Origin of the sequence: Enterobacter sp. 22452, from assembly GCF_052045065.1 — a bacterium.
GTDB lineage: Bacteria > Pseudomonadota > Gammaproteobacteria > Enterobacterales > Enterobacteriaceae > Enterobacter > Enterobacter mori.
Window position 1 is genome coordinate 1 of the sequence record NZ_JBQEOB010000008.1, and the last position, 55078, is coordinate 55078.

Below are 55078 nucleotides of genomic sequence, written 5' to 3' on the forward strand. Positions count from 1 at the left end.
TTCCCAAACCGAGGTTTGTGCGACTGCCTTCTGCCGTTGTTGCCCCGGTGCCACCCTGCGCAATAGAAAGCGCAGTAGTGAGCCCTTTCAGCTCCGTGATATCGCTGTTTACCCCCTTTCTGGCAAGTGCGCCAATACCAGGAATGTTCACGGAGGCCCCGTTGATGGTAACGGTGATAGCCTGGTTTGCTGAGGTAGTAGCGAACGTCTCCCAGGCACCAATATTCTCGTCATACTCTTTGATGAGCTGCGACATCGCCTGCGCAAGGCCGTCGACAGAGATATTGTCCGACACAAGGATTCCATACTTCTGACCGCTCACCGCCGGGGAAGCAGCTGGCGTAACCGTCATTGACGTGGCGCTGTTCACGGATGAAATCTGGAACAGCTGTACCGGGTTAGACATGACGATAATCGTCTGGCCAGCGCGTACCTGGCTGGCCGGTGCCGTCCAGTTTGTGCCGGTGCCGGTTGCGGTGTTTCCGTTAACGGCGATGGTGCCGGTGTTATAAAGCATATTTTCTCCAGGCAATAAAAAACCCCGCCGGGGCGAGGTTTGTTTTGAAACAGAATGAGTTATTGGCAGGTGGTGCTGGTGAACGTGTTGGCACTAACCCAGGTCCAGTTAAAGGGATAACCGGCGCGGTACTGGGTCTGATTGTTTTGTTTACGCACTCCGTAAATCTGGACACTGTTTTCCTGCCCGCCGATAAGGGCGGTACCAGAACACACAGGTTGCTGTTTCTCAATAACGCCAGCGCAACCGGAGAGCAAAACCGCCACCGCCAGGCTAAGAATCATGTTTTTCATCGTGGTTATATCCCAGGGCATTCACAAGGTTACACAATAACAATATGAATCAACGGGATATAATTGATTTGGTAGATCAATTATTAGAAATTGATCGCTGAAAACGATCAATCGTAGTTGGCGCAGTTGATGGCCATGATGACGTTTCTCATGTTTGAGTAGGCAACGTTTTGCAGTCCTCCGGAGGGTGTTGTCTGAGGTCTGGCAAATATCCGCGTATTGCTTCCCTCGAGTTTTGCCATGCTCTTGTAAATTGCAGCGTAGGGCTGTGGCTGGCCACCGGCTGATATAACCCCGGTAATCAGGCCGAGCATGACGGGCATGCAAGCCCACTTCCCCGCCCGGGTTGTGTTGATGTTGTAGCCTGAGCTTGCATCCACTCCGGCAGTGCCTATGGTAACGACATCGCCGAGCGTGCGCGTCTCGTGGGTTAAAATCAGGGTCCCCGATGCATCCCACACGGCCATCCCGTAATCTGGCTTTGTCTGGGGGAAAATTGTGAAAAAATAAACGTACGCTGTGCCGGTTGCATTAGGTCTGAGAAAATCAATCGTGATGGTGTTTCCGCTTACCGTCTGAGTGATTTCCACCTCAACCGTGCAATGAACGAAGGCCACAACGGGCTGACCTGAGGGAAAGGAGTGCGTCACCCTGGTATTGAAACCCGATGTCCCCTGCAGTGCCGCTGTCTTTCGCGCCTGTAATGCAATCGGCGAGCTGTTGGCGGTAACCCACACCTCACCGCTCGTCGTCGTCAGTAAACCGCCATACTGCGCCATTTATGCCCTCTCGATCTGGAAAATGAGAAAAGCTGCAACAGCGGGTTCAGTTCCTGCTGAGTAGTCGGTATCCCCCACAGAGGAAACCGTTGCAGTACCGCCGGAGATGGTGATCTTCCTTCTTCCAGTTCCCCACTTATCATCGTTCATGACCTGAAAGTAGGTCAGGTTGCAACCCGGTGGCAGGGCAACGGAATAAGAGCCAGTTTTCTGGTTAACGGCCAGCTGCAGATAGCCGCAAACGCTGACTGGCTTAATTCCATAGTTGTTAACCTTGCCTGAAGCGTCCCATGTTTGAACACCGAAATCCGCCATCGTATCTCCTGAAAAAAAAGGCCCCGCAAGAGGCCTCCCGTCACCATGTACCAGTGATTCTCCCGATCTGCACCCTCAACACATTGTTGGAGTCCCGTACACTGATTGTCTGGTTGGTCTGTTTCATGGCCCCCTCGCCAGCTGTCGAACCGTAGTTCTCAAACGTACCGGCCTTATCCAGCCTCCACCCGACTGAGCCAGCCACATAGTTATTCGACTGGATATAGTGGCCGATTTTGGCGTTCTCAATGGTGCCGTCCTGGATGAAGCTGGCCCGGATGAATGTCTGCCCGTTCTGGATCACGAACGGCAAGGCCACGCTGTTACCGGCCGCCGTGGTGACTGCGAAGCGATCTGCCAGGAAGATAACCTGCGACTGCATGCCGGATGGCGTATTCTCAACGCCGATCCCCATCCCCGCGGCGTAATACTGCCCGTTGCTGGAGACACCAACCTTGATGTTGTACATCGCGCTGAGGTCGCCGTTTACGTTCGCTATGGCCTGAGTGTTGGTGGTGATGGCTGAGGTATGCCCGTTCACCGTCGCCGTGATGCTGTTTACCTGCGTGGCCATAGCCTGCTGGTAATTGGAGAACGTCTGGTTCAGGCTGTTGATGGATGCCTTGTTGCCGTTAACGTCCGTCTGCAGGCTCAGCAGCGAGCGCGCCGTTGCCTCCCTGTCGTTGACAATCACTTCATCAATGCGGTCCAGATTCGCGCTGTTGCCAGCGACCGATGCAGAAAGGGTTTTACGCGTGGCCACCTGAGCGAGGTTGGCCTGGATTATCGCAATTGCAGAGTTCTTCACCCCGCCCGTCATGCCGTCCATAGAAACGCTGATGTTGTCGATTCGCTGGCCCAGGGCGGTATCAGCCGTCGCAACGGTCTGCTCAAGCTGACTGAGTGAAGACGAAACATTCCCGACCGTGCTGGAAAGCTCATTAACGCTGGTCTGAACCTTCCCGACGTCCTGGGCATTTTTGGCGATATCCTTCGCCTGCTGCTCCAGTTCGTCGTTGGCCTGTTTGATATCGTTAGCCATGCCAGCAATTTTTTCGTTGCTGTCCACCGCGTTCTCGATCAGGTCTTTGAAGGTATGCGAGTCTTTAATCTCCTCCAGGATCACATCGGTGATGTCGGACACATCAATACTGGCCTGACCGCGCACCCATTCTGTGTAACCTGATTCGTTGCCGCTGCGGTCCACCAGCTGCGCGCGGTACCAGAAAATCTGCCCAGCCTTAAGGCCCATCTGCTGATATTTGCGCTGCGGGTAAGGCACATCGGCCAGCAGCATCGCATCGTCTTCGGTACCGGTCAGGCTGTACTGAATTTCCGTCTTCAGCGTGTCGTCGGTATTCGCAGGGAATCCCCAGTTCAGCTCGATACCGAATACCACGTTTTCAGAAGCGATGAAGCCAACTGGCTTCGGTGGGTTGCCCACTTTACCCGTCAGCGTTTTCTCTTCTGAATAGCCCCATCCGGATGAAATTTCTGCGGCATTGATTGCTCGCACGCGCACCAGATAGCGCCCGGCATAAATCCCCGGGACGTCGAATGATGTGGTGGAGGTGCGCGGCACGTTAACCCAGTTCCCGTCGTTGCGGCGCCATTGCGCTTCATAGGCGATAGCGTTCTGCGCCTGGTCCCAGCTCACGCGCATTGTTTCGACGCTGATATTTTGCTGCACCACAGAAAACGAGCTGATCACGATGTTCGCAGGTGGCAACTGGTTGCCCGGCGGGATCACGCTCACCGGCCGCTGGTCAATGATGGCTCCGGTATCGATGCGATCGAATTTATCCGGATCGTGATTTGCACCGACAATTGTGAACGTGCCGTCATTATTATCAGTTACCGTAATAACGCGATACTGCTGCGCGTAGAGCTCATCAGACTCAATGACCCATACGGCCTCAGCCACAGGCGTTTCGCTGTAAGCGGTCGTAACGGTCACTTTATTGCCCGTAATCGACTGAATGGTGCGTGACTGTGAAACACCCGATGGAAGATTGACAATCATCCTGTCGGCTGCCGAAGCATCCGGCGCCCTGTCCAGCGTCAGCACGCGACCATTCACCGCAGAGATACGGCCGCCCAGGTCGCGCCCGGAGAGATTTCGGTCCGCTACAGCGATAACATAGCCAGGCTGCGGAATGTTGCCATCTTCCCCTACATTGAAAGTAACAACGCGATCTTTGTTGTTGGTGAGGATCCCCCATCGCCCTTTCCGATTCGCTTCTGACTGACGGGTACAGCCGATCGCAGTTATCTCAAGTTGATTAAACCCATAACGCGCAACCAGGGCCTGCTCAAAAACAGGCTCCATCGCATCAGAATAAGCGTTATCAGGATCAGACCAGGAAACCAGCGCATTGGTGTAACGGTTCTTTGTGGTGCTGCTGGAATAGGTAAAGCGCCCATCAATAACGTTCGCATGCGTGTATGTAAAATCAACATCTCTCGGCATGTCCGCCAGCGCCACAATCTGGTCGTCGCCCCAGTAGGTCATCCCACGGAAGATGGCAGCAAAATCACGCAGGACCGTATAAGCGTCGTTGCGTTCCTGTATGTACACGTTGCAGGTATAGCGTGGTTCGGTACCACTTCCGCCTTTGCCGTCCGGTACCATTTGATCGCAATACTGTGCAACCTGGTAGAGCGTCCATTTATCTATGTTGGCCGTTGTAAGACGATCCCCAAGTCCGAAACGGTCGCTAACCACCAGGTCATAGAAAATCCATGCAGGGTTATCGGTCCAAGCCCATTTAAATGTCCCAGCCCACGTACCGCTATACGTACGGGTCTCGGGATCATAAGTATCCGGAACGCGGATAACGCGGCCGCGGGGCTCGCAGGAGATCTGCGGGATAGAGCCGTTAAACTGGCTGGAATCGAATTCGATGTAGAGCAGCGCAGTGTTTGGATAGCGTAACTTGGCGTCAATCACCTCCGTGAAGCTCTGCAGCGTCATCGTGTCGCCGATCTTCGCGCTGTTTGCATCAGAGGTAATCTTACGCAGTCGGATTGTCCAGGTGCTGCCAGCCTGAGGTAAATCGATACGGTGGCTGCGTTCGTAACCTGATGTCGTTTTGCCGGTCACGCTGGTATTGAGTACCGTCTGCCATGTGCCGCCGTCCGTCTGCAGGTCAATCGCATAATTAACCGAGTAACCGACCAGATCGCCGTCGTCCTCCTGTTTGAAAAGCGAGGGCCATTTCAGACGCAGGCGAACAGCTGAAAGCTGCGTATTGGTGAACGTGCGCGTCCACGCTGTTTCGCTTGATACCTCGGTTCCCACGCTGATTTCGTTTTCGGTGCCGGGTATGCCCTGAATATATTTTTGCGCCTGCGTTCCCGCGCGAAATTCCCACGTGACGCCGCTGAAGTTTTGGGAGCCGTCAGCATTCTCCAGAGCCGTTCCGTCCAGGTAGATATCTTTCGCCGTCAGCTGCCCTGCAAATTCACCCTCCCCCAGTGCAACGAGGATTTTTGCCTTTGCTACAGATTGCAGATCATCAGGCTGTTCGGTAGGGGTACGGGAACTGGAGCTTCCGCCCTTGCGGCCTTTTATAGCGATTGCAGTTGCCATATTGCGCCCATAAAAAAAGCCACCCGAAGGTGGCTTATTTCTGAAGAAAATTAGTTAGATGTTTGTTTCGCTAAATGGGTTTACAAAGTCAGCTTCAGCTTTGAAAAACGGACAATCGCTTGAAGTCGTTACTAATACAGGAAGACCGTTGTCTTCAACGTCATATAGCTTGGAATATTTATCAGAAACCTTTCCTGAAAAATTCTCGCGGCAAATAACATCTTCACCACGTGTTACTGTCACTTTCGCACTCCCACCGATTAAAATGCCTTCATCGACTCGCTGTAGGCCTGAAATAGTTATTCTCAAGTATTTTTTCATTGTTGATCCTCGACATAAATCCCGGCAGAAATAATCGCGCCGCCGATTCGCCGGCGGCCATAAAGAAGTGGTACCGGATTCCCCTGAGCTGTCGTGTTTGTTACTCCACCAAAGGCGTAGCTGGCTTGGTTATCCGCAGATTGCTTACTGGCGAGCCCGGTTGTCTGTGGAGAAAGCATCTGGACTACGCCGCCGATCGCCATTGATGCCCCAATCCCCGCCACAGCGCCCCAACCACCAGCGAAAGCGGTACCACCAATCCCAATCGCGGCCCCTCCCGTGACGAACGCAGCAACAGCGACAAGGGCAACCCCGAGGATTGTCTGAAACACCCCGGCTCGCTTACTGCCGATGATCACCGGCGCGATGCGGATTTCCTCTGTGCTCCTGTCCATAATGAGCTCATCGTTTAAGAGGTTTCGTTTCCCGCTGAATACCGCATAAGTTAAACCTCGTTGCTTACTGGTATTCAGGAAACGCTCAAAACCCGGCACGATAACGCTCAGGGCGCGGATGGCCTCTTTAGGTGAAGCTACTGATAAACGATATTCACGCCCGAAAGTGGCGCCTAGCACGCCGTACAATCGAATTGTGCGGACCGGCTCAACATTGAGTAATGCAGCCATTTTTCCCCCATAAAAACTGCCACAGGCGGTTATCAGAAACAGTCTTTAAAGCGCAGTATTTTCATTGTGCGCTCACGCCAGTAACCGCCATAAGGTACGCGCTGGCTCAGATGCCCATAAAGGTGATGCAGTAGCATGTTGCCTTCCAGCAGAATCCCCGCATGATTCCACTTATCAGCCTGAACCTGCATGATCACCATATCGCCAGGTTTTGGCGGCCCGTCGAATTCACGGAATCCGCACTCATACCAGCAATCCTGATAGAAGTTGTCCGGGTAGTCGTTTTCCCACCAGGGATAATCGACCCGGTAATCGTGAAGCTCTATCCCGTGCGTTTGCCGGTAATAGCTCATCACTAGACCCCAGCAGTCGAAGTGACCAAGCACAAACGGGCGCTCCAGCAGCGGCAGTTCTCCACGCGGCTGGATGGTCCGTAAATCTCCCTCCGGCCAGCTCACGATATGCCAGGGTAAAAGGGTTGCATCGCATTGCGCTTTATCCAGCTCGCTCGGTTGCGTCGTGGCATCCGGGTGACTGTGAGCGATGGCGATCACCTTCCCCCAGTCTTCTGCAGCTGCATAGTCTTCGGGGCAAAGTACAAAATTGTCCTCCGGCGCCGCGGCAAGATTCCGGCACGGGAAATAACGTTCAACACGGCTTTTCTGCGCCACCACGCCGCAACACTCGCGAGGATACGCAGCTGCAGCATGAGCCATAATCGCATCGATGGTTTTCTGACGCATATCAGCTCCTGATCAAAGACGTGCCAGGGAATCCACCGAACGGCAGTTCGTTGCCGTCTCCATGCCTGAGCTTACAGGCCGTAAGCGTGCCGTTGCATTCGTCCAGAGAGGGGTCACTCACCGGGTTGTTGTTTTTATCGAAATAGCGGGTTCCGGCATAGTCGCAGCCGTCGCCGGTGCGATATTTATTCCGGATACACCAGGTACACAGAGAATGAAGTTGACGGGTAGGGATCATCTTTCCCTGTAACGACATCGGGCTATCCAGTACGAATTCGATACTCTCGCCCGGAATTTCGCTGGCTTTGCTATCAATGTAAAAAACTCGTTTTCTGACCTGTTGCGGATCTGCTGTTGCGTTACCTGCAGGGAAGTTCTTCGCATCGAGATAGTGCGAATAGGTGTCATGGATAGTGACTTTCGCCTGTAGCATATCGTCATAGGCAAGGCACAGCGCTGTAATCTTGCTTTCGATATCTGCAACCGTCAGCGTTGGCTGGGCGCTGTTGCCTTCTGTGGATGCTTCAAGCCCTTCAATTTGATACGGCCAGGCGGCATATTCTTCCCCCTGCCACCATATGCTTTTCGCTTCCAGCTTTGATTCATCACCACCAGCGGCGGTGATTTCTTCTTCCGTGTGCGGGAGGTTGTACGCGTGAAATCGCAGTACATCATCCACGCCGAACGTAGAGCCATCAACTTCGATAAGCCGGACTTTATTGCCGGGCTCAAGGCTTTGATAGTCTGCTGTGATCATGGTGCGTACGCCTGTTTGAATGTTGCGGAAATGGTCATAACATTGCTGGATAAGGGCTGTGATTTGATTGATTCGGCCTCAATCCGATAGAGCCCTGTTTCGCCAACGGGCGATGTCCAGATAAATGACTTTGTGACGTGAGAACGAAAGAACTTCAGGGCCTGAAGCATGTCCGCTTTTTTCCCCGTCAGTGTGACAGGCCATGACTGCTTTTCAGGGTTAATGCCTTCCCCGGCGATCTGCTCATAGCCGTCGCCAAAGGTTGCAGAGCGCGTTTTAAGGCTAAACGCCCCTTCCATTCCCGCCTGTATCTGTGTTCGCCAGGTGAACGTTTCGATTGCCATGCTATCTCCGAGCATAAAAAAACCCGCCGAAGCGGGTTTAAAATAAAACTTAAAAGAGGTTATTAATTCCGTCGTCCCATTTCATCACGCATGAAATCAAGATTAGATTTAAGAGGGCTAGCTTTATTCTTACACTTGTCCAAATTTTCAGCTATTAGGTTCAGCTCTTCAGAACTGTTTGGATACTTCTCCAATTCCATCACGCTCATGCTGGCATGAACAGCATCTGCACCGCAGTTAACAAGTTGCTTGTTATATTTGAACATCGCCCATTCGACACCTGCTATCGTCACCGGCACGCCCAACACAAAACCAATTAACCAAATAGCAATTTTTGCTTTCACTGAACAACTCCATGAAAAATGCTTGTAGAGTGTTTTATCGGCCAAGGACTAGAACAACCTAGCGAATTTACGCGGTTTTACGCGCATTGATTCATTGGATGGTCGTTTTGCCTTCTAACGTGATTTTGTTGCATTCCAGATCAAACCACCTGGTTGGAGTTGCCTCGCAATCCCTGCACGCACTGACTGGTCAATGGTCTGTTTATAAGCCCGAGAAATAGCATCATTATTACCGGAAGTCTGCTGCTGAGAGTTCTGGCTTTGAACTACCACAGACGTTTGAACTGAAACGCCACCAGCTGCATTGGATTGCAGACCATACATCGGGGCGTGGCCAACATAGCCGCCGTTAGCATACCCCTGAGCTCCACGCATAAGTGCATAGAGGTTGCCGATACCCAGTGCACTGGTCGCTTCCTTCGTAAACACAAACTCACCGCCGTGAACCACGCCTTTCGGTTGGTACTTACCACCATCACCGGTGTAGCCACCGCTATCGAATCCCGGCACCAGACCGCCACCAGAGAAACCAAAAAACGCCCCGATACCAGTTCCACCAAAGGCTGACTTCATTCCATTAATTAGAGCCAGTTGCGTCAGCATCTGGGCGATGCCTTTCAGGAAAGTAGACAGGAAATCAGAGAAGTTAGATTTACCAGTAGTAAAAAAATCAGTGAGCGTGCTGGCCATCCCGGTGAACGCATTGCTGGTAATCGTCTGCACCTGCGAGTAAACATTGGTCGCGCTGTCTTCAAATTCAGCCCAGCCCTTTTTCGCGCCGGTCAGCCAGTCAGCGCGTAGCTGATCTTCAGCATCATAGTAATCGTTAGCTGCCTTAAGCTGTTTCTGATATCCCTCTTCATCCAGCGAACCACCAGTATTTTTCCAGCCGGCGGCGAGCTGACTTTTTGCCAGCTCTCGCTGCGCCTGGCGGTCACTCATCCCGGCACCGTTCACTAATGCAGCCTGCTTCTCTGCCATCTGCGTGACGTATTTATGAGATGTATCCATGCGCTTGTTCAGCTGTTCCTGTGCGGTAATCTGATCACCTAACAGGGCTTTCTGCCGTGCCAACTGAAGCACCTGGTCTTTACTCGCCAGCAGGGATTGTTCCTGCTTTGTCAGTGAACGTGAACGCGAGGCCTCCTCCAGCACCTGAAATTTCGCTTCAGTCGTCCACAGATCTTTGCGCTGTTGGCTGATAGTGTCGTTCAGCCCTTTATGCTGCTGCAGCGCGCGTAACTGTGCCTGAAGCGCCAGTAATTCGGCCTGGGCAGCATCCGTGCTGCGATCGCCAGCCGATAAAGTGCCCTGCTTTCCGGTTTTGGTCTTTTTGCCAAAAGCAGCGACTCCTTCCCGATCCTTCTGGGTGGTTGCGGTACTTATCTTTCTGGTCGTATCGAGGTATTTACCTGCACTGATATCAGCCGCATCCCAGTCTTTTTTCAGCTGAGAGACGCTGTCACCATATGCGCCGGCCATTTGTTCGTTGTAGTCCTGCCATCCCTGCAAAGTATCTGTTTTCGCCCAGTCTGGAACGAGATTAATCGCGGCAGCGATAGAGGAAGAAATAATCTGGTTCAGCTTCTGGAAAACGATCGCAACGCTGTAATAAATTGCGTTGAATTCCTTCAGTGTGTTTGATGCCAGTTCAGCTACCCACTGACCGATGCTCTGCATGGCCTCAGACGCCCAGCCCTTGATATCCAGCCACAGGCGACCAAACGGTGTCAGCGAGTCGTAAGCCTGCTCCCCACGTTTTGCCATCGTATCGCCAAACAGGTCCATAGCCTGCGTAACAGCCGCGGTCTGGTCCTTTTGCTTTATCAGATCGTCAACATGCTTAAGCTGTGAAACGGTCAGGAAATTATATTGTTCGTTGAGACTCTGCAGCGCTTTAACAGGGTCTTTTTCGATGTCCTTATAGGCTTTGGTGATGTCCTGCGCCGAGACTATACCGGTCTGAACCGCCAGCGCCGTGGAGCCCGCTGCTTTTTCAAGTTGCTGCTGTGTCAGCGATCCCATGCCAACCAGCTCAGTCATCAAACTCTGAACGGTACTTACAGTAGCGCCAGTAGAGGCAGCTATAGACTGGGAGGAAGCCATGATCTGGAGCGCTGACGTGCCAGCAATGTTGCCAGTCCTGATAATGGCCTTGTTGATTTCGTCGTAGGCGGTGAAGTAGTCCGATCCCGCTTTGGCCGCAATCAGTACAGCACCGGCCAGGCCGCCAATTGCCACTCGGGCAGGGGTCACCATCGACAACATCGCTTTCAGCGCATTGCCTACACCGCCAAACGAGTCACGGAGCTGACCGCCCTGCTGAATAGCAACCATATAAACCGGCATACCGGAAGCCAGTGAGGTCACAATGTCGGTAATTTGCATGGGGAGATAACGCATAGCATTGCGGTATTGCCCCGCGCTGATAGCCCCAGACTTCCACGCTTCCTCCTGCTCTTTCAGCTTTGCGATCATTGGTGCAGCACGATCGGATACGCCGAGTTGGGCAGCTTTTAGCTCTAACAGTTCTGCGCGCGTTTTTCCGATTGCTGTGACCTGCTCCTCCAGCGAATCGATAAAGGTTTTGCCCGCCGCAGCTGCACGCTGCGCTGCCTGAGCCTGTTCAATGCGAGCCCGCCCCTCTGCAGTTTCAGACTCCATTACCTGTGCCAGTTTTGCCCGCGTCGTCTCAAGCACGCTGTTGTAACGAGTAAAATCCTCGTCTCCCACCAGCCCTTTACCGCGAAATTTCGCCAGGCTCTCCTGGATAGTGTCCAGTTCATCCAGCGCCTTGTTTACCGGGCTGATTTTATTCAGCAGGTTCTGCAGTTCCTGACGCTGCTGCTTCAGGCTTTCGCTGTTTTTCTTCTGGTTATCGATACCGGTGCGGAACGTGCTGTTCAGGTCATCCGCTTTGCCTGCCGCGGCGGACGCGGTCTCCTGAAAGCGATCCAGTGCCTGGTTACCGCGCTCCAGCTCACTGGTATTTACGCGCAGGGAAATCGTGGCGATATCGTTACTCATTCCGCCCTCTCTTTATGCATAACTTTTAGTGCGGCGCTCTCCATGATTCGGATGTCCGAAAGCGCGGTTGCCTCGTCCTCGACGTGGTGCAGGCGCATTACCCAGGGCAGCACGTTGTAATCAAGCCCTGATGCACCTCCCATGCCCGTGCGCCACTGTGTGCTGACAGCCTGAAACACCAGGAATGAAGGCCATACATCTGGCCAGACGTCGATGTATTGATCGTCGTAGTCATCCGGCGTAAGCCCATAGGGCGCCAGGTCTGCCGCTGTGGGTTCAGGCGTATAGAATGCAGAGGCAACCGCTATCAGTTTTTTTCGCGCTGCCCCATCAGTTCGCGATAGTAGGTTTCAGGGATAGCCTTCATCGCCGCCGGATAGTTTTCCAGCAGCACCGACAGGTTTTCTGCGTTGAAAGCATCGGGAAGTGCCCAGCCAGAAATGATTTCCATCAGAAAATCAGTGGCGGTTTTGTCTTCCAGTTTTTCCAGATCAGCCAGCTCTTTAAGTGGCTTATGATTGAACGTGAAGGTCAGTACGCCATCCTCATCGCCAGCGCGCGGGATCGAGACGTTGGCCTTGAAGGTTGGTTTGGGCTGAAGGGTGAATTTAGTCGCCATTGATACCTCTTAACGAAAAAAAAGCCTCCGTGATGGGAGGCATGGAATGGTGAAAGCTCTGACGGGTTAGGCGGCAGCGTCAGTCACCTTGTAGAACGTCATCGCCGGTGACTGCAGGTTCAGCACCACACTCACTGTCTCTACCTCGTTCACCGCCGTGGTAGGCGTGTCGTCAAAAGATGCCGTGGCTGCCCAGTAACGGTTCTCTTTCGCCTTCGGCACGTACATGTAAGCCGCCACGGTCTCTTCGTCTTCGTCCAGCTGGCGCAGCAATGGATATACCGGGAGCGTGGAGTCATGCGCGATCGAGTAGGTCTGAGAGACTGCGGATTTATAGGTGTTCAGGTTGCGCTGGCGATCATCGCTGAGGAACTGAATCTGCGTGGTGTTCTGATCACCACCAGATTTCGATACCTCAGTGATTTGTGGCAGCTCGGTCCATTCTTCAATTTTGCGAATAGAGCCGGAACCGCCGCCCGCCGCGTATTTGTTTTTGTTTGTGGTATTGATGTTGCGAAGAGTGACAGCATTCTCCGCAATCGCGTCGATTTTCGCGATAACGTTATCAATACCCGACCAGTTGCAGTTCACGTGAACGATATCGCCGACCGCGATATCGTCTGCGGCGCTAACGGTGATCACCGCGTGCTCAGCATTCGTCGCCCCGGTGAAAGTAATGGCCGGGCCGTAGCCCGACGCCAGATAAACATGAGCGCCGTTAGGCAATGCAAAGCCCATAATGGTTACTCCTTTAGAAACGGGAAAACCGGCTCAAGGCCGGTCAGTTGTGGGACATCACAGAGGGAATCAGTTGGTAATGTCTGCCCGATAATTCAGGCTGACAGGAACGGTGTAGGACACAGGTGTAGGGACGCCGCGGAATATGCCAGGCGCGCTGCTAATCCAGCAGGTAAAGTCTTTGCCTGCAATTTCCTGCCCCTCGGGGAACAATTCCGCCACTCTGCCCGCCAGGGCAACGACGGAGGTACGGCCGGAGCCGGCTGGCGCCACGACATTAATCTGGTACACGCCAGAATAAGTCCGGCAGCGCAAGCCGAGATCGATTGTTCGCGGCGTAACGGGCATATCGTGAACGGCCAGGTACATCTCGTTAGCAGGAGGTGTAAACGGCGCGTTCTCCCATGCAACCGAAATGCCCTCGGCATCAGCCCAGGTACCCAGTCTGGCGGCCAGTGCAGATGCAATATCAGGAATCACTTAGTCACCTCCCTGACAGCTTCCTCAAAGAAGCGTTGAAACTCAGCTGCAGTTATGCGGACCATACCGCCCGGAGCTTGTGTGGAATGCCCCATTTCAAGCGGGTAGGCATAGGGCACGTTGTTGCAGAAATAAATGGCCTTCATCCCGACTTTGAAGAGCGACAGCGTGTAGTTCCCGGCCGCTTTTGTCAGGTCGCCGGTCTTGTCTATTCGCCCTGTCTCGTCAGTCGTTGGCGCATCAAAGGACACCTGCCAGTTACCGCGAAAGCGTCCGCCCGTATACCCCGGCGGTGCTTTGATATCCATCCCATCCACCACCCGGGCTTTTTTCTTCAGTCGCCCGGTTTTGGTCAGGTTGTCGGGATTGGCGCGCTGCGCTTCGTTATGGTCGTAAACAGCGCGATTATAGGAAACGGCTGTCTGGTTAACTTCCCACAACTCCGGGTTGCCCACTGGGGACATCACCACCAGCTGGTTAAGAATTTTGATTCCGACTACGCGCACCACTGCTTCCTGATTCGTTTTCGCCTTGTTAACGAAAGCCGTGATTTCTGCCAGGAAAGCCGCGTTCTCGCCCATGCTAAGCCCTCAGTTGCGCTTTGTAGCAGAGCACCAGCACGGCAGGTTTTGCCGGGTTCGGTTTGACAACACGGTAGGCTGTGCCGTCAATATCAACCACATCACCGATTTTAATTTCCTGCTCTGCCGTAAAAACGATCTGCACGTCGCCGTTAACGATGACCGTTCCATCAATTTCGCCTGGCGCGTATTCGGTCTTCACGCCCACAGCAGTAAAACGGACCTCTTCAGTTTTATGCTCAACGCCGCCGATAACCATTACCGAGCCTTTACGGGTGACGTTGTACGTCGCGCCGTTCTGCCTGAGCATGCGGGTCGTTCTGGCCTGCATACGTTGGTAATCAATCGACATATCAGGCCCTCTCAGCAAATGCATTAATGGCGTAACCACGACCACCAGCAAGGTCGCCCAGCAGCGCCATAACGGCAGGATAAGACGGCGTGAAGACTTCACCATCTGCGACCGCATAGGTCATGGTGACAGCACCTTCCACACGTTCAGTTTTCACAGCGGCTTCGCGCACGCTGGAGAGTAAATCGCCGTCGATTGCCTCTACCGCCAGCATGCACTGTGCGGTTATAACCTGCCGTGGAACTTCATCCGGCGGGAAATCATGTTCATCCAGAACGACATTCACGCGTGGCCATGCCAGAGCCTGTCTCGGGTCAGCTTTTGAGCCAATCCAGTCCAGACCGTCCAGGTAATCCATGGCCTTAATCAACAAAGGTGTGAGCTTGTCAGGCAGTTCAATGCCGCGTATTTCCGCAAACGAGGCAAGATCCTCTTCACTGGCGTAGCTGTTGGCATCAGGAGAGGTGATATCGGTATTGATCATCGAATCATCCTGTTTATGGGGCTTTCGCCCCATTCGTTATTCTCCGGCAGGCGCAGTGAAGGTGATCTCATCAGTGGTTTTCGCCACTCCTTCAACCGTGCCGGTTACCGTGAAGGTGCCAGCAACGTCTGATGTGAGTTTCACCGTTGCACCACCAGCAGAGCCTGTTTGAGAACTGGCCGTGCTAAGCGTGCCACCTGTGGACGTCCACGCGACGGTTTTACCGGATACACCGGAGCCATTCAGCGTGTACTTCAGAGAAACAGTTACCGCGTCTGTGCTGTCAGCAGTTGCGGAGGTTTTATCCGCTGACAGTGTTACTCCCCCACTGCGGATTCAAGTTTGATCAGCACGCCTGCCGTAGATTTGTTGCTGGTGAAGTGTTTCTTCCAGTTGCCCGCAGTGCCAATGGCGGTCAGGTCAGGGTTATCACCTTTGGCGGTATCCCAGCTGTAGCCCAGCAGATCAACGTTCACCACGCCTTCAGCACGATAGCCAACCGCAAGGTTTTCCTGATCGTTGATATCGTAGGAACGGAAGCCCGGCGCCTGAGACTCGGTAACGGTAACCGCACCAGCGACCAGCCCAAGGATCGCATCAGCGTCCATGGTGTCGGTCACCAGCACAGGTTTACCCAACGTGCCTGGCTGTCCGCCGTAAACCACCACGCCCGCTTCTTCGTAGATTTTGTTGGCAATCGCCTCATCAACAATGTCGAAGTAGGTGGCAGAGTGCATCACGAAGAGCACCACACGGTTGAACTTGTCGCCGTACTTACGCAGGCCACGCGTCAGGGTCTTTTTACCGTCGGTCTCAATATCGGCGGTTACGACCATGTCGGCGTTAGCACCAATCGCCGCAGTCAGCGCTTTCAGGCCGTATTTCACGTAGCCCTCCAGCGTGGCATCTGCGACATCCACGCCGATCACTTCGGAGAACTCGTCAACCGAGCGGCCGCGGCGTTTGAACGCTTCTTCTGTTGTTTCGTATGGACCGTATTTCCACGGCGCTTTGACGGATACGGCTTCACCGGCACCAATCTTCTTACCCGTCACTTTTTCGGTGGAGTTAACGTCACGCGATTCGATAGAGCCGCCCACCTTGTAGAAGGCTCGCTTGCGGAAATCACCTTCAATCAGCTCGTTATCCAGCAAAATCGCACCGTTGGAGGAAGCGTTGAACACTTCCAGATTATCCTGGCGGCGCTCAAGAAAAGCGGTCTGAGCCAGGTCATCATAAATAACCAGGTCAGTATTAACAGTCGTTGCCATGGTTTAAATCCCTTATTTCGGAAGTTTGAGGAAGGCCTGCTGGCCGTGTTTGCGGATGTAGTCCGCTTTGTCGCTGGCGCTCATTTCGGAACGTTTCAGGCTGCCACCGCTGTTTGATTTGTGTCCGCCTGCGCCGGTGCCTTCGGCGCGCGGGAACAGGTGCGGAGCCGTCTCCTTAAGAGACTCCGCCCACTCAAGCGGGCTTAGTGGGGTTTTGCCGTCTTTACCGAACAGAACATCGCCATTTGCATCAACTGCTACGGCCTCGCCTTCGTCGTTGAGTTGGAATGTGCCTTTGGCACGTAGGATCAGATCGTCAGATGCTTCCGGCAGCGCGCCAGCTTTGGACGCTGCTGCACGGATTGCATCCCCCAGAACTCGATCCCGGAATTTGTTGGAGAACGCTTCGGCTTTGTCGGCGCGTTCATTTGCGGCTTTGATTTGCTTATCGACGTCAGCACGCAGACGCTCGGTGCGCTTATCGAGCACCTCATCGATTTTTCCGGCGGCAATCAGCTTTGCCTCTTCGTCGTCGGAAAAACGCTGGAGAATGCCGCGCACAGCGTCTGGATCGATACCTTCAAAGCGGGATAGGTTTTCTTTCTGCTGTTTAATGGTGCCCAGCAGTTCGCTATTTTTCGTTTTGAGGCCAGTGACTTCACTGGTCACGCGCTCATCAATCAGCTTCTGGATTTCAGGCGTGATTTCGATACCACCGCCACCGCCGCCCTCACCGCCGCTTTCAGGTGCGTAGTATTTCAGAAGCATGTTTCGAATTAACATAATTTCCCCTCGGGATTTTGCCGGGCCTCGCCCATAAAAAAGCCCCGGCGGATGCCAGGGCGTGGAGTAAGATGTGATTGTTAGTTGTCTGTGCCTGAGAGCTGCTTCAGACGTTCCAGGCTGATCCATTCGCCTTTGTCAGTGAACATATCAGCGAGGTCGATTTCACCCGCGCGGAACAAACGGCCACGCTCGGCACCAAGAACCTGATCCTGACGTTGTGCCGGCTGGCGCGCGAGCCATTCCAGATACGAAGTTTTCCCCGGTACCTGTCCATCCATGCTGGCCCGACTCCCTTCGTCCATCTCGTCGATATCGATGCCAAGTTCGCGCCACGACTTGAGGATCAGGGTTTCGGTAGAACGACAGCAAAAATGAATTTTCCCGGGCCCCTGCAGGTAAGGCACCTTGTGCCCGACTGGTTTGTTATCCAGGGTGTAGCGCAGCAGGTCTCGAATAATGCAGTCGTGGCTGGTTTTATTGTCCAGCGTAGACAGCCACTGTTTACCTTTCACGATGTCACTGTTGGCACTGGTGAAGCTGTTGCGTGCTGTGGCAGCCAGATGATTCACGGCTGTTTTAGCGATGCTGGCGGCGTTTGCCCTGCTCATCTGCAGCGCGCCGTCGCGATAATCTTTATTGGCGTGGCCGCGAACACTGCGCGCGATTGCTTCTACCGTGTCGCCGGCAAGATACCCACGACGTACAGCGTTTACGATCCTCGCCAGCCTGTCCGATTCAAGATTTTCCGCCCACTCTCTTAGCAGGCGCCCCTGAAATGGCTGAGCCATCGCCGCGGCATACACCATATCGGCGGTGATTCCTTGTAGCGGGTAGCGTGCCAGCACCTGTGAGGGAAGAAGGGAATCGAACAAGCTCATCTGATAACTGGCCTCGTTCTTTGCCAGCGCCACCAGCTCACTCTCGAGTCCTACCTGCATGGTGGCTACGGCCTGATGGTTAAGATCGCGCACGCTGCCCAGTAAACTCTGCAGACGGCTAACGGTGAAGCTCTCAGGAGGCAATCTGTCGAGCGCATCGAGCAGGCGTGCCGACAGGTCTGCGTCCGTCTCGTTGAGCAACTTCACCATCCGGTTTGCCACGCCTGTTGCATAGCGGCTTAACCAGACGGAATGTGCGATCGACTCATCGCGCAGGCTTTCGTTTACGGTTGCCATATCAGCCCCCGGTCAACGTGGGGGCCTGATTGCGGAGCGCGTCAATCACCTCTTCCGGGCTGTCTGCCGGGTCGATGAGGTCAAGTTTCTGAAGCATCCTTATCATATCGGTATCGCGCAGCGCGCCGGACTGCCAGGCATTCACAATAGCGGTTACCATGCCAGACTCGGCAACCTTCGCGATGAATTCCTGGTTGATGGTGTAGGCTGGCTCATCGCCTTTAATTCCAAGATATTTTGCGCACCAGCCCAGCGCCAGCGTATAGGCCTCTGATACGTTTGAAACGCAGATACCCAGCACAGAAGTTGATGCGCTCTGTTCACCGCTTGCCTGCGTTGCCGTCTTCGCCGTGGCGTTCTGCTCAATCAGCCGCGCGCCAAGCTGCACCATGTAATCACGCTTGCTGTCCATGGCCTCTTTCGCCAGCATGTTCGGCTGCGCCTGGGCATAGCCAAACGAGCCTTCTTTAGGAAGCAATAAGGGTGAGCGGGAACCTATTTTCACGCCCTTCTTCTCGAGGTGATCGCGCCAGCCGGTATCGAGCCCGGTCATGTACGGCTGCACCTGGCCACAGAACCACACGCTGTCCTCATAGTCAGCACTGTTACGGTAATGACCGTGGTTTATCTCCACCAGCGCAGCCAACGGTGAATCATCGATAGTGGGATCGTTGTTCTGAGCACCGACAAAGGTGAAAGGGATTTCGTCCCAGTAGTCCTTTCCTTTCGGCTTAGGGTGGTACTCACTGTCAACGGTGTAGGTTCCGCTTGCAGTGCCACCAGCCCGGCGCCATACCCGACAGATGAACCGCCCTTCTTCCAGCGCCAGCTCTCGGTACTGGATTTCATCCTTGTAAGCGTAGCCATCCGGCTCTTCTACGCATTCGCGCAGTACCACCAGCACCAGCTGATCGCGTCCGTTAATTCTCTTTGTTCGCCAGTTGATAATGTTCTCTGCCGGATAGCGGAGGATGATCGCCTCATCGAATGCTTCTGCGTAGTCAACATAAAGCCCCTCTCGTGCCACCTCCAGCACGTTCTCGGTCACCAGCTGCGACTGCTGATAGATGCTGGTACCGGCACCGTCAGCATTGTCTAACAGGTATTTGAGCTTTTCAGGACCGTTAAACGTGGGGTCCTTGCGATACGCCATCCCAAGCATGCCGATTTTCGTGTTGCCGGCAATGGCATAGAACACCGCGCGACTCAGATAGTCTTCGTTGCGTTTGCGGTTACGCGTGGATTTATCGGTTGGGTCGAGATACGGCAGATATTTATTACCCGCCGCTTTTACGGCCTCAGCCCCTTTGCAAAAGTCCCTGTATTTCCGCCAGGCAGCAGAAGCCGCCCGGTGTTCTGGTCGAACCCAGGTGATGTCGTCGTTTGCCATATCAGAAAGTGGTGTCCATGGTGATTGAGTATGCCGGTTTCACGATCGGGTAATCCTTCACGATGAAGTACCCACCAGCATCATTGGGGTGATCGTTATCAGCTGATTTGTCCGGTTCGCCATTGGCCGCCCAGATTTGCTGCTCGAGGCTCTCGGTATAAACCGGGCAGTTTTGCACGTTAACCAAATAGCGGCGCTCGCCGTTGGCGTTGCAGAACATGGCGTTCATCGAGTTGATGCGGTCTTTAACTGGCGGGTTGGCATCATCAACAATGACGCTGAATCCGGCTTCGTTGAGCTGGGCGATATCGGTCTTACTGGCGTTCTGGGATTTACGGGAATCGCCTGAGGCATCCGGGTAAATATAAATCTCCCGGTTTTTCACATAGCGGCCATCCTCGTAGCGCCAGAATTCCTCCTGAATGCGCTTAATCATCGCCGGCGTGTCGTAGACTTTCACTAACTCACGAACAGCGCGCGGCAGGCCGTTACGCTTTACGTGAACAATCGCGGCCATTTTCCCCACGTTGAAGTCCATACCGATGAAGAGCGGATCCCCATCCTGAATCTCGTCAGAACAGTTATTCAGCTTACGGTTGAACGTATGGTAAATGGTCCCGCTGTTAAGGTTGGTGAACTTGCCGCGCAGATAGGCCTGAATCAGTTCGTCAGGGTAAGAACTTAGTAACGACGGGATGTAATCCGCAGGAAGATTCTTCGCGTTGTCGAACGTGCTGGCCTGAATCAGACCGTACAGGTCTGCCAGTTGGGACTTTTCACGTACAGCCTTAACGAACTGCTGGTAGACGAACTTGAAACCTTCCGGCGTTGTCGTTACGTCAATTCCATTCCTCAGGCCTGGGATGTTGTAACGCATACGGGCGATAATTTTTCGCCAGGCCTGCTGCGCTTTAGCCGCAGCCATGACGTCCAGTTCATCCACCATCGCGTTACCGATTTTGAAGCCGACTATCGAGCCGGGCTTCTCCATAGAGCGGCAAATTGTGGTCCCGCGGTACCGTCGCCCCTCGTAGAAGTGAACCTCTTTGTTCCCCTCATTGATTTTGACGCTCAACCCCCAGTCAAAGGCCACCTCTTCAATCGTCGGGTAGAAGATGTCGCGGATTTGTGGGTACGTCGGCGCGAAATAGCCCTGGTTAATCTTCGGGTGTTCCCACATCCCTTTGCAGATGCCGCCACAACCCACCCACGTTTTACCAGAACCGAACCCGGCAACGTAGGCTTTAAACTTGTGCTTCATCGCGAGGAAGCGCGCCTGAGGAATATTAAGTGTCGGGCTGATCCCCATCGTCTGCCCTCGCATCCACTACGTTGATATTGATCTGCACTGGCGTTGGTTCGTCGTCTTCACCATCACCCGCCAACTCCTTGCGGAGTTTTTCCACCTCCAGTTGCCGGCGTTCGATTTCAATCTGCTGCAGGCGCTGCGCGAACTCGCTATCAGCCAGGCCAAGACGCTTCATTACCGCTTCGAACATGCGCTCACGGCTGATAGCAGTGATTTCAACGCCATTCTTGCCGACCTTCACTCCAGAGTATGCGAGCCGCGAGACTGGAGGGAGCTTGCGGGTGTCAGGGAAATAAGGCTGGCCAATGCCGTCACCATTGCAGCGTGGGCATTCAGGGCTTGGTTCTCGGTTGTGGTCGTAACCGTAACCACCGGAATCATCTGGTTCACGTCTGTCACGCTCAACAGCCTCGAGTCTTTTCTCTTCAAACTCAACTGCATCCCGCCACTGGTAGTGGTGACCGAAACCCCAGCAGTAACGACACGCGCCGCGGCGATACTGTGAAAGCTGGTTTGCATCGAAAGTGGCGAGCTGCCACATCTGCGCGAGGACTTCATCGGCACTGCCAAGCGTGCGCGCAATAGATGCCTTCTGCTGCTGCGCAATGGCTTGCGCAACTGAAGTTTTCTGAAGGAGTTGATAGCCGATTTGTTCAGCTGATTTTTTGCTGTAGCCAGCCCGGATAGCTGCCTGTGTGGCATTGCCATCCTTCAGGTATTCTGCGACAAAGCGTCTTTGCTGTGTCGTTAACCCATCATCATCCACCAGCTCATCGACGCTTTTATCCTTCTGCGCAGCACGCAATTTTTGCTGCGCAGATTTTTGCGCAATTTGCGCAAAGGGTTTCTTGATGTATCGGCGGGCAGTAGCGTAATTCAGTCCCTGCGCTTTACACCATTCCTTTGGTGATACGCCGGTTGCGGCATGGTCGGACAGGAACCGTTGCTGAAGCTCGCCCCAGTCCGGTTTTGCCATTGTTTACTCCAATAAAAAAGCCACCAGCCAATGCCAGTGACTTAGGATTGTTGTGGTGCCGAGTACTTACTGCAAACCTTAAATAAGCTTGATTTTGATACTATAACCCTGGAGGCCAGACATAGTTTCTATAGGAATAAACTCAACATCAGAGACTTCCTTCCCTGTTTTTTTTCTCAACTCAACCATTTTTTTTGAGATGAAAGACGAAATCTCTTTTTCGATTTCATTCTTGATGTTATCAGAATTCATTTTACCTCCTATAAATAACTCATTAACACTCAATCAAACACAAATCGTTAATGAGCGAATCAGATACTTATGTATAGATGATTCATGACATTATGGCAAATATGCACCACTCCCCTATATGCATATACCCACTAAAATATCATATAACAAAAGGAACTAAAAAAACACTATTTAAGGCATGGTAAAGTCTATAAAGGTGTTACTTGCACACCTTTACAGTAAAATATTTATTTTCTGCTATGATTAATACAACACATAATCCCAGGAGTATATATGTTCACTAAATCCGCAGATAAAAACCAAGAGAAACTTGGTGATATGGAAGGCAGTTTTGGGGGAGCAATTAATCCATCAGAACATCCTGTAATAGAAACCGCAAAAAAATACGCAGCACAAACCAACGATGCCATACGCAGCCACTCTGACGATATAAAATCAAAAATAAAATCAAACCCTCGAACATGCATTGCTATATTAACCAGTGTAGCTTTCGCATTAGGTTTTTTATTGGGGCGTAGATAATAATAAGCATTCAGCCCAAACGTCAAAACCCTTCTTAAATACGTATTTATTCATTCAACTAGGCGCTGAGATGACCAATAAATAATCATCATATTAAACCGCCCTTAGGCGGTTTAATTATTGTATGCTAATTCTGTAAATCTCTTTTATCATCGGGTTCAAGTGGACTTGATGGTTGTCCCTCTCCAGGAAGGTCAAGCGGTTCCTCTTGAGGGGAAGGTTCTAAATCAGGGGCAGGATCATCAAAATCAGGACGTCCGGACATATATACTCCTTAATAATTCATGTACTTTTTATTTCTGATCTCTTTTGGCCGATTTTTTATCCTGTTCATCATTGTTTCGATCTTTCCCTTTTTCTTTCCCATTATTCCTGTCCTGGGACCGCTCATTAGAGATGTTCATATGTTTAGCTTTCATGGGTAACTCCAGTGATAATGACAGCAAATTGCTGTATGTTTATTATAGTAGCAATATAGAAAATAAATCACACATTTGATGTTACTAAAAATATCCCGACCCCATGTCATTAAATACCGGGCATATTAAATGATATACTTACAAATAAATTACAAATAGAGCATCCACTCAGGGAGGAAAAATATTGGCCGCACCCTAAAATTTTGCATCTCCTAAACTAAACAGCATTCAATTGATCCTAAGAAAGAACCACCATAGTTATGTTTTTTCTTAAGACTTCATATGCCGAGCTTTACCACCAGAAAGTGGAATAGTTTCCTCATTTTCTTCATCATTCTTATAAACTTCTATGAATTCATCAGCATGACCAGGAGCGCCTCCTTCATCTTCCCATTCATTTAACGAGTGTAGCCATTCCTCCTGAGTCATGACTTTACCTGCTTTGGTACTACGTAGATGAATAGTCATAACACGCTCCCATTCTTTTACCCAACCAAGAGTATAGCTCAACGCAGTAAATCATCAGTTCGAAAACTCAATTAACCGCGTCAAATATTTGGTTATTTTTTATGGGGATATAACAATAGTCATCTACTATTCGAGAAAATAATTTTCACCAACAGCCTGAGGCTATTCCTATTACTTCCGCTTGCGCTTGTTGATCTCTTGGTTGCGGCCAGGCTATTCATGACTCTGATGAGGAGAATGCCAACTCCAGGGAAACATCCATAAGAAGAGCATGTGAAACTGAGACTCCCCTAGCCCTCCTTGTGGGGGCTTTTTTTTGGGATTGATGCGGTTCGCTTGTTAAATATTGAGTCTTTTCTAGAATTTAAAGGTGCTTTGCTATGTCAGGTAAAGCCGTCGTTCAGAAATACCCGTGTGCTCAAGGACGAGCCATCCCTAGTTTTTCCTTTCCAGCTCTATCTGTCTTATACCAGCCAGATTATTGTTCCCCTTTTCAATCACGGCCAGCAGAGGCTTAATCCAGAGCACTGCCTGGCAGTATGTTATTGAGCTGGAGGCAGCGGTACCATCATCGGCTGCGTCAGATCCGTGGGTATCGGCGTGCATTGCGCTGGAACGTAAACGGTACGCGTATTCGAGCAGCCCACCAGCAATGTCAGCAGGAACAGGAAGATCACAGGTTTTTTCAAGGCGGAGAATCTCCCGGTATTCGATTACGGTTTCTTCGGTTCTGGTGTCGATAAGGGAGTTAAGCCTATTGGCATGCTCCGAAACCTGATTGAATCGATTGAAGTTGAAGGCTTGGGTAGCGATCACCTGCCCCTGCAAAGAGTTGTCACTCCGCAGAACGTCGTTATCGCTCTGAAGGCTACTGGTGTCTGAGCAGCTCTTAACGAGAGCGACTGACAGACCAGCAATAACCACAACCGCGATTGGTAAAAGATTAAATTTCACTGGTCTATCCCCCAGCACGCCAGCGCGCTTTCCTGGTCTCGCCGTTCTACCTGACCGTAGCAGCCGTTCTTCTGGCCTTTAGTCAGGCGGCAGTCGCGGCCACCGTCTCTAATCCACCAGCGAATTGCCTCGCATGCCCCATGGCGGTCACCGGCATTGATGCGCTTATAGAACGTGGACGGGAAGCATTTACCGGGGCCGATGTTATACGGGCAGAAGGATGCGATACCCACCTTCTGTGGTTCTGTCAGAGGCACTTTGATATTGCGATCAACCCAAGCTAATGCCTTATCGCGTTCAATAGCGTTAACCTTCCGGCATTGCTCCTCAGTGGCCGTCATGCCTTTAACAACACGCCTGCCATCGATAACGGTCACGCCGTGACATAAAGACCAGACCCCACCCGGATCAACAACGGCCACCAGCGCATTGCCTTCTTTCTCGCTGATGAATTGGTCGAAAATGAGTGGTGCAGATGCACCTGACGCGATTAGTGTCAGCACTGCTGCACTGAGCTTTGCTTTATTCGACATCATTCACCCCGGGCAGCTTTGCGGCGATCCGCTTTGATTTGGAAATAGAGGTTGGTAAGAAAGGTGAGTAAGCCAAACAGTAAACTACCGATCACACCTATAGCGGCCCATTGTTCGGGTGAGTAACCGTCAAGAAGTCTTCTGAACCAGTAAATGGCACTACCTCCCGATGCGCCATAGGAGATACCAGTAGTTAATTTGTCCATGCGATACATGCTCTCACCTCGCGTAGTTAGCGGGTGCTGTGTGTTTGAAAAGGGTAAGTCCGTCGGGACGATTAACAAGAAGGCGTGTCGATGATGGTACCCAGAGCCTGAAATCAAAAAGCCAGCGACAGGCTGGCAATGTGAGGGTAAGGCAATGAGCAGGGTATTATTTAGAAGCAAGAGACCTTTAAGCTAGCTAAACAGATGGCATTTGTGTAAAAAGATGACATCAATCAGCAGGTGTTCATCGTGAAATACATTCGGCTAATTTTAAAGCTCATAACAGCATCACTATATGTGTTTCTGGTTGTTTTTGGCTCTGGATTTGTAGGTTCGAGTACAGCCAATGCAATTAATCTTGAGACACTTAACCTAAATTACTCATCAATCGCAAAGGACTCGGCGGTATACGCAATCTGCGCAACTGGTGCGACATTAGTTGTTCCGCCTGTCCTATATTTAATCCAGCATTATGTCTGGCCAGTGTTGAAGTTTATAGGCTTAAAGATTCGCTACTTCTTCCATGGATACTAAAAGCCTCGCACAGTAACGAGGCTTCACTTAATTTTTTTCCTGTTACAGCTTTGGCTCTTCAATACGTTCGCTTAGCACTTCGACCTCTCCATTGTTGGCGAGATCATCTCCACGAGTCACACACCATGCGCCGTAAATAGTTTCACCCGACTCTAAATCGTCGATTTTTTCGTGCACGTAGTAAGCGATCTGCCTGCTACCATTGTACTGAATCCAGTAATAGCCTTCTCGCATCATTCCCCCCTCTCCGATATAGAAAGTATAAGAGGCAATGAATAGTGATGGTTTTAGAAATTCTTAAATCGCTATTAAGCAAAAAGCCCCGCGGGTTTAACCGCAGGGCTTTAAACGAAGGCAATAACCCATCGTTAGAGCAAAATTATCACAGATTCGGGAAAAGTAAATAGCTCACGATAAAATAACACCCTATTTTGTTATCTGCTTCAGCTGTGCATCTGCCCATGCTTCTTCCATATCAAACTTGGTGATTAGCTGATCGTAAAATGGCTTAACTGACTTCTTCCAGGTATCGAGGCTGATTACATCTGTTATCTGACACACCGCGGCGTAAGCCTCAGTTGATGGGATCCGCTCGTACCCACGCCCGCAGCAGCGCTTACAATCGGCCAGAACCGGAACGCCCTGCTGCTCTGTTAGAGCCTGATTAATGGCTTTCCCGCGCCCCTGACAGTCATTACAGGCGCAGCTGACAACCTTCTTCCCCTTGCATTCCGGGCACAGCACCCGGGCTACTTCTCGCACCTGGCGTTTGTTTTCGTACTGAGAAGGGATAACTTTCAGCCCCCAAGCGGAGGATTTTTTAATAACATCTTTTGCGTGCCAAGGGGTGCTGGTCTTCATCGTAAACACATCTGCGTCAATGAACCCCTGTCCGTCGCAACATACGCAATGCTTCACACTTGCGGCGCTGCGAGAATAGTCCTCGAACGCGAAGGTGGCCAGCTGATGCATCACCAGTGGTTTAACCCCTGAATCTAGTTTGCGCAGCGCAGCCACCCGATCGCACTTAGTCAACGCGTACTGGGCCAGCAGTTCAATCGCCCTCTCCCGGTCATTGTTGCTGATCCCCATCTTCCCGAGAAAAGCGCTATAACCCAAGGCTGCCCGTTCCTGCGTCATGCCCATAGCGGCCATGATATCCGTTCCGGTTAATGAGTCTGACGCCGTTGCACGCGGAGAATCACTAATCATTTTCGATTTGGCGAAGTGATATTTGAGGGTATTTTCAAGATTCATACGGACTCCAGCTCGGTAATGGTGAGTTCTAATTTCCCGCCCTTAACGACAGGCATTTTCACAACGCGATAATCCACAACCTGGCAGTCATCCAGCCAGAATCCCGCCTTGGTTAAAGCGTCGAAAGCTGCCTTCTGCAGGTTATCCAGATCGCGGCGCCGGCGGTCGGGCATGTGACATTCAATTCGGATTTTGAGTGGTGCGGCCGTGCGGATATTAAGCCGGGCGCTTCGAATTACAGTGGCCACCTCATAGCGATACGCTACGCCATCAGCGCTAATGTGTGTCCGCGCGCGGTTGTGCCGGTAATACCGGTTGTTGCTCGGTGGCCAGGGCAAAGTGATTTGATATGTCTTCACGTTCACCCCCACATCCGGTTTCGCCAGCGACTATCCGGGCGCGCTGGTGTATTTGAAGTCGGAAGGAATGCACTGACAGTCCAGGTCACGTAATCCTGGTTTAGGCTGCGTTCAACTCGCACGCCGCGCGCTTTATAACGCTTAACCAGTTCGTCGGCCTGTTCGGTGCTGCAGTCGGTATGATGGAACCAAGAATATTTCATACCCGTCACCCCACGAAGCCAAGCAGCTGCGCGGCGACATTTTCGGCCTCATCACGACTGCGGAATGAACGGGACAGGACCCAGCGCCAAAGAACATCGAGCGCAGCTTTATAGAGCTGCTGGAATTCGAGCTCGTCCATCTTGACGAATGAGATGCTACGAGGATGCTTTTTAAGTGTTCCGTCGGGCAGCTGAATGGCATCAAAGTGCCCTGCCTCAACGATCACCCATGAGCGGTAAGCATCGAAGGATTTGCACAGGCTAATGCCATTCGTGACACGCCGGTATGGAACCTGCTCAAGATACTGCTCGGCAGCATCGATAAGCGCGCCTTCATTCCCGCCATACGAAGCCAGGAACTTGGCGTAGCCGGTGATCAGCTTCCGCTCGTTACTCGAGATAGCCCCGCCGGTTGGTTCCCAGTATTCAAAACCGAGATTGAGAAGCGCGAAAAAGCGCCGGTGGAATGCCGGGTTTCGTAGCCACCTGAACTCGGCAACAAGAACATCGCCGAGCCGGGTTTTGGATTGCAGGATATCGCTGGTCTCGGGTGTGGCCGGGATCAGTATTCCTGAGTGGTGTTTGATAAGTTGTAATTCTAGCGCCATGGTTCTCTCCGTGGCGCATCAGGTATAGGGTGTTCAGGCCTATGAAAGAATAATATCAGACGGTGGTGTAACTCGGTACCCCAGTCGTTTTGCAAATTGCATAAACCCGTTCAGAGTGAAGATTTCTTCCTCTTCGAGTAATGGTCGTAATGAAACTATTCCATTTACTCGATAAACCAGATATCTCCCTTCCGCCGGGAAGCTATAGATAACTGCTTTATCGGCCCTTCTGACCACGTCGTACCATTGATCATCTGCATTAAAGGCATCTGCACTACACACTATTTCCCCCAGAGCGACTTATTGACGCGATAAATAGTAATCGGGAACAGCCAGGGGAACGCAAACAGCGATACTCTTTGAAACTGCTCCAGTGAAATTCACGCGATTAATAAAACCACTCGTCCGCGCTCTCCCAGGTCTCCTGCAGGATATGTTCGACTTCCTTCTTATCACCACCGAAAACAGTCAGACCATCATTACTGGCACGCTTAATCGTAAGCTGGCAATCTTCAAACTGCTTGCTGAGTCTTTTGAGCAGTTCTGACTCGAGCGCAGGTATAGCTCCATCAGGAAGTTTCTTCATGCGATCAATGGCTAACTCGATTTTCATTTTTCCCTCCGCAGAAACACAACTGTATGCACATACAGTGCATTTATAAACTTATCCTACGGATTTTGCAACTATCTATAGTTACGCTTACGAAGCAAAGCTAGAGAACAGAAGTTATTATTAATGCAATCAGGCCCCCTAAAAGGGGGCCTGATTGCGTTAATTCCCAGAACGTGTTTTGTTATTAATAGATATGAGAGTCGAAAATCACTGTCACTGCACCACGATACGTATCAGGTCGTGAAGATAACATCCTATCTACGTCCTGTTTATTAACCAAAAAATCTACGTAACCATTTTTATTCAAAGCATATGTTTTAGTTTTGAAGATATTTTTATTATTATCTTTAATAATACCTATTCGCTTTCGTCTAACTAATCCACCTGTAGTTCCATCAACAATATTATCAGGCAGTGTCAAAAAAGTTTGAACAGGTACTGCTTGTTCAGATTTATCACTTTTTAGAGCACAATTATCCTCTATTTGATATTCACACTGAAGATAAGTGGTAAAAGATCCTGAAGAAGATATTGCAAAATTACTTATGCCGGTCATTTCTGGGGTTACTCGAGTTATCATCCAACGTTCCCAATTAGCGTCCCCATGCTCTGCAGTACATCTTTTACCTGGTTCACAAGGTTGCATAGAAACATTTTGTTCTTCAATATTGGCTGTAATTTTAAGTTCATGGTTTACGGAAAGCTTAAAATTAAGCACAATTACATTATCCGAAGCTTTAAAGTTGTCTCCGAAATCCATATCCGCTCCTGGGCCTACATCCAACCGGAGCGTTCCTTGATAAACCCCGGATTCCATTTCCAATGGGTTAGGCGTTTTGAGTTCATAACCGAAACTTATTGTATCCACTCTTTTAATATACTTACTGTCACCTTCAGGGCGGTCAACAGATGTAATATTATAACAACCACCAACCCCCTCTGGGTACGACCATAACCATGTAAACATTGAATTTGACCCCCATCCAGGGGCTCGGAACACACATCCCCCAGTAGGGTAAGAGAAGTAAGGGACGTTTTTCCAATCATAGACTCCGTGATCACTTGAGGCTATATATGCTGCACTCAATACGTTCATTCTAAATAAAACTGTTGCTTTATTAGTGCCATTAGTGACTTCAACCTCACGAAAAGAGGAAGGTAATTTAAAAAAAAGACTATCTCTTGGCTGATCATTAACAGTAAGGGATTTAGAAGGTATCAACTCTATTCCCGTCGCAAGACTAGTATCACCAGGGTGACATTGATCAGGATAAATCGCACAATATCCGCCCTGAGGCGTCGTATTCGTAAATACATTATTTTCTGGAGCCCAGATGGAAGGGGTGAAAGTAGCTGTAATATCTAAAGTCACAGCATCAACTGATACTGTAAATGCTAACATCATGATACCTGAGAAATAGCCCAGTTTGTTTATTCTCATTTTTTATCTCCTTCATGCTCCACGCTGCATATCAACGCATTAAAAAAGCGTACAGAAGTATTTTGAAGATCCTCAATAACTGGCAAGATACATGTCAGCGCTGGTTTCCCATCTTCAGATCTCATTTTTAATATTCGATTGTTTCTGCCTGTCTCTAATGTCAGAACGCCTTCTGCATTAATTACCGAGCCGCTAACATCGCTTTCAACGAATCTGTTTTTCAGAAGTTTACCTTGCTCATCTAGTAAAGTTCCGATAAATGAATAGGTCTTAACCGCATTTACTTTCACGTACTGCACGCTGCCCTTGTTTAGTTGTATACTCTCTTGTTCTGGGAAAACTTTAACGCTATCTCCTCCAGTGGCACTAAATTGAATTACGTCCCTTTTCCACTGTTCTGCTGGTACAACATTTCTACCGGGGGTTAAGCGGATCTCAGAGAATTTTCCCGAGGCCTGGATACCGATATCATCCTCATCCGATTCAACATCCACAATCAGAGCAGAACTCATACCACGAGTGGTACTGCCGCTGACCGATGCTATCTTTCCTCCACCCAGCATCAACACTTGACTCAGGTTTCCTCCTGCTGTGTTTGTGCTTCCCTGAGTATTGTGTTGCACCCAGCCATCACCGCTTGCGAATGTCGTATCTACAGAAGCATTTGCGCTTAATACAGTATTCTGGGAGCTATATGACAAACTTCCTCCCATCGTGCGAAGTACGCTTTCATCCTCTGGCTGATACTGATAACTGAGACTTGAATACCCGCGATTTTGATTCATCCCAGTTTCCGCTGATACTGTGTGCATTGAAGATGGAGTCAGAGACAAGCTAAGACCCAGCGATACGCCATTATCTCGGCGCTTATTACCGTAACCTGGCCTATCCCAGCCACTGACTCTAAAGTTCATATTTCTTCCAGCTAACGAACCCAGAGTCGTCGTCGAGACATCAGCACCAAATCCCTTGCGCCAGGGGGTATCGATATACTGGCCGTTTACTGTCAGTGATGTTGACCAAGGTAGTCGTAACGACAAAGTTGATCCCCAGGTATTGCCCTGCTGACGGTTTCGAGTCTGATAGCCGTATACGTCAGTTGTAGTTGACCTCCAATATAGGCTCGCCGAGCCTCCACCAGGAATGGTACGGTAGTAACGAAAATCGGTATTTTGATTTGACTGGTTGTCATCACTACCTGTTGTATATTGCGCAAACAACGAATCGTTCGGTGAAAGCGTAACATTACTTCTTATCCGGACCTGATGTTCGTTCTCCGTGATTGCGCCGCTCAAGCCCATAACCACCCGCGGGTGAATAAGATAGTCAATGCCGCCGCCCGCCGCTCCAGGATTAACGTGGTCGTCGCCATAACGATTGTTAGTACCGATGGTTCGCTGCTGACCACCCCAAAGGTTCAGGCGCCAGCGCTTATCGGGGTTGTTCCAGCCCTGAGGTTTATAAATCTGGGCCTGCTGGGTGTCGATGGTTTGGCCGTTTTCAATAATTTTTATGGTAATGTCGTAAATACCGCCGGGTAGACGACGAGTGTCGAGTGCCTGCACACCCGCTTCCAACTGCTGAGTATGAATAAGCCGCCCGTCGCGCCAAACTTCCGCAATGGACTGATGTTGCCCAGTTACATAGACTGGCCAAGCACTGACACTGTCACCATTAATTAGTAAGGAGTCAGACGTACCCCACATGGCGCCTACTACCGTGTCATATCCGAAGCCTGTCATTTCTACGTTACCAGTATCACTGTCAGGTGTGAAAAAGCCTAGTCGAATAAAATGACCGGGTAATTCTTTCTGGGAATATAGTTCGTATAGGTTACTGCTGCTGAAATGATATTTTCCGTCTGTACCAGAAGACTGAAATGAGGCTTTCTGACTCCACCCCAGCAAAGAGGCGGTAAGTGATGAGTTGATACCCCAACTGCGGGTACTATCGCTGTTAGTCACAGAAATATCATTATACATTATCATCCCACCAGGCATTCCCTCCGGTAATGAGATGAAGCTTTCTTGAGTTTTTGCTGTTTCATAATCTGATGTATATAGCTTCAGTATTGAGCTATCTAATCGGTATTCCGCTGCCATAAGACCAGGGGGACAGTCTTTAGAACATTCCCCTACTGACACCCCTTTCTCCAACGCCTCTTTCCATCGGTTCCTAATGATCGGATCAATGTTATCTGACTCTTCAACGATACGAATAAGGCGAACGTTACCACCTTCTGTTAAGGTGATGGCAGCCTCGAATAACAGTGAGTCGTTCAAAAAAACCTGGGCATGAACTTCTGACTCATAAAAGTAACGTCTGAAATCCTCGGGAAGAGCCCGCATATTAGAGGCAAGTGTAATATCCGCTTCTGCATTGAAGAATGGGTACATAGATAAAAGCAACACGAATCTTTTCATATAAAAAGCCGCTGCAGCAATACAGCGGCCTCCTCTGTCAGGTTAAAGAAACAAGCCAGAAGTTATGGTGTCACTACTACAGGCTCAAAAATCATGGCCACAGACCCGGTAAACATACCGTTTACGGTGAGTGCGGCATCGTCAGCCTGCATGATTTTTAGGGCAGTACGGCCACCAGCTTTAGCTGCAGTTGCACTTACCACTTCGGATGCAGTTTTAGTAACAGGCATATTGTTAAAGGTCACAGCCAATGGAATGACATCCGTACCGTTTGAAAGCTGTGGTTTACCGTCAGAATTGAGGTTACCAGTGAGAGTTGCCTGGATGGCCCCAGCGGTGTTTTTGTATTGGAACTGTTTTTCAAAAACCTGAAGTTTGCTGCTTGCAATGTCATAACCCATATCTTGGGTCTGGTCGATCCAGCCTGAATCTACCGGGAGAACCTGGAAGGAATCTGATGGCACGGTAGCCGACAGGTTGATAGTGTAACTTTGGCTATCAGCTGCGTTTGCTGCACCTGTCATTGCCGCACAAGCAAAGATAGCCGCAGAAATACTAGTTTTGATTGCAGTTAATTGACGATTCATTAAAAACTCCTTAAGGTTATTTCGTCCAAAATTCGCACAAAAGAGTGCTAGTGAATTAAACAGGTATTAAAAAGACTTCGCCTGCTTATTGTTTCCCTCGATGAGAGTGAAATTTGTTTTAAAATCTTTTTTGCCAGTAATTGAATGGCTACGCCCAGGAAGAATAAACTCTCGACTGACTTCCCCACAGTCTGTATTAGCAGTTCGACACTGGCGAATATCCTCTAGTACTACCGTTGCATTACCATTGTTAGTGACAGTAACACCGCCAGTGGTATTATTTTTAATTCTTGTATGAAATTTAGGCTTCTCAGGTTGAACAATTACAATAGCTCCATATCCCGTAAGAATATTTACACCAGCCTGAAGTGTATCTTTTCTGTATTGTCCTGCGGCCTTGCTATCGAGACCAAAACCATCATCAGCTTGTGGCATAACAGGGGTAAACCGAACACGAAAATACCGTTCCTTGTCTCGCATCCCTGGCCACATCACACGAACCGACTGAAACCCATTTGGTGGAATGATCATCCTCAAAGGTGTAACAACCAGCCTATTTTTTTCGAGAACATTACCATCCATCTCTTTCACGGGGCTTTCATTATTAGAGGTGTTTTTGCTATTCGGATCTATCTCTAGCAATTCAACTCTCACAAAGGCAGTAGAGTCGCCACTGTTATAAATACGCTTTGAAAAACTCTGACTTTCAGGAGTTAGTACATCATACATGCTTCCTATACCAATCATCGGAGCTGAGTTGACCGATGCAGAGAAGATTCCCAGAGATAGAACTACCCCTGCCAAATTCATGACATTTTTAAAATTAAACATAACACCTCATTCCACACTTGGTAGTTTCTGTGTAGTTTGATGAATACTGCGTGAACAGAATTAATCTAATGAACGATCAACAATCAACGCATCATAAATTAAAAACTTAATAATTCTCAACTCATCAAAATAATCACTTCCGTTATCGTGTATTTCAAGACATTGGGTGACTTTTCCTTTCAGCCAGTTTAATGCAAGTCCGTCTGGCTTTTTGTCACACACAAACTCAAGGAAATTTATCATTTCATGACATTCTATAAACCCATAATGATTTAGCTTAGTTGATAGTTCATCACAAGTAATCTCAGCAGAAAATGAGTATTCTTTACTGCACATTTTCACTGTCGACTCCTATTCCAGCTTCCACATAGTTCGAATGCATAAATCAGTCACATAGCTCATTCGACAACTTGGACTGCCTAACATCGTGCTCAATTATCAGAGTTATGTTGCGGCAACTTTTCGATGGGCAGAAATTTACCATCAAAAACCGAAAATGGAATCTTTATATTATAAATATTGATTTTATAGAATATTAAGCTGATTTATAAATTTTTATAGACCAATACACTAACCAGAAAGACATCCGTTAGGAAATTTCCTAACATGGGTTTATCCAGAAGGTTGTAGGATGTAGAATTTTCAGCGTGTTTTGAAGAGGAAATGAGGGATTATGCTTTATATCATCGAGGATTTGATCTGTTTTCGCACAGATGATGGTGCGCTCTGGACCAATAATGACGAAAAAGATAGTTTAATCCTCAGCCCCATCGTTGCACGACTATTCCAACTTTTCTTACAAGAGCAAGGTAAACTGCTTACAAGAGAAGAAATTATGCATTACGTTTGGGAGAAGCACGGGCTGGAGGCTTCCAACAACAGCCTTAATCAGTATGTATCCCAACTAAGAAAATTGATGGCTAATTTTCAGTTACCTGACGATTCTATTAGAACAGTTCCGAGGGAAGGATTCGTACTCAATAGCACGTTGAATATCAAGATCGAGAATGAATCAGAACTTGTGACGCTTCCTTCATTGAGTGCAGAATTACCTCAACCGATAAAGAAATCGAAGCGCTCCATTGTTACGTGGCTGAGTATCAGTTTATTTATTGTACTCATTAGCACTCCATTTTCTGTTATCAACTTAATTGATATGACGCACAAAAAAAGCATGTCCATTAGCTCTGAGAAAATTGGTGCGATTGGGGACTGCCCAGTCTATTCTGTGTTAATGGGACGGAATTCAAGAATGAACGAAGTACTTTCTTTCGCTCAAAATTATATTGAGGAAAATAACATCTCATGCAACGGCAATAGCAAAGTTTACTTTTTCGCAACTGGCGGAATCTTAAAGAATCAGGGTGGAAGAGCTTTTTTATCCCATTGCCAGATAAAAGACAATGAAATTGTTTCCTGTATTGATTATACATATCACTCATGGATGTAAATATGCATATCTCCATATCTATTTTAAAAAACAGAAAATCCATCACTTTCATATTACTTTCTTTTATTTTGTTGTCGGCAATCTTTACCTACTTTAAATATCGTAATCGCGTTATCATTGACTGCGATGCAGATTTTGTTTTCAGTGCACCTCAAAAACAGTATCTGATTAAAGGTACTATGAAACTCAAAATGGACCATAGTAGAAACGGGCACATCAGAATTGATGGTGTTGTTGAGTCCAATAACGAGCAGTCGTGGCTAAATCGCGATGCGATTTTTACATATAATCAACTTGATGCTTCCTCATTCAGAATGGAGAATCTTAAAGTAATAAAAGGTGAACGTGATAATGCATCAGATAAAGATTTTTCTGATAATTTCTATTCGCTAGCACTTAAATCGCGCAACGTCCTTACAATATACAGGATTGAGAACGGCTACTTGGTAGGTAATTACCGGGCTCCCGTTTTCATGTGCCTAACACCATAATGCCAAATTTGGCCTTACCATCTCAGTATTACCAAGCAACTTCTCCAGTGGGCGTCCTAAAAGTTCGCCCAACTTATGTACCTCTTTACACCTTCAATTCACCACCAACAGCACAATTGCGATCCAAATAGATACGTAGCGCTTCGTGTCAAAGCGGACTCAACGTAATGCGATCCATTAAACCCTTATTCGATGCGTTCTACATTTGGATGACGCTCGGTTGCAGCGTCATGGAAAATGTCACCAAGCTAGTTGGCAATCTCGCCTTCTTTCATATCGTCTGGAATAGCAATGTCAAAGAGTCGAGAAAATTTACTATCCGTCAGGTCAGCACGGAATACCAGCCAGCGATATTTTTTTACGTTGGACGCCAATATTCCGTCCAAAAACGTTATATATGAACATATACAATCTCCGACCAAGCTATTGAGTCCTTGAATCTATAATACATACATTAGACGCCCAGCGAGGATGAAAATCCAACGTCCGCGAAATCACTGATAACTGTCAATTCCTTCGCTCTAAACTCCCACCAGCCTTCATCCGCTCATACTTTGCTTTTAGCAGCTCAGCTGGTGTCGGCCCCTTCGGAGCAACTGGTGCTGCCAATGCCCGACGCACTGGCGGAATCGGCTTACCGGCCAGCACCCGCTTTTCCCACATGTCCAGAATATCGCCAGCCTCATGCTCAAGCTCTTTCTGGCTCAACTGACCATCTGTTCCACGGCGCCGCAGCTCCAGACAGATGTGGTAAAAAACAGGCTTTGGCCAGGGATACTGCTCGCTGCTCGGGTACCGGAACACCAGCTTGCGCCACTTCCAGTATTCAGCCATCACGTCAGCGGTGGTGATCCCCAGCACACAGCGCCCTTCCCTGCACCACTTGATGAACTGGCCTGGCGAAGGCAGGAATGGACGCTCCTGACGGCGTACCATGCGCATACCGGCCTCAACCTGCTCCAGAGTGGTGATCCCGTTTTCTTTGAACGCCAACACCCACTGCCGGCGGATCTCATTCACGTCTTCCTGACTGCGGTTAACCAGGCTTGCCGGGAACGCGGCAGCCAGCTGTACGAACAGCCCGTTGATAATCTGCGCCACCTGCTGCGTTTGTTCGCGTTCGGTGTACTGCTCAGACATGTTGTGTGCCACACGGCGTGCCTGTTCCCGGTCAAAATTGCGAATGCTCTCGGCTAGGTTTTTCATTCCAGCACCCCATCAATCCAGTCGGTGTTATGCAGGTCAATGCCGCCCTGGTATGGCTTTGCCGTTCCGGTTGCACGCAGCCGCTTCGTGGTGAGCTGATCCCACTGTTTGCGAAGACTCGAGGGACTCAGGATGTTGTCTTTCCAGAACTCATCTCGGTTGGCCCACTGGAACAGGTCACAGATTTCGTAGTGAGTACGCTTGTCCTGGACACGCATCAGCCTGATGGTGTTTGCCCATTCAGCCCAGTTTGGTTCGGATAGCGATGCGTTGACGGTGAGAAGCCTGTCGTAAATCCAGCGTGCGGCCTTGAGGTCGTCAGCGGATCCCCATGATTTGCCTGCCGGGGTGTATATCCCGGCGGCAGCTTCAGGATGGCGTGAGAGAAATTTTTGAGTTTTCTGGTTTCGGGATTCGTCAGAATTCCGAGACGAGGATATTTTAATATTGTTCTTGTTATAGTCTTGGGTGTCTACCGTTTCCGGGAAGGTTTTTCCCGTATTCGGTAACACTTTTCCCGATTTCGGGAAGACTTTTCCCGTTTTCGGTTTGTCTAAAATCCAGGCGGAAAGGTCAGTATTTATACCGACCGTTTTCATCACGCCCTGCTTCTGACTGAAGATAATTTTGCGTTCTGCGAGCGATTTGAGCGCATCAGAAACATGCGAATCACTCAGCCCTGTAAGCTCAGCGATAACCGTGTTTGTAACGCGGTCCTGTTTCTTGTTCCAGCCGTAGGTAAGCCAGATCACCGCCTCAAAACACTGCCACTCCCGGCCTGACATTCTCAGACGAGGCTTGAGCTGTTGGATCTCGTTAGCGACCTTGGTATACCCGTTTGACAGGTCGGCCATACGACCTCCCGGTTGTTCGGTTCTGTGGGGGAAATTGATAATTTCAGCTGTGTTTGACATACTTAGCTCCGCAATTACACTCCGTTTTTGCACCTGAAAGCCGTTGGTGTTCGAGCACCGCGGCTTTCGCCTTTTCTGAAGTCTTCACATTGCCCCCAGCATGGTTGTCACCATCGCCAGCAGAGGTGCCGTAAGGTCAGGATCGACTCTGAACATCTCAAAAATCCCCTCGCCTAACTCCTTCAGCTTTTCCTTCTTCGGCGCATCGAGCATCAGAGCTTGCTTCGCCTCACTCACCTCTTTTTCCAACCTGGCCATCCGGTAGGCAAACGAGTCGTTCTTTACGACGCGGTCGCGGTATCGAATCGGTAATACAGACATGATCGCGGGCACCAGCTGTTCGACGTTCTTTCGGTAAGATGCGGAGTCTTCTTTGTTGTCCAGCCATCGGAACAGCTTCACGTTCCAGACATCTGCCTGGCCTGAGAAATCCACGCCAGCAAGTTGGAGTTCTTCCGCCGCTTCTTGGATTTGAAGTGCCACAGCTACGCGCCCTTCTGCCGCTGCCCAAGCTCGGACCGCTGAGCAGATATCTCGATGAGCAATATCCTGCGTTGCCGGTTCGCTTTGATGACACGGGAATATCAGTGGATTAGAGGAAGCTCTGTTACTCTGTTGGAATGAAACAGTCTGCATTGTTAAGGCTCCTGTTTAGGTAAACCATCTGTGGGGTTTGGGTAGAGATCGGGGCGCAGTTCGTGGGGAGTTACGCCAGTTACTGCGTAAATTGGCAGGACCCGATCTGCTGGTACCACACCGTGGTATCGGTTTTTCCAGCGACTGATCGACATAGGTTTTATACCCAGCATGGATGCTAGATTTGTTGCTGTGCCAGCTGATTTAATAGCTTTAGTTAAACCGTTCATTATTGTCTCCGTCTTGAATACAACCAAATTAAGCCTAAAGCTTAATAACATGTCAAGCTCCAGGCGAATTTTCAAGTTTAAGCAAAAGGCTTATTCTTTTAACCATGAAAGAGAAAACCGTACTTAATCCACTACTTGTCGACCGCCTTTCAGAGCTGAATGGACGTGGTATGACCAAATCCGATATGGCCAGGGTTGCTGGGGTAACTCCGCAATCTGTAAACGGCTGGTTTAAGAAAGGTGTGATCAGTAAGAAATCCGCACTTGCCGTTGCTGACGCAGCTGGCGTATCTGTGCCATGGTTGCTCGGTGAGGACGTTGGTGAGAAAGATGGTCTGAAGCCAGATGAACAGCGCCTGCTGGAACTCTACCGACAACTGCCAGAAGAAGAGCAACGCAACATGCTACGTATTGTTTCTTTGCGACTGAAAGAGCTAGACGAATTGTATGCAAAATATATGGGTAGACGCTTAAAAGGTGAGTCAGATTAGTCAGCTAACAAATACGTACGTTTGTTCGTTCAGGAAAGCAAAGTTATGACCATCCAAGAAAGAATTTCTTACGTCATCCCAATTGCGGTTGTAGAAGACACCTCCGGTATTCCTATATTGGTTTATGAATTCGACGAATGGAGTGGAGAGGCAGACATAGCTTTTGGCGTTTTCTTTATAGGTCTTCATGCAGGCAAAGATTACATCGTTGCTGTAAAAGTTCTCAGTGAAGATCACAATGAAACCCTGATCGCTATTGATTCTGATGAGTTCATGAACAAGCGTTCTTTTCGAGTTTCTACTTCTCCTGATGGCGAGACTGTTGTAACAGCATCCCTAAAAGTTAACTTCGACAATGTTAAAGTCGAGAATCCAGGCATCTATGAGGTTCAAGCTGTACTGATCGATGCCTCTACAAAAAAGATACTTAGCGTCGCAAGTTCATTTTTTGACATCAAGCCAACAGGGATGATTCGTAATGAATTTAGATAATTCGATAGTGCAACTTCGACCAAATCAGGACGTCTACAAGCATCATGGACAGTCCTCTGGTGAAGATGCATACTCCCAGTATGGCGGTGGTAATGGCGGAGGCAATGGCATGCTTGAAGCAAGGGTAGCAAAGCTTGAGTCTGATGTTGGTTACATAAGGCGTGATGTCGACGAACTAAGAGCTGATGTAAGGTTGATCAACCAAAACATGACTGTAGCTCTTGAACGCCTTGAAGCTATCCGGCTTTCTCTTGATAAAAAACCATCGACAGATATTGTCGAAAAGAAAATAACAGATGCTAAATTAGCAATTTTGTTGGGTGTTCCTGCAATAATCGCTATTGGTACTGGTTTGTACAAATACCTGCAACACTATATGTAGCTTAACCCCCCTGCTTGTTTTCCTTCAAATTTCATTACTACTGGCCCGTTCTTTATACTGAGCGCAGCTTTCAATCATCCACTCCTCCTATCTCGACCACTGAGTCGAGATTTTTTTTGCTACCCGTACGTCGATCATCATCTTTAAGCCTGAAACTTACACCCAAACTCAATCCTGGGCTTGACACAATTTAAGCCCCAGGCTTAATATTGCATTACCAAGACGCACTACAAACCACCAAGGCAGGACGCCCACGAAGTAGCCGCCGACGGCATACGAATAGTCGGATGAGGTGAAGAGATTAACGCGCATCAGGTGTAAACGTTCCGCTGGCCGGCGATAAGGCAAACGAGGGTGAGAATGATTGATTTCGCACGTAAACCAGGACGGCAGCAGGCCGTAAAACTGAATTTTTTCGAGGTGATTCTTCGCCGCTTTTGCTACCTGTTGGCGCAAAAGGGGAATCCAGATGTGTAACTCAACGAACTGCGGGTACTGCCACAAGCCGGTTGAACCGGAGGAAGTAGTCAAAAGTACCCTTCTCTATCGCAACGGCGCACAGCTGGCGCGCAAAGAAAAAGAATACTGCTCTGAACGTTGTGCTTCCTACGACCAAATGGCCCACGAGGCATAACGTAAAAGCCGCGCAAGGCGGCCCGTACGTCCGGTGCTCCCGACCAAAGTTACACCGGAAAACTACTTAAAAAACCAAAGTTCACCCAATGGGCGCTATCTCTGGCCCGGGGATCTTACATCCAAAAAAGAGGATCTCACATGGAATTTTTCTATGTAGTGAAGGCTACGCAGAAATCTGGCAAAGAAGACGCAGTGATTTGGTTCACTGCTAAATCAGAAGCCCGTGCCAACCTGCAGCTCGATGTTGAGCTGGAAGATGCTTGTATTGAAACCGGACGCGGGAAGGATTACGCCAAACCGGTTCGCACCGATTTCCCTGTTTACAACGATCTGCCTGAAGAAAGCACAGTGGATTACACCTGGTGCAAACGCTACGAACTGCAGGACGATGGACGCACCTGGCTGCCAAAGACTGGTGCTGAATCTACTGGAGCCGTGGACAACACTGCCGCACCGGAACCGACCGTTAAAGTCGAAACTACTGTCGAGAGTGTCACGCTTGATAACCGTACTCCAGCGGTCCGTTTTGCCGTCCACCTGACCAGCGACAAATACCAGTCACATATCACTAAAGAGCAGCAGCTGGTTGCCAGCGAAATGTCACTGGATGAAGGCAACACCTATCTCCAGAACCTGCTGCTGGCGAAGAACGGCATCCCTGAAGTTGCCGAACTCAGCCTGAACGCTGAGTGGAAACTGGTTCAGGCGATTAAGCAGGTATTTGCGCCAGATGAAGAGCACGAAGTAAAGCTACTTGCTGCTTTCATGGCCGACTGGTTGAGAGTAGATGCAGGTGACCGCAATGAGTTAGTTAGAGAGTGGAGAAGCGGAAAGCTTTCTCTTCTCAAATCAGAAAGCACTAACGACATCGATGTTACAACCGGTCAGGATCCAGAACCTGAAAACGGTCTTCAGATTGACGAGAATGATGACGAAACCACTCGTTATCCAGTCGTGCGTATGCCGTTCCGGAAGCAGCTACTCGCCCAGTTCACCGCCGACGAACTGCGCCACCACTTAACCCGCGAAGAGTACGAAGCTATCAGTGCGCTGGAGATGGACACTGACAACAGCTATGTCCAGAACCTGCTGCTGGCGGGAGAAAACTGCGAAGAGGTTAAGGGTTACGACACCAAAGACCTGTGGCGCTATACCGACGCCATTCGCAAGGTGTTCAGCCAAGAAAAGCGTCACGAACTCGCTTTGGTTCTCCGTTTCACCAGAATCTGGGCGGCGACTGATTATATTGACCGCGGCATTCTCGTTCGCGAGTGGGCAGCCGGTAATCGCATCAGTAATGTTCAGCGCACCGATTCTGGTACTAATGCCGACGGTGGCTACGTAACGGATCGCGGCGAAGGCGCGCATCACACTCTGGACACTCTCGATCTTGAGATCGCATGCGCTCTACTGCCTATGGACTTCCACCACTTCGAGATTCCTTCGAGCGTGTTACGACGTGCCAAAGAAATCGTGGCTAAGAAAGAAGAACCATGGAAATCATGGAGCGCCATCCTGCGTAATCAGCCCGGCGTACTGGCGGTGAACCGTGCGGCAATCTTCAATCTGATCCGCATCGCACCAGAAAACATTCATCACACGCCAGCGGCTCATCTTGAGTTTGTGAATAAAACCATGACGGCTGAGTTTAACTCTGCTGTGGAGTTGCTGCCGCTGTCTACTCCGGCTGTTGAGACCGAAGCACCTGTTGAACAACCGCAGGTTGAAAATCTCGGCAGTGGAGTGTTCTCCATCGATGGTCTGATGGTTGGAAATACCGCCCCGGGCATCAATACCACCTCAAATGAAGTCGAAAAAACGGAAAACGCAGCGGAGACCACCAGCGATGTGCAGATGGAAACGGCTAAGCCAGAGAAAGACGAAGATGTTGGTTCGGTACCACCGGGCGAAAGCACTGATGCAGCTAATTCGCAGACAGATTCCGTAGAAGCAGACCAGTTGCAGGAAACAACAATTGACGTTCAGGAATCGAACCCAGAAGTGGAGTTCCCTGCAGACTTCGAACCTGGCCGCTACGAAGGCCTACCGAATGACGTTTATCACGCAGCAAACGGTATTAGCTCAACCCAGGTGAAAGATGCCCGCGTCAGCCTGATGTACTTCAACGCGCGCCATGTGGCTAAAACAATACCGCGCACAGCATCCAAAGTGCTGGACATGGGGAACCTAGTGCACGCCCTTGCATTGCAGCCGGAAAACCTCGAAGCAGAGTTCAGCGTAGAACCTGAGATCCCGGAGGGGGCTTTCACCACCACCGCGACTTTGCGTGAGTTCATCGACGCGTACAACGCCAGCCTGCCGGCACTACTAAGCGCTGACGAGATCAAAGCGTTGCTTGAAGAACATAACACATCCCTTCCCGCTCCAGTGCCGCTTGGCGCGAGCCTGGAAGAAACGGCTCAAAGCTATATGGTTCTCCCTGCTGAGTACCAGCGTATTGAAGAAGGCCAGAAGCAAACGGCAACGGCAATGAAGGCATGCATTAAAGAGTACAACGCCACCCTGCCCGTGCCGGTTAAAACCAGTGGCAGCCGCGATGCGCAACTCGAGCAATTAGCGATCATCAATCCTGATTTGGTGGCACAGGAAGCGCAGAAACCGACACCTCTGAAAGTGTCCGGTACCAAAGCAGACATGATCCAGGCAGTTAAATCAGTTAAGCCCGATGCCATATTCGCCGACGAACTGTTGGATGCCTGGCGCGACAACCCTGGCGAAAAGATTCTGGTTACCCGCCAGCAGCTGGCCACAGCGCGTGCAATTCAGTCTGCACTCCTGGCGCACCCGACCGCCGGCATGCTGCTGACACATCCAAGCCGCGCCGTTGAAGTGAGCTACTTCGGTTTCGACGACGAAACCGGATTAGAAGTGCGTGTACGCCCTGACCTCGAGATTGAACTGGACGGCGTGCGCATCGGTGCTGACCTGAAAACCATCAGCATGTGGAATGTGAAGCAGGAAAGCCTGCGCGCCAGGCTGCACAGGGAAATCATAGACCGTGACTATCACCTCAGCGCGGCTATGTATTGCGAGACCGCGGCGCTGGACCAGTTCTTCTGGATTTTCGTTAACAAAGACGAGAACTACCACTGGATCGCCATCATTGAGGCGTCCACAGAACTGCTGGAACTGGGCATGCTCGAGTACCGCAAAACGATGCGCGCCATCGCAACCGGATTCGACACGGGCGAATGGCCAGCGCCGATCACTACCGATTACACCGATGAACTGAACGACTTCGACCTGCGCCGCCTCGAAGCGCTGCGCGCTCAGGCTTAAGGGGGATTTATGCATAGCACTAACGTTACCGTTGCTGACCAGAACACCGTTATTAACTCCAACGTGGCTCTGTTCGATTCCCAGTATCTGAACGCCATCAGCACGTTCGCGCAAATTATGGCCCAGGGCACCGCGACTGTTCCTAAGCACCTGCAGGGCAACCAGGCCGACTGCATGGCTGTAGCGATGCAAGCGGCACAGTGGCAGATGAATCCCTTTGCCGTGGCGCAGAAGACGCACCTGATTAACGGTGTGCTCGGGTATGAAGCGCAGCTCGTTAATGCCGTCATTTCACGCAGCGGCGTGCTGGCCAGCCGGTTTGAATATGAATGGTATGGGCCATGGGAAAAGGTCGTTGGAAAATTCCATATCCGCAAAGGCGACAAAGGCGAGTACCGTGTCCCGGGCTGGACCCTGGCTGACGAAGCCGGGATCGGCATCATTATCCGCGCAACCCTGAAAGGCGAAGATCAGCCGAGGGAACTTGATTTACTGCTGGCTCAGGCCCGCACCAGAAACTCTACCCTGTGGGCAGACGATCCTCGCCAGCAGCTGGCGTACCTGGCCGTCAAACGCTGGGCGAGACTGTTCTGCCCGGATGTGATTCTGGGCGTTTACACCCCGGATGAGCTCGATGATCGCCGTGAAGAACGAGAGGTAAACCCCGTACCGGCGCAGCACGTAAGCCTTGCAGACATTTCAGGTGACAACGTCACTACCACTCAAACGGCTCAGGAATCAGCTCAAAACATCGATGCACTTGCTGATGATTTCCGTGATCGCATCGAGGCGGCTCAGGATGTGGATAGCGCTAAAGCTCTGCGCGCAGATATTGAAACCGTCAAAGCAACGCTGGGTTCTGCCCTGTTCACTGAGCTGAAAAACAAGGCCGTGAAGCGTTATTACCTGGTTGATGCACGGAACAAAGTCGAAGCAGCCATCAATTCCTTGCCATCTTCAGATGAGCCGGATGCAGCTGCGCGGTTCGCGGAAGTAGAGCGCGTTCTTGCATCATCGAAACGCCATCTGGGCGACGAACTGCATGGTCAGTTCAGCATCACCCTGGCGGATATGAAACCGGAATACGTGGACTAACGAGATCGGGAGGGGAAACCCTCCCTCAAGGAGAAGAAATGCGACTGATTAATCGAGGCAGTAAGCAATCCCCTTTGGCTCGCCAGGCATGTGAAATCGCACTCGCAGCCCACCAGCAAAGATATGGTGACTATGGGCGCAGCAAGATGAAAGAGACCTATACGGTAAGAGTGGAAGGCGTGAAGGTCTGGGTTGAAGTGGTCAACTGCAAGGCAAGCTACGTGGCCACAGCAATGACCGGCATGCGCCGACTGCGTTCCCTGCCCGGCCAGACAAACTGAAACTGAAATATCAACGACTAAAGACCGGCATATCTATACTCATGCCGGTTACCTGAGGTGAACCATGTCGCAGGTAATTTACGATTCAGAATGGGGCGTTGCTTCAAAACTAAAAGAGAAGACAGGCCTTACAGATCGTCAGATTAAAAGCTATCGCCAAACCTCCTGGGTAGAAGGTGTTCATTTTAAGAGAATCCCATTGGATGGAAGCAGCTCCGAAGAGCGAGGACTTGTCTGGTACAACATCCCAAACATTAACAGGTTTGTGAAGGAGGCATAATGGCTGCAATGCCAACGGGTGTTGAGATCCACAACAATAAGATACGAATTAGTTTCAAGTTTCAGGGCGTTAGATGTCGAGAAACATTGAAAGGATGGATCGTAAATGCATCGAATCTCAAAAAAGCCGGGAATCTAAGGGCCAAAATTGTAAGCGAGATTCAACTGGGCACTTTTGACTACCGGGGCATGTTCCCGGAGTCAAAGGTGGCAGCAAAGTTTTATACATCTAAAAACATTACGACGTTCTCCGAACTTGCATCAACCTGGTATGAAAACCATAAAATCGATCTCTCCCCCAATGCCACAAGAAGCTATGGGATAGCTGTAAGAACGTTAACAAAACTAATCGGCCCTGAAACGCTGGTTGCATCCATCACCAACAGCGACATTCTGGGCTGGAGAAAGGAATTACTGACTGGCGAGACTAACTATGCACCCGAAAAGAGGAGAAATAAAACCGGCCGCGCCGTTAGAACAGTAGATTATTATCTGGCCATCCTGCGACAAATCCTCGACTATGCGGTTAAAAATAAAGTCATTTCATATCAACCATATGTCGGGATAAAAAGGCTTCGCAAAGGGCAAACAAAACCAGATCCGCTTCTGAGACATGAATTTGAGCAATTGAAAGATACTGCTCCGGCTCAGCAGAAAAACATGTGGCAATTTTTTGCTTACACTGGCGTTCGGCCCGGAGAGCTTTGCGCTCTTGCCTGGGAGGATATCGATCTTAATTCCGGCGAAGCCAACATTGCGCGCAATCTAACTCAGGAAGGCTTGTTTGGACCACCTAAAACCGAAGCAGGATACCGGACGATAAAGTTACTGGAGCCGGCTCTGGAGGCTTTGCGAGCTCAAAAGGAGCTTACGGGGAGTGCCCCTAAGATACCAATCACTTTTCACCACCGGGAGTTCGGTAAAACGGAAACGCAGAAACTGCACTTTGTGTTTATGCCTCGACCTCAGAAAGGCAAGCAAGCTGCGTACTATTCAGTCAGCTCAATTGTGTCACTATGGGATATTACGGTAAGACGATCGGGCATTCGCCGCAGACGCCCCTATCAGCTGCGTCATACATACGCGTGCTGGATGTTGTCGGCAGGTGCTAATCCTGCTTTTATTGCGAATCAGATGGGTCATGAGAATGCAGAGATGGTCTTCCATGTATACTCTGCCTGGATAAATGCTCTCGATAGCGATCAGGTATCATTTTTGAATCAGCGCTTTGGTGGATATACAAATGCCCCTATAGTGCCCCTGAAGGTAAAAACAAAGTAGTTAATTACTTGATTTTCCGGTGATATTTAATGAAAAAGCTGTTTGTGCAGTTTTATCTTTTGCTGTTTGTCTGCTTCCTGGTGATGACCATGCTGGTCGGGCTGGTCTATAAATTTACCGCCGAACGTGCGGGCAGGCAGTCGCTGGACGATCTGATGAAAAGCTCGCTCTATCTGATGCGTAGCGAGCTGCGGGAAATTCCCCCGCACGACTGGGCGAAAACCCTTAAAGAGCTGGATTTAAATCTGTCGTTCGATCTGCGCATCGAGCCATTGAAAGATTTCGATTTAGATGCCCCCACCCTGCAACGTTTGCGTGACGGGGACATTGTGGCGCTGGATGAGAAGTACACCTTTATCCAGCGTATTCCTCGCAGCCATTACGTACTGGCCGTCGGGCCGGTGCCTTATCTGTATTATCTGCATCAGATGCGCCTGTTAGACCTCGCCCTGCTGGCGTTTATTGCCATTTCACTGGCTTTTCCGGTGTTTATCTGGATGCGCCCACACTGGCAGGACATGCTGAAACTGGAATCTGCCGCGCAGCGTTTTGGGGAGGGTCATCTTACCGAGCGGATTCATTTCGACAGCGGTTCCAGTTTCGATCGCCTCGGCATTGCGTTTAACCAGATGGCCGATAACATTAATGCCTTGATTGCCAGCAAGAAACAGCTGATCGACGGAATTGCTCACGAGTTGCGTACCCCGCTGGTTCGCCTGCGCTATCGGCTGGAGATGAGTGAGAACCTGACCGAGGCGGAGAATCAGGCGCTGAATCGCGACATTGGCCAGCTTGAAGCGCTGATTGAGGAGCTGCTGACCTACGCGCGCCTCGACCGTCCGCAAAACGAGCTTAACCTCAGCACGCCGGATCTGCCCGTCTGGTTACAGGCGCATATTGATGATGTGCAGAGCGTTAATCCGCAACGCACGCTGTTAACGGCGGTGACGCCGGGGGATTACGGCGCGCTGGATATGCGCCTGATGGAGCGCGTGCTGGATAACCTGATGAATAACGCCATGCGCTACAGCGAGAGTACGCTGCGGATTGGCCTGGATTTGCAGGGCAATCAGGCGAGCCTGACCGTAGAGGATGACGGACCGGGAATTTCCCCGGAAGCACGAGAAACCGTGTTTGAACCCTTTGTCCGCCTCGACCCCAGCCGCGATCGCGCCACCGGAGGCTGTGGCCTTGGGCTGGCGATCGTCTACTCTATCGCCCAGGCGATGGGCGGCACGGTACATTGTGAGGCGACCGAACTTGGCGGCGCGCGCTTCTGCTTTAGCTGGCCGGTGTACCATAACATCGCCCTTCCCGTCCCTGTCTGACCTCAACCGCACGCTGGCCTGACCCGGCGTGCTGTGCTATATGATAAGTATGTTGTAACTAATGAGAGTGTTTATGGCGACCTACGATCTCATCGAAAGGCTGAACAGTACCTTTCGCGAAATAGAACACGAGCTACTTACCCTGACAGAACGCTTGCAAACCTGCCGCCTGCTGGCTGCGCGCGTCTTTACTCTGCCTGATGTAGCCAAAGGGGCGGAACACGACCCGCTGAACACCATCGAAGTTGAACAGCACATCGGCAGCGCCGCATTTGAGCTGGCGATGAAGCACTATCGCCATCTTTTTATCCAGCAGCAGTCTGAACATCGCAGCAGTAAGGCGGCCGTGCGTCTGCCTGGCGTGATCTGCCTGCAAACCGATGCGACAATGCGTGAAACGCTGGAAGGCCAGATTACCCATATCAACACCCTGAAAGCGGCATTTGAAAAGATCGTCACCGAAGAGTCCGGCCTCGCCCCTGCCGCCCGGTTTGAGTGGGTGCACCGTCAGCTTCCTGGGCTGATTACCCTGAATGCCTATCGCACGCTGACGGTACTGCGTCACCCCGCCACGCTGCGCTTCGGCTGGGCGAATAAGCACATCATTAAAAACTTCACCCGGGATGAGATTCTGGCGCAGCTTGAGAAAAGCCTGAAAGCACCGCGTACGGTTGCCCCCTGGTCTCGCGAGCAGTGGATTGAGCGTCTGGAGCAGGAGTATCACAGCATCGCCTCGCTACCGGCGGACACGCGCCTCAAGATAAAGCGCCCGGTGAAGGTGCAGCCTATTGCCCGCGTCTGGTATTCCGGGCAGCAAAAGCAGGTGCAGTATGCCTGCCCAACGCCGTTGATTGCGCTCTTTGATGCCGATCAGGGGGCCATCGTGCCGGACATTGGTGAGCTTTTGAATTACGATGCGGACAATGTTCAGCACCGTTACAGACCTCAGGCGCAGCCGCTACAGCTGATTATTCCACGGCTGCACCTGTATGTGGCGGGATGATTATTTCAGGCTGCCGACCATCGCTTCCGGGCGAACCCAGGCGTCAAACTCAGCCTCCGTCAGATAGCCCAGCGCCAGGGCGGAGGCTTTCAGCGTCAGCCCCTCTTTATGCGCTTTTTTAGCGATCTCGGCGGCTTTGTCGTAGCCAATATGGGTATTTAGCGCCGTCACCAGCATCAGGGATTCATTGAGCAGCTGGCTGATACGCTCGCGATTTGGCTCAATCCCTACCGCACAATGCTCGTTAAAGCTCTCCATCCCGTCCGCCAGCAGACGAATCGATTGCAGAACGTTATGGATCACCATCGGGCGATAGACGTTCAGCTCGAAGTTGCCGGACGCGCCGCCCAGGTTGACGGCCACGTCGTTGCCGATCACCTGACAACAGAGCATGGTCATGGCTTCGCACTGGGTCGGGTTGACTTTACCCGGCATGATGGAGCTGCCCGGCTCGTTTTCCGGGATGCTGATTTCACCGATGCCGCAGCGTGGACCCGAGGCCAGCCAGCGCACGTCGTTGGCGATTTTCATTAATGATGCCGCCAGCCCTTTCAGCGCGCCGTGGGTATGCACCAGTGCGTCACAGGTCGCCAGCGCTTCGAACTTATTGGGCGCCGTGACGAACGGCTGTCCGGTGATGCTTGCCAGCTCTTCAGCCACGCGCACCGCATATTCCGGATGAGTATTTAACCCGGTACCCACCGCCGTACCGCCGAGCGCCAGCTCCGCCAGATGCGGCAGGCTGTGGTCGATGTGCTTCAGGTTATGTTCCAGCATCGCCACCCAGCCGGAAATCTCCTGCCCGAGCGTCAGGGGCGTGGCGTCCTGCAGGTGCGTACGGCCGATTTTAACGATGTCGCGGAAGGCCTGCGCTTTCTCGTTGAGCGTGGTTTTGAGCACGTTGAGCTGCGGGATAAGCTGCTCGCGGATAGCAATCACCGCCGCCACGTGCATCGCCGTCGGAAAGACGTCGTTAGAACTCTGGCTTTTGTTGACGTCATCGTTCGGGTGAACCTTACGCTCCATGCCGCGCACGCCGCCCAGCAGTTCACTCGCCCGGTTCGCCAGCACTTCATTCATGTTCATATTGCTCTGGGTGCCGGAACCGGTCTGCCAGATGGCGAGGGGGAATTCGTCGGGATGCTTGCCCGCAAGCACTTCATCGGCAGCGTTGATGATGGCCGTCGCTTTATCGGCGGCCAGCAGGCCTAAATCCTGATTCACTTTAGCGGCGGCGCGTTTGGTCAGCGCCAGCGCCTGAATCAGCGAGACGGGCATTTTTTCGGTCGAGATACGGAAATGCTCCAGCGAACGCTGGGTTTGCGCGCCCCATAGCTTGTCGGCGGGGACGTCGATGGCGCCCATCGAGTCTTTCTCATGGCGTACCGTGGTCATTACTTTCTCCTTGATAACAAAAGAGGGATTGCTCACATGCTTAAGGGATAAGTATTGATGACTTCTGAGAAACGTTATGGCGCTTTGTGCGCTCTTTTTGGCGTCGGGTGGCGCTGACGCTGACCCGACCTACCAGACTCGTAGGCCGGGTAAGGCGCAGCCGCCACCCGGCAATTTACAGGATTACTTCACACACGCCGAACACTGAGAAGACTGGATCTGTTTGAAGAAGTCGTTACCTTTGTCATCCACCAGGATAAACGCCGGGAAATCTTCCACTTCAATTTTCCAGATCGCTTCCATACCCAGTTCCGGGTATTCCACGCACTCCAGGCTCTTGATGCTGCCCTGCGCCAGCACCGCTGCCGGGCCGCCGATGCTGCCCAGGTAGAAGCCGCCATGCTTGTGGCAAGCGTCCGTCACCTGCTGGCTACGGTTACCTTTCGCCAACATGATCATGCTGCCGCCGTTGGCCTGAAGCTGGTCAACGTAAGAGTCCATGCGGCCTGCCGTAGTCGGGCCTAACGAACCGGACGCGTAGCCTTCAGGCGTTTTCGCCGGGCCTGCGTAGTAGATTGGGTGATCTTTAATGTACTGCGGCAGCCCTTCGCCGTTATCCAGACGCTCTTTCAGCTTCGCGTGCGCAATGTCGCGGCCCACGATAATCGTGCCGTTCAGGGAGAGACGGGTCGAGACCGGATACTGAGAAAGCTGCGCCAGAATCTCTTTCATCGGACGGTTCAGGTCCACGCGAACTGCTTCCCCCTCGCCCGCTTTACGCAGTTCTTCCGGGATGTATTTGCCCGGGTTGTTCTCCAGCTTCTCGATCCAGATGCCGTCGCGGTTGATCTTCGCCTTGATGTTACGATCCGCCGAGCAGGACACGCCCATGCCCACCGGGCAGGATGCGCCGTGGCGCGGCAAACGGATCACGCGAATGTCGTGCGCGAAATATTTGCCGCCAAACTGTGCGCCCAGCCCCAGGTTCTGCGCTTCGGTCAGCAGTTCCTGCTCAAGCTGCACGTCGCGGAACGCCTGGCCGTGTTCGTTCCCTTCTGTCGGCAGGCCGTCGTAGTATTTGGTCGACGCCAGCTTGACGGTTTTCAGCGTGCTTTCCGCCGAGGTACCGCCGATCACGAAGGCGATATGGTACGGCGGACACGCTGCGGTGCCGAGGGTACGCATTTTCTCAACCAGGTAGTTTTTCAGCTTGCCCGGGGTGAGCAGCGCTTTGGTTTCCTGGTAGAGGTAGGTTTTGTTAGCCGAACCGCCGCCCTTGGCGATGCAGAGGAATTTGTATTCGTCGCCATCGACGCTGTAGAGGTCAATCTGAGCAGGCAGGTTGGTGCCGGTGTTGACCTCTTTGTACATATCCAGCGCCGCGTTTTGCGAGTAGCGCAGGTTGTCTTCGATATAGGTGTTGTAGACGCCGTGCGCCAGCGCCGCTTCGTCACCGCCGCCGGTCCAGACGCGCTGGCCTTTTTTGCCGGTAATAATTGCGGTACCCGTATCCTGGCAGGTCGGCAGAATGCCCTTCGCCGCGATATCCGAGTTACGCAGGAACTGCAGCGCCACGTACTTATCGTTCTCGCTGGCCTGCGGATCGCTCAGGATATCGGCAACCTGCTGCTGATGCGCCGGGCGGAGCATGAACGAAGCGTCGTGGAAGGCCTGCTGCGCCATCAGCGTCAGCGCCTGCGGATCAACTTTGAGGATCTCCTGTCCCTCAAACTCAGAGACAGAAACGTAATCGCGGGTTAACAGGTAATACTCGGTCTGATCCTTACTGAGGGGAAAAGGATCCTGATAATGAAAGGGTTTGTTCGACATTGTTCTCTCACTTACTGCTTCGGTCTGATTGTTCAGGGCAGATGTTCCGCTGCCCGGCTTAAAAGCGAGTCAGCTTATCCTACACAATTTTTTAACAAAAACTGAGACTAGTACGACTTTTTACATCCGCAGGTTACTTCCACGCCGTTTATTGCTTTAATACCCGGAGTTAATTCCACATTTGAATCAGGGCTTGATAATGCAAAAACTCATCAACTCAGTGCAAAACTACGCCTGGGGAAGTAAAACTGCGTTAACGGATCTCTACGGTATCGCTAACCCGGACAACCTGCCGATGGCAGAGCTGTGGATGGGCGCGCACCCGAAGAGCAGCTCAAAAATTGAAGACGCCAGCGGCCAGGTGCGCAGCCTGCGCGACGTGATTGATGCCGATAAAGCCGCACTGCTGGGCGAGAAGGTTGCCAAGCGTTTTGGCGAGCTGCCGTTCCTGTTTAAGGTACTGTGCGCCGACCAGCCGCTCTCCATTCAGGTTCACCCGAACAAGAAAGCCTCTGAAATCGGCTTTGCGAAAGAGAACGCGGCGGGGATTCCATTAGACGCGGCTGAACGTAACTACAAAGATCCGAACCACAAACCGGAGCTGGTTTTTGCTCTCACCCCTTTCCTGGCGATGAACGCGTTCCGCGAGTTTTCGGAGATCGTTTCTCTGCTGCAACCGGTGGCGGGTGCTAACAAGGCTATCGCCCACTTCCTGGAAAACCCGAACGCGGACGCGCTGAGCCAGCTGTTCGCCAGCCTGCTGAATATGCAGGGCGAAGAAAAAGCCCACGCGCTGGCAGTGCTGAAAGCTGCACTGAACAGCCAGCAAGGTGAGCCGTGGGAGACCATCCGTCTGATTTCCGAATTCTACCCGGACGACAGCGGCCTGTTTTCTCCCCTGCTGCTGAACGTGGTGAAGCTGAACCCGGGTGAAGCAATGTTCCTGTTTGCCGAAACCCCGCACGCCTACCTGCAGGGCGTAGCGCTGGAAGTGATGGCCAACTCGGATAACGTGCTGCGCGCGGGCCTGACGCCAAAATACATCGATATCCCTGAGCTGGTCGCCAACGTGAAGTTCGTGGCGAAGCCTGCCGACGAACTGCTGACTCAGCCGGTGAAAAACGGCGCAGAGCTGGACTTCCCGATCCCGGTTGAGGATTTTGCGTTTTCTCTGCACGACCTGAGCCAGGCCGAAACCGCCATCGCACAGGAGAGCGCGGCAATCCTGTTCTGCGTGGAGGGCGAAGCGACGCTGCAGAAAGGCCAACAGCGTCTGGTGCTCAAGCCGGGCGAGTCGGCTTTTGTTGCAGCGAACGAGTCACCGGTTAGCGTGAGCGGCACCGGTCGTCTGGCGCGCGTTTTTAATAAGCTATAAGCACTTACTGAATTTTTTAACAACTCTTGCTAAGCTAGTTTAAGGCTTTATATCTCCGGGCGGTTTTTACCGCCTGGTTTCATTTTAGGGATAGTCGCAATGAAAAAATCGGTCGTAGCGGTTGGAGTGATTGTAGCGTTAGGCGTGGTCTGGACGGGTGCCTCCTGGTTTACCGGGAAACAGCTAGAAGGCCGTCTGGCTGAGATGGTCGCGCAGGCTAACGGAGAGATTAAGCGCAGCGCGCCAGAGGCAGGCGTTGAGCTTAGCTATCAGAACTATCAGCGCGGCGTGTTTACCAGCCATATGCAGATGGTGGTGAAACCTGTAGCAGGAAGCACCAACGCCTGGCTGAAGCCAGGCCAGAGCGTGGTGCTGGATGAAGTGGTCAGCCACGGTCCGTTCCCGCTGGCGCAGTTAAAATCGTTTAATCTGATCCCATCAATGGCGTCCGTTCACACGGTTCTGGTGAATAACGACGTCACCAGGCCACTGTTTGATCTGGCAAAAAATACCTCGCCTTTCGAAATCAATACTCGCATCAGCTATGCGGGTGACACGAGTTCCGATATTGCGCTGAAAGCGCTGAACTACGAGAAAGAGAACGAGAAGGTCGCCTTCAGCGGGGGGAACTTCAAACTGGACGCTGACCGCGACGGAAACGTGTTCTCTCTGACCGGTGAAGCAGAAAGCGGCGTGGTGAACGCGGTTAATGAATATAACCAAAAGGTTCAGCTCAGCTTCAACAACCTGAAAGCCGACGGCAACAGCCGGATGACCGACTTTAAAGAGCGTATTGGCGATCAGAAACTCTCTCTCGATAAAATTGCAATCGCGGTTGAAGGTAAAGAGATGGCCGTGCTGGAAGGCATGGACGTGAACGGTAAATCCGACATTTCCAAAGACGGCAAGAATATCAATACGCAGCTGGATTACGCCCTGAAGAGCCTGAAGGTG

66 protein-coding genes and 3 pseudogenes (1 of these 69 cut by a window edge) are annotated in these 55078 nt (G+C 51.0%); 17 read left to right on the forward strand and 52 right to left on the reverse strand.

Going from position 1 to position 55078, the window contains the following annotated elements; genetic code table 11:
• From ACTJJA_RS19465 to ACTJJA_RS19595, 27 genes and pseudogenes are all read right to left on the reverse strand, one after another.
• A pseudogene (locus ACTJJA_RS19465) lies at positions 1–517 on the reverse strand (tail fiber domain-containing protein); the annotation flags it as partial.
• Between the two features lie 59 nt (positions 518–576).
• Complete coding sequence (cor, locus tag ACTJJA_RS19470; RefSeq protein ID WP_422716634.1) at positions 577–810, reverse strand: phage exclusion lipoprotein Cor; 234 nt, start codon at positions 808–810, stop codon at positions 577–579.
• Positions 811–917: 107 nt separating this feature from the next.
• The gene (locus tag ACTJJA_RS19475) at positions 918–1589 is read right to left on the reverse strand and encodes a hypothetical protein (protein ID WP_440668955.1); all 672 of its coding nucleotides are present in this window, start codon (positions 1587–1589) and stop codon (positions 918–920) included.
• Entirely contained in the window at positions 1590–1904 is a 315-nt protein-coding gene (locus ACTJJA_RS19480; RefSeq protein WP_440668956.1) for a hypothetical protein, read from the reverse strand.
• 40 nt (positions 1905–1944) lie between these two features.
• Entirely contained in the window at positions 1945–5496 is a 3552-nt protein-coding gene (locus tag ACTJJA_RS19485) for a host specificity protein J (protein ID WP_440668957.1), read from the reverse strand.
• A 54-nt stretch (positions 5497–5550) separates the two neighbouring features.
• The gene (locus ACTJJA_RS19490; RefSeq protein ID WP_440668958.1) at positions 5551–5817 is read right to left on the reverse strand and encodes a hypothetical protein; all 267 of its coding nucleotides are present in this window, start codon (positions 5815–5817) and stop codon (positions 5551–5553) included.
• Positions 5814–6443 carry a tail assembly protein gene (locus ACTJJA_RS19495; RefSeq protein ID WP_131635973.1) on the reverse strand — a complete coding sequence of 210 codons (630 nt, stop codon included), beginning with the start codon at positions 6441–6443 and terminating at the stop codon, positions 5814–5816. Before ACTJJA_RS19495 ends, ACTJJA_RS19490 begins: the two co-directional genes overlap by 4 nt.
• Positions 6444–6475: 32 nt before the next feature.
• Complete coding sequence (locus ACTJJA_RS19500) at positions 6476–7186, reverse strand: C40 family peptidase (RefSeq protein ID WP_440668960.1); 711 nt, start codon at positions 7184–7186, stop codon at positions 6476–6478.
• 1 nt (position 7187) lies between these two features.
• A complete protein-coding gene (locus tag ACTJJA_RS19505; protein WP_131635974.1) occupies positions 7188–7943 on the reverse strand; it encodes a phage minor tail protein L in 756 nt (251 codons plus the stop codon).
• Positions 7940–8287, reverse strand: a complete 348-nt coding sequence (locus ACTJJA_RS19510; protein WP_131635975.1) for a phage tail protein — start codon at positions 8285–8287, stop codon at positions 7940–7942. Before ACTJJA_RS19510 ends, ACTJJA_RS19505 begins: the two co-directional genes overlap by 4 nt.
• 62 nt (positions 8288–8349) lie before the next feature.
• Positions 8350–8631: a hypothetical protein gene (locus tag ACTJJA_RS19515; protein WP_131635976.1), complete on the reverse strand. Its 282-nt coding sequence runs from the start codon at positions 8629–8631 to the stop codon at positions 8350–8352.
• 114 nt (positions 8632–8745) lie between these two features.
• Positions 8746–11658 (reverse strand): phage tail tape measure protein, encoded by a 2913-nt coding sequence (locus ACTJJA_RS19520; protein ID WP_440668961.1) that lies wholly within the window; start codon positions 11656–11658, stop codon positions 8746–8748.
• Positions 11655–11969: a DUF1799 domain-containing protein gene (locus ACTJJA_RS19525; protein WP_032618388.1), complete on the reverse strand. Its 315-nt coding sequence runs from the start codon at positions 11967–11969 to the stop codon at positions 11655–11657. The genes ACTJJA_RS19520 and ACTJJA_RS19525 overlap by 4 nt, the downstream gene beginning before the upstream one ends.
• Complete coding sequence (locus ACTJJA_RS19530; protein ID WP_440668962.1) at positions 11966–12277, reverse strand: phage tail assembly chaperone; 312 nt, start codon at positions 12275–12277, stop codon at positions 11966–11968. Before ACTJJA_RS19530 ends, ACTJJA_RS19525 begins: the two co-directional genes overlap by 4 nt.
• Before the next feature lie 66 nt (positions 12278–12343).
• Entirely contained in the window at positions 12344–13015 is a 672-nt protein-coding gene (locus tag ACTJJA_RS19535) for a phage tail protein (protein WP_049136381.1), read from the reverse strand.
• Positions 13016–13084: 69 nt separating this feature from the next.
• Complete coding sequence (locus tag ACTJJA_RS19540; RefSeq protein ID WP_440668963.1) at positions 13085–13495, reverse strand: DUF4128 domain-containing protein; 411 nt, start codon at positions 13493–13495, stop codon at positions 13085–13087.
• A complete protein-coding gene (locus tag ACTJJA_RS19545) occupies positions 13492–14076 on the reverse strand; it encodes a hypothetical protein (RefSeq protein WP_131635980.1) in 585 nt (194 codons plus the stop codon). Before ACTJJA_RS19545 ends, ACTJJA_RS19540 begins: the two co-directional genes overlap by 4 nt.
• Before the next feature lies 1 nt (position 14077).
• On the reverse strand, positions 14078–14428 hold the full coding sequence (locus ACTJJA_RS19550) for a hypothetical protein (protein ID WP_440668964.1): 351 nt from the start codon (positions 14426–14428) through the stop codon (positions 14078–14080).
• Between the two features lies 1 nt (position 14429).
• Complete coding sequence (locus ACTJJA_RS19555; protein WP_440668965.1) at positions 14430–14912, reverse strand: DnaT-like ssDNA-binding protein; 483 nt, start codon at positions 14910–14912, stop codon at positions 14430–14432.
• A gap of 36 nt (positions 14913–14948) precedes the next feature.
• Positions 14949–15248: an Ig-like domain-containing protein gene (locus ACTJJA_RS19560; RefSeq protein ID WP_176472714.1), complete on the reverse strand. Its 300-nt coding sequence runs from the start codon at positions 15246–15248 to the stop codon at positions 14949–14951.
• The gene (locus tag ACTJJA_RS19565) at positions 15230–16183 is read right to left on the reverse strand and encodes a major capsid protein (RefSeq protein WP_440668966.1); all 954 of its coding nucleotides are present in this window, start codon (positions 16181–16183) and stop codon (positions 15230–15232) included. Before ACTJJA_RS19565 ends, ACTJJA_RS19560 begins: the two co-directional genes overlap by 19 nt.
• A 12-nt stretch (positions 16184–16195) precedes the next feature.
• Complete coding sequence (locus tag ACTJJA_RS19570) at positions 16196–16966, reverse strand: hypothetical protein (RefSeq protein WP_427179075.1); 771 nt, start codon at positions 16964–16966, stop codon at positions 16196–16198.
• Between the two features lie 80 nt (positions 16967–17046).
• On the reverse strand, positions 17047–18144 hold the full coding sequence (locus tag ACTJJA_RS19575; RefSeq protein WP_440668968.1) for a phage minor head protein: 1098 nt from the start codon (positions 18142–18144) through the stop codon (positions 17047–17049).
• Position 18145: 1 nt separating this feature from the next.
• Positions 18146–19534, reverse strand: a complete 1389-nt coding sequence (locus tag ACTJJA_RS19580) for a DUF4055 domain-containing protein (RefSeq protein ID WP_440668969.1) — start codon at positions 19532–19534, stop codon at positions 18146–18148.
• A gap of 1 nt (position 19535) precedes the next feature.
• Positions 19536–20843: a terminase large subunit domain-containing protein gene (locus tag ACTJJA_RS19585; RefSeq protein ID WP_333080110.1), complete on the reverse strand. Its 1308-nt coding sequence runs from the start codon at positions 20841–20843 to the stop codon at positions 19536–19538.
• Positions 20821–21819 (reverse strand): terminase small subunit, encoded by a 999-nt coding sequence (locus tag ACTJJA_RS19590; protein WP_440668970.1) that lies wholly within the window; start codon positions 21817–21819, stop codon positions 20821–20823. The genes ACTJJA_RS19585 and ACTJJA_RS19590 overlap by 23 nt, the downstream gene beginning before the upstream one ends.
• Before the next feature lie 78 nt (positions 21820–21897).
• Positions 21898–22071 (reverse strand): GnsA/GnsB family addiction module toxin, encoded by a 174-nt coding sequence (locus ACTJJA_RS19595; protein ID WP_044859277.1) that lies wholly within the window; start codon positions 22069–22071, stop codon positions 21898–21900.
• 273 nt (positions 22072–22344) lie between these two features.
• Between ACTJJA_RS19595 and ACTJJA_RS19600 the strand changes: the two genes are divergently transcribed.
• A complete protein-coding gene (locus ACTJJA_RS19600; RefSeq protein ID WP_044859278.1) occupies positions 22345–22593 on the forward strand; it encodes a hypothetical protein in 249 nt (82 codons plus the stop codon).
• Between the two features lie 127 nt (positions 22594–22720).
• Here the strand turns inward: ACTJJA_RS19600 and ACTJJA_RS19605 are convergent, their stop codons facing one another.
• From ACTJJA_RS19605 to ACTJJA_RS19690, 18 genes are all read right to left on the reverse strand, one after another.
• Positions 22721–22858, reverse strand: a complete 138-nt coding sequence (locus ACTJJA_RS19605; protein WP_164724261.1) for a hypothetical protein — start codon at positions 22856–22858, stop codon at positions 22721–22723.
• Positions 22859–22886: 28 nt separating this feature from the next.
• Entirely contained in the window at positions 22887–23012 is a 126-nt protein-coding gene (locus tag ACTJJA_RS19610) for a hypothetical protein (protein ID WP_256572724.1), read from the reverse strand.
• Positions 23013–23282: 270 nt separating this feature from the next.
• The gene (locus tag ACTJJA_RS19615; protein ID WP_440668971.1) at positions 23283–23480 is read right to left on the reverse strand and encodes a hypothetical protein; all 198 of its coding nucleotides are present in this window, start codon (positions 23478–23480) and stop codon (positions 23283–23285) included.
• A 435-nt stretch (positions 23481–23915) separates the two neighbouring features.
• Positions 23916–24434 carry a hypothetical protein gene (locus ACTJJA_RS19620; protein ID WP_440668972.1) on the reverse strand — a complete coding sequence of 173 codons (519 nt, stop codon included), beginning with the start codon at positions 24432–24434 and terminating at the stop codon, positions 23916–23918.
• The gene (locus tag ACTJJA_RS19625; protein ID WP_440668973.1) at positions 24431–24967 is read right to left on the reverse strand and encodes a lysozyme; all 537 of its coding nucleotides are present in this window, start codon (positions 24965–24967) and stop codon (positions 24431–24433) included. The genes ACTJJA_RS19620 and ACTJJA_RS19625 overlap by 4 nt, the downstream gene beginning before the upstream one ends.
• Complete coding sequence (locus ACTJJA_RS19630) at positions 24967–25182, reverse strand: class II holin family protein (RefSeq protein ID WP_044858056.1); 216 nt, start codon at positions 25180–25182, stop codon at positions 24967–24969. The genes ACTJJA_RS19625 and ACTJJA_RS19630 overlap by 1 nt, the downstream gene beginning before the upstream one ends.
• A gap of 567 nt (positions 25183–25749) precedes the next feature.
• Positions 25750–25941, reverse strand: coding sequence for a hypothetical protein (locus ACTJJA_RS19635; protein ID WP_440669035.1), 192 nt, complete (start codon positions 25939–25941; stop codon positions 25750–25752).
• 192 nt (positions 25942–26133) lie between these two features.
• Positions 26134–26964, reverse strand: coding sequence for an antitermination protein Q (locus ACTJJA_RS19640; RefSeq protein WP_440668974.1), 831 nt, complete (start codon positions 26962–26964; stop codon positions 26134–26136).
• The gene (gene rusA, locus ACTJJA_RS19645; protein WP_440668975.1) at positions 26961–27323 is read right to left on the reverse strand and encodes a crossover junction endodeoxyribonuclease RusA; all 363 of its coding nucleotides are present in this window, start codon (positions 27321–27323) and stop codon (positions 26961–26963) included. Before rusA ends, ACTJJA_RS19640 begins: the two co-directional genes overlap by 4 nt.
• Before the next feature lie 2 nt (positions 27324–27325).
• Positions 27326–27526 (reverse strand): hypothetical protein, encoded by a 201-nt coding sequence (locus tag ACTJJA_RS19650; protein WP_063132112.1) that lies wholly within the window; start codon positions 27524–27526, stop codon positions 27326–27328.
• A gap of 5 nt (positions 27527–27531) precedes the next feature.
• Positions 27532–28134 (reverse strand): DUF1367 family protein, encoded by a 603-nt coding sequence (locus tag ACTJJA_RS19655; RefSeq protein ID WP_440668976.1) that lies wholly within the window; start codon positions 28132–28134, stop codon positions 27532–27534.
• Between the two features lie 39 nt (positions 28135–28173).
• Positions 28174–28416: a hypothetical protein gene (locus ACTJJA_RS19660; protein WP_224065701.1), complete on the reverse strand. Its 243-nt coding sequence runs from the start codon at positions 28414–28416 to the stop codon at positions 28174–28176.
• A gap of 106 nt (positions 28417–28522) precedes the next feature.
• The gene (locus ACTJJA_RS19665; RefSeq protein WP_440668977.1) at positions 28523–28747 is read right to left on the reverse strand and encodes a DinI family protein; all 225 of its coding nucleotides are present in this window, start codon (positions 28745–28747) and stop codon (positions 28523–28525) included.
• 184 nt (positions 28748–28931) lie between these two features.
• A complete protein-coding gene (locus ACTJJA_RS19670; RefSeq protein WP_440668978.1) occupies positions 28932–30188 on the reverse strand; it encodes a hypothetical protein in 1257 nt (418 codons plus the stop codon).
• Positions 30185–32611 carry a TcfC E-set like domain-containing protein gene (locus ACTJJA_RS19675; protein WP_440668979.1) on the reverse strand — a complete coding sequence of 809 codons (2427 nt, stop codon included), beginning with the start codon at positions 32609–32611 and terminating at the stop codon, positions 30185–30187. The genes ACTJJA_RS19670 and ACTJJA_RS19675 overlap by 4 nt, the downstream gene beginning before the upstream one ends.
• A gap of 62 nt (positions 32612–32673) precedes the next feature.
• Positions 32674–33198 (reverse strand): CS1 type fimbrial major subunit, encoded by a 525-nt coding sequence (locus tag ACTJJA_RS19680; RefSeq protein WP_440668980.1) that lies wholly within the window; start codon positions 33196–33198, stop codon positions 32674–32676.
• 66 nt (positions 33199–33264) lie between these two features.
• The gene (locus ACTJJA_RS19685) at positions 33265–34029 is read right to left on the reverse strand and encodes a hypothetical protein (protein WP_440668981.1); all 765 of its coding nucleotides are present in this window, start codon (positions 34027–34029) and stop codon (positions 33265–33267) included.
• Between the two features lie 60 nt (positions 34030–34089).
• A complete protein-coding gene (locus ACTJJA_RS19690) occupies positions 34090–34371 on the reverse strand; it encodes a hypothetical protein (RefSeq protein WP_440668982.1) in 282 nt (93 codons plus the stop codon).
• A gap of 331 nt (positions 34372–34702) precedes the next feature.
• Between ACTJJA_RS19690 and ACTJJA_RS19695 the strand changes: the two genes are divergently transcribed.
• A complete protein-coding gene (locus tag ACTJJA_RS19695) occupies positions 34703–35479 on the forward strand; it encodes a winged helix-turn-helix domain-containing protein (protein ID WP_440668983.1) in 777 nt (258 codons plus the stop codon).
• A 2-nt stretch (positions 35480–35481) separates the two neighbouring features.
• Complete coding sequence (locus tag ACTJJA_RS19700; protein WP_440668984.1) at positions 35482–35970, forward strand: hypothetical protein; 489 nt, start codon at positions 35482–35484, stop codon at positions 35968–35970.
• A 185-nt stretch (positions 35971–36155) separates the two neighbouring features.
• Here ACTJJA_RS19700 and ACTJJA_RS19705 read toward each other — a convergent pair.
• The 5 genes and pseudogenes from ACTJJA_RS19705 to ACTJJA_RS19725 form a co-directional block, all read right to left on the reverse strand.
• A pseudogene (locus tag ACTJJA_RS19705) lies at positions 36156–36375 on the reverse strand (DUF7661 family protein).
• A 102-nt stretch (positions 36376–36477) separates the two neighbouring features.
• Entirely contained in the window at positions 36478–37176 is a 699-nt protein-coding gene (locus tag ACTJJA_RS19710) for a replication protein P (protein WP_440668985.1), read from the reverse strand.
• Positions 37173–38090, reverse strand: coding sequence for a replication protein (locus ACTJJA_RS19715; RefSeq protein WP_440668986.1), 918 nt, complete (start codon positions 38088–38090; stop codon positions 37173–37175). Before ACTJJA_RS19715 ends, ACTJJA_RS19710 begins: the two co-directional genes overlap by 4 nt.
• Before the next feature lie 84 nt (positions 38091–38174).
• A complete protein-coding gene (locus ACTJJA_RS19720) occupies positions 38175–38726 on the reverse strand; it encodes a toxin YdaT family protein (RefSeq protein WP_440668987.1) in 552 nt (183 codons plus the stop codon).
• A gap of 2 nt (positions 38727–38728) precedes the next feature.
• The gene (locus tag ACTJJA_RS19725; RefSeq protein ID WP_219259435.1) at positions 38729–38956 is read right to left on the reverse strand and encodes a transcriptional regulator; all 228 of its coding nucleotides are present in this window, start codon (positions 38954–38956) and stop codon (positions 38729–38731) included.
• 104 nt (positions 38957–39060) lie between these two features.
• Between ACTJJA_RS19725 and ACTJJA_RS19730 the strand changes: the two genes are divergently transcribed.
• The 12 genes and pseudogenes from ACTJJA_RS19730 to tus all read left to right on the forward strand — a co-directional run bounded on the left by ACTJJA_RS19730 (position 39061) and on the right by tus (position 49524).
• The gene (locus ACTJJA_RS19730) at positions 39061–39447 is read left to right on the forward strand and encodes a helix-turn-helix domain-containing protein (protein ID WP_063617092.1); all 387 of its coding nucleotides are present in this window, start codon (positions 39061–39063) and stop codon (positions 39445–39447) included.
• A gap of 45 nt (positions 39448–39492) precedes the next feature.
• On the forward strand, positions 39493–39939 hold the full coding sequence (locus tag ACTJJA_RS19735; protein WP_440668988.1) for a hypothetical protein: 447 nt from the start codon (positions 39493–39495) through the stop codon (positions 39937–39939).
• Positions 39926–40321: a hypothetical protein gene (locus tag ACTJJA_RS19740; RefSeq protein ID WP_440668989.1), complete on the forward strand. Its 396-nt coding sequence runs from the start codon at positions 39926–39928 to the stop codon at positions 40319–40321. The genes ACTJJA_RS19735 and ACTJJA_RS19740 overlap by 14 nt, the downstream gene beginning before the upstream one ends.
• Before the next feature lie 321 nt (positions 40322–40642).
• Positions 40643–40798 (forward strand): annotated as a pseudogene (locus tag ACTJJA_RS19745) (hypothetical protein); the annotation flags it as partial.
• Entirely contained in the window at positions 40791–40955 is a 165-nt protein-coding gene (locus ACTJJA_RS19750) for a YdaE family protein (RefSeq protein WP_440668990.1), read from the forward strand. The pseudogene ACTJJA_RS19745 and the gene ACTJJA_RS19750, both read left to right, overlap by 8 nt.
• Before the next feature lie 140 nt (positions 40956–41095).
• Complete coding sequence (locus ACTJJA_RS19755; protein ID WP_440668991.1) at positions 41096–44257, forward strand: RecE family exodeoxyribonuclease; 3162 nt, start codon at positions 41096–41098, stop codon at positions 44255–44257.
• 9 nt (positions 44258–44266) lie between these two features.
• Positions 44267–45352, forward strand: coding sequence for a RecT family recombinase (locus ACTJJA_RS19760; protein WP_440668992.1), 1086 nt, complete (start codon positions 44267–44269; stop codon positions 45350–45352).
• A gap of 38 nt (positions 45353–45390) precedes the next feature.
• Positions 45391–45633, forward strand: a complete 243-nt coding sequence (locus ACTJJA_RS19765; protein ID WP_257257974.1) for a DUF4060 family protein — start codon at positions 45391–45393, stop codon at positions 45631–45633.
• Between the two features lie 64 nt (positions 45634–45697).
• On the forward strand, positions 45698–45913 hold the full coding sequence (xisR, locus tag ACTJJA_RS19770; protein WP_047647992.1) for an excisionase family protein: 216 nt from the start codon (positions 45698–45700) through the stop codon (positions 45911–45913).
• Entirely contained in the window at positions 45913–47193 is a 1281-nt protein-coding gene (locus tag ACTJJA_RS19775) for an Arm DNA-binding domain-containing protein (protein ID WP_440668993.1), read from the forward strand. The genes xisR and ACTJJA_RS19775 overlap by 1 nt, the downstream gene beginning before the upstream one ends.
• A gap of 29 nt (positions 47194–47222) precedes the next feature.
• The gene (gene rstB, locus ACTJJA_RS19780) at positions 47223–48521 is read left to right on the forward strand and encodes a two-component system sensor histidine kinase RstB (protein WP_440668994.1); all 1299 of its coding nucleotides are present in this window, start codon (positions 47223–47225) and stop codon (positions 48519–48521) included.
• Between the two features lie 73 nt (positions 48522–48594).
• A complete protein-coding gene (gene tus / locus ACTJJA_RS19785) occupies positions 48595–49524 on the forward strand; it encodes a DNA replication terminus site-binding protein (RefSeq protein ID WP_089599538.1) in 930 nt (309 codons plus the stop codon).
• On the opposite strand, the gene fumC is transcribed toward tus, so the two are convergent.
• Together fumC and fumA are read right to left on the reverse strand one after the other, a co-directional pair.
• Positions 49525–50919, reverse strand: coding sequence for a class II fumarate hydratase (gene fumC / locus ACTJJA_RS19790; protein WP_421512134.1), 1395 nt, complete (start codon positions 50917–50919; stop codon positions 49525–49527).
• 183 nt (positions 50920–51102) lie between these two features.
• Positions 51103–52749 (reverse strand): class I fumarate hydratase FumA, encoded by a 1647-nt coding sequence (gene fumA, locus ACTJJA_RS19795; RefSeq protein ID WP_010430411.1) that lies wholly within the window; start codon positions 52747–52749, stop codon positions 51103–51105.
• A 199-nt stretch (positions 52750–52948) separates the two neighbouring features.
• Between fumA and manA the strand changes: the two genes are divergently transcribed.
• Positions 52949–54124, forward strand: a complete 1176-nt coding sequence (manA, locus tag ACTJJA_RS19800; RefSeq protein ID WP_440668995.1) for a mannose-6-phosphate isomerase — start codon at positions 52949–52951, stop codon at positions 54122–54124.
• Between the two features lie 99 nt (positions 54125–54223).
• Positions 54224–55078, forward strand: the 5' portion of a protein-coding gene (locus ACTJJA_RS19805) for a YdgA family protein (protein ID WP_440668996.1). The gene runs 678 nt beyond the window's last position; the window shows 855 of its 1533 coding nt (coding positions 1–855); its start codon is at positions 54224–54226; the stop codon falls past the right edge of the window.

Excerpts from the sequence above, each read along its gene's own strand:
- cor (WP_422716634.1), bottom strand. The coding sequence starts at position 810 with ATGAAAAACATGATTCTTAGCCTGGCGGTGGCGGTTTTGCTCTCCGGT.
- ACTJJA_RS19475 (WP_440668955.1), bottom strand. The coding sequence starts at position 1,589 with ATGGCGCAGTATGGCGGTTTACTGACGACGACGAGCGGTGAGGTGTGG.
- ACTJJA_RS19480 (WP_440668956.1), bottom strand. The coding sequence starts at position 1,904 with ATGGCGGATTTCGGTGTTCAAACATGGGACGCTTCAGGCAAGGTTAAC.
- ACTJJA_RS19485 (WP_440668957.1), bottom strand. The coding sequence starts at position 5,496 with ATGGCAACTGCAATCGCTATAAAAGGCCGCAAGGGCGGAAGCTCCAGT.
- ACTJJA_RS19490 (WP_440668958.1), bottom strand. The coding sequence starts at position 5,817 with ATGAAAAAATACTTGAGAATAACTATTTCAGGCCTACAGCGAGTCGAT.
- ACTJJA_RS19495 (WP_131635973.1), bottom strand. The coding sequence starts at position 6,443 with ATGGCTGCATTACTCAATGTTGAGCCGGTCCGCACAATTCGATTGTAC.
- ACTJJA_RS19500 (WP_440668960.1), bottom strand. The coding sequence starts at position 7,186 with ATGCGTCAGAAAACCATCGATGCGATTATGGCTCATGCTGCAGCTGCG.
- ACTJJA_RS19505 (WP_131635974.1), bottom strand. The coding sequence starts at position 7,943 with ATGATCACAGCAGACTATCAAAGCCTTGAGCCCGGCAATAAAGTCCGG.
- ACTJJA_RS19510 (WP_131635975.1), bottom strand. The coding sequence starts at position 8,287 with ATGGCAATCGAAACGTTCACCTGGCGAACACAGATACAGGCGGGAATG.
- ACTJJA_RS19520 (WP_440668961.1), bottom strand. The coding sequence starts at position 11,658 with ATGAGTAACGATATCGCCACGATTTCCCTGCGCGTAAATACCAGTGAG.
- ACTJJA_RS19530 (WP_440668962.1), bottom strand. The coding sequence starts at position 12,277 with ATGGCGACTAAATTCACCCTTCAGCCCAAACCAACCTTCAAGGCCAAC.
- ACTJJA_RS19535 (WP_049136381.1), bottom strand. The coding sequence starts at position 13,015 with ATGGGCTTTGCATTGCCTAACGGCGCTCATGTTTATCTGGCGTCGGGC.
- ACTJJA_RS19545 (WP_131635980.1), bottom strand. The coding sequence starts at position 14,076 with ATGGGCGAGAACGCGGCTTTCCTGGCAGAAATCACGGCTTTCGTTAAC.
- ACTJJA_RS19550 (WP_440668964.1), bottom strand. The coding sequence starts at position 14,428 with ATGTCGATTGATTACCAACGTATGCAGGCCAGAACGACCCGCATGCTC.
- ACTJJA_RS19555 (WP_440668965.1), bottom strand. The coding sequence starts at position 14,912 with ATGATCAATACCGATATCACCTCTCCTGATGCCAACAGCTACGCCAGT.
- ACTJJA_RS19565 (WP_440668966.1), bottom strand. The coding sequence starts at position 16,183 with ATGGCAACGACTGTTAATACTGACCTGGTTATTTATGATGACCTGGCT.
- ACTJJA_RS19570 (WP_427179075.1), bottom strand. The coding sequence starts at position 16,966 with ATGTTAATTCGAAACATGCTTCTGAAATACTACGCACCTGAAAGCGGC.
- ACTJJA_RS19575 (WP_440668968.1), bottom strand. The coding sequence starts at position 18,144 with ATGGCAACCGTAAACGAAAGCCTGCGCGATGAGTCGATCGCACATTCC.
- ACTJJA_RS19580 (WP_440668969.1), bottom strand. The coding sequence starts at position 19,534 with ATGGCAAACGACGACATCACCTGGGTTCGACCAGAACACCGGGCGGCT.
- ACTJJA_RS19585 (WP_333080110.1), bottom strand. The coding sequence starts at position 20,843 with ATGGGGATCAGCCCGACACTTAATATTCCTCAGGCGCGCTTCCTCGCG.
- ACTJJA_RS19590 (WP_440668970.1), bottom strand. The coding sequence starts at position 21,819 with ATGGCAAAACCGGACTGGGGCGAGCTTCAGCAACGGTTCCTGTCCGAC.
- ACTJJA_RS19595 (WP_044859277.1), bottom strand. The coding sequence starts at position 22,071 with ATGAATTCTGATAACATCAAGAATGAAATCGAAAAAGAGATTTCGTCT.
- ACTJJA_RS19600 (WP_044859278.1), top strand. The coding sequence starts at position 22,345 with ATGTTCACTAAATCCGCAGATAAAAACCAAGAGAAACTTGGTGATATG.
- ACTJJA_RS19605 (WP_164724261.1), bottom strand. The coding sequence starts at position 22,858 with ATGTCCGGACGTCCTGATTTTGATGATCCTGCCCCTGATTTAGAACCT.
- ACTJJA_RS19610 (WP_256572724.1), bottom strand. The coding sequence starts at position 23,012 with ATGAAAGCTAAACATATGAACATCTCTAATGAGCGGTCCCAGGACAGG.
- ACTJJA_RS19615 (WP_440668971.1), bottom strand. The coding sequence starts at position 23,480 with ATGACTATTCATCTACGTAGTACCAAAGCAGGTAAAGTCATGACTCAG.
- ACTJJA_RS19625 (WP_440668973.1), bottom strand. The coding sequence starts at position 24,967 with ATGTCGAATAAAGCAAAGCTCAGTGCAGCAGTGCTGACACTAATCGCG.
- ACTJJA_RS19630 (WP_044858056.1), bottom strand. The coding sequence starts at position 25,182 with ATGTATCGCATGGACAAATTAACTACTGGTATCTCCTATGGCGCATCG.
- ACTJJA_RS19635 (WP_440669035.1), bottom strand. The coding sequence starts at position 25,941 with ATGCGAGAAGGCTATTACTGGATTCAGTACAATGGTAGCAGGCAGATC.
- ACTJJA_RS19640 (WP_440668974.1), bottom strand. The coding sequence starts at position 26,964 with ATGAATCTTGAAAATACCCTCAAATATCACTTCGCCAAATCGAAAATG.
- ACTJJA_RS19650 (WP_063132112.1), bottom strand. The coding sequence starts at position 27,526 with ATGAAATATTCTTGGTTCCATCATACCGACTGCAGCACCGAACAGGCC.
- ACTJJA_RS19655 (WP_440668976.1), bottom strand. The coding sequence starts at position 28,134 with ATGGCGCTAGAATTACAACTTATCAAACACCACTCAGGAATACTGATC.
- ACTJJA_RS19665 (WP_440668977.1), bottom strand. The coding sequence starts at position 28,747 with ATGAAAATCGAGTTAGCCATTGATCGCATGAAGAAACTTCCTGATGGA.
- ACTJJA_RS19670 (WP_440668978.1), bottom strand. The coding sequence starts at position 30,188 with ATGAGAATAAACAAACTGGGCTATTTCTCAGGTATCATGATGTTAGCA.
- ACTJJA_RS19675 (WP_440668979.1), bottom strand. The coding sequence starts at position 32,611 with ATGAAAAGATTCGTGTTGCTTTTATCTATGTACCCATTCTTCAATGCA.
- ACTJJA_RS19680 (WP_440668980.1), bottom strand. The coding sequence starts at position 33,198 with ATGAATCGTCAATTAACTGCAATCAAAACTAGTATTTCTGCGGCTATC.
- ACTJJA_RS19685 (WP_440668981.1), bottom strand. The coding sequence starts at position 34,029 with ATGTTTAATTTTAAAAATGTCATGAATTTGGCAGGGGTAGTTCTATCT.
- ACTJJA_RS19695 (WP_440668983.1), top strand. The coding sequence starts at position 34,703 with ATGCTTTATATCATCGAGGATTTGATCTGTTTTCGCACAGATGATGGT.
- ACTJJA_RS19700 (WP_440668984.1), top strand. The coding sequence starts at position 35,482 with ATGCATATCTCCATATCTATTTTAAAAAACAGAAAATCCATCACTTTC.
- ACTJJA_RS19710 (WP_440668985.1), bottom strand. The coding sequence starts at position 37,176 with ATGAAAAACCTAGCCGAGAGCATTCGCAATTTTGACCGGGAACAGGCA.
- ACTJJA_RS19715 (WP_440668986.1), bottom strand. The coding sequence starts at position 38,090 with ATGTCAAACACAGCTGAAATTATCAATTTCCCCCACAGAACCGAACAA.
- ACTJJA_RS19720 (WP_440668987.1), bottom strand. The coding sequence starts at position 38,726 with ATGCAGACTGTTTCATTCCAACAGAGTAACAGAGCTTCCTCTAATCCA.
- ACTJJA_RS19725 (WP_219259435.1), bottom strand. The coding sequence starts at position 38,956 with ATGAACGGTTTAACTAAAGCTATTAAATCAGCTGGCACAGCAACAAAT.
- ACTJJA_RS19730 (WP_063617092.1), top strand. The coding sequence starts at position 39,061 with ATGAAAGAGAAAACCGTACTTAATCCACTACTTGTCGACCGCCTTTCA.
- ACTJJA_RS19735 (WP_440668988.1), top strand. The coding sequence starts at position 39,493 with ATGACCATCCAAGAAAGAATTTCTTACGTCATCCCAATTGCGGTTGTA.
- ACTJJA_RS19740 (WP_440668989.1), top strand. The coding sequence starts at position 39,926 with ATGAATTTAGATAATTCGATAGTGCAACTTCGACCAAATCAGGACGTC.
- ACTJJA_RS19750 (WP_440668990.1), top strand. The coding sequence starts at position 40,791 with ATGTGTAACTCAACGAACTGCGGGTACTGCCACAAGCCGGTTGAACCG.
- ACTJJA_RS19755 (WP_440668991.1), top strand. The coding sequence starts at position 41,096 with ATGGAATTTTTCTATGTAGTGAAGGCTACGCAGAAATCTGGCAAAGAA.
- ACTJJA_RS19760 (WP_440668992.1), top strand. The coding sequence starts at position 44,267 with ATGCATAGCACTAACGTTACCGTTGCTGACCAGAACACCGTTATTAAC.
- ACTJJA_RS19765 (WP_257257974.1), top strand. The coding sequence starts at position 45,391 with ATGCGACTGATTAATCGAGGCAGTAAGCAATCCCCTTTGGCTCGCCAG.
- xisR (WP_047647992.1), top strand. The coding sequence starts at position 45,698 with ATGTCGCAGGTAATTTACGATTCAGAATGGGGCGTTGCTTCAAAACTA.
- ACTJJA_RS19775 (WP_440668993.1), top strand. The coding sequence starts at position 45,913 with ATGGCTGCAATGCCAACGGGTGTTGAGATCCACAACAATAAGATACGA.
- rstB (WP_440668994.1), top strand. The coding sequence starts at position 47,223 with ATGAAAAAGCTGTTTGTGCAGTTTTATCTTTTGCTGTTTGTCTGCTTC.
- tus (WP_089599538.1), top strand. The coding sequence starts at position 48,595 with ATGGCGACCTACGATCTCATCGAAAGGCTGAACAGTACCTTTCGCGAA.
- fumC (WP_421512134.1), bottom strand. The coding sequence starts at position 50,919 with ATGACCACGGTACGCCATGAGAAAGACTCGATGGGCGCCATCGACGTC.
- fumA (WP_010430411.1), bottom strand. The coding sequence starts at position 52,749 with ATGTCGAACAAACCCTTTCATTATCAGGATCCTTTTCCCCTCAGTAAG.
- manA (WP_440668995.1), top strand. The coding sequence starts at position 52,949 with ATGCAAAAACTCATCAACTCAGTGCAAAACTACGCCTGGGGAAGTAAA.